Here is a 57671-nt window from a genome sequence, read left to right on the forward strand (position 1 = left end):
CGACTTGCATGTATTAGGCATGCCGCCAGCGTTCGTCCTGAGCCAGGATCAAACTCTCCAATAAAGTATTGAAAAGAGCGATTAGCTCATTTTGAATCTGACGAGATTAAAAATCTCATTTATGCTTTGAAATCATTCAGTCCGAAGACATGTACGATTTCTCAGCGTCGATCTTGCAAGCAAGATCGTTACTCACTCGTTGTTCAGTTTTCAAAGATCAAACTTATTTCAGCGCCGACATTCGTTCTCGTCAGCAACTTTTATATCTTATCACATCCGAACCAACTTTGCAAGCTCTTTTTTTAAGTTTCTTTCGAAGCTTATTTTATTTGCTTGCCGCACCGTGTTTCTCGTGTTTTCTTGGCCGGAATTAGAATATACCATGTACAGATTTAGAACGCAAGCTTTTTTTGAAGAAAAGTTTAAAATAAGATAAATATCAATAAAAGCCCCTGAAAGAGACTTTTATTGAATCGATGTAGTACCGCACGTTCTGTATATGCTACGAACTGATAATTTCCTGAATATGAAGCTGTCTTTGTTGCATTAGATTTATGATACTTCCTTCAACAGATACCATTGGGCGGGTAGGATGGTCACGATCTGAGAAAATAATCTCTCCTATTTGGTTATTGCTGAGTCTAACCCGTATGCCATTGTGGATCTGCGTGGAACGCTGAATAAATACATTCACAATTGTTGGATCTAGTTTTCCAAACGCCTCGCTCTGAATTTGTTCTAATACTAAATAAGGAGATTGTGCTTTGCGATAGATCTTTTCTAACGTCATCGCGTGAAAAATATCGGCAATGGCTACAATCTTGGCATAGATATGAATCTGTGTACCGCTTAACTGCAAGGGATAGCCTGATCCATCTACCTTTTCATGATGCTGTAGCGCCGCTAGTCTAGCTCCCTCGTTAATAGCTTTTGCTTGCTTCAACACCTGATATCCATATTTCGTATGCTGGCGGATCTCCTCCTGCTCCTCCGTTGTTAATGCAGAGGGTTTATGGAGTATCAATGGATCTACCTTGTTGTTGCCGATATCGTGGAATAGACCTGCAAACGCCACTTGCATCCAGTCTTTGGACGGCAGCTCCATCCACTGTGCTAATTGATAGGATGTAATTGCACTTAGAACTGCATGGTGGTAAACATAGTCGTGCTCGTGCATCACTCGCGGGCTAAAAGTGAGAACATTGTATTGCTTAAGGTGAACAAACATAGCTTCAAGCTGTGTACGAAGTTCGTATACAGGCAATTCTGCAGCGAGAGAAGAGAGGAAGGCATTCTTAGTCATCGCCACCATCTTCTCATATTCTTCATGGAGAGATGAGACTATAGGTGCTGTGACTGCACCAGCCCCCTTGCTAGACCGTTCTCCATTCTTCTCCACTCCAGTATTACCTGATGCGGTAGAAGTGCCTCTAGAGCCTGTATTGCTTGCGCCCACACGTTCCTGATCAATGTCGACTTGGTGAACCATAAAAGCTTTAAGCACTTCTATATCTTTAGGTAAAATGACTTTGCCTTTTTGCAACAAAACATTACCGCGAGAAGTATGTACATCATTCCCCAGTTTAAGCCCTGGTTTTACTTCAGATAAGGTGATTAATCCCATAGTCATTCCCCTCACTCATTATTCTTCTATAAAATAAGACCATAGTCCCGATTTCCCATGATATTTATCATTATATTACTCGCTAATCAGGCTGTACATCCTAGATTTTGCACGTAAACCATAAATAAAAAGAGGGCTCCTTAAGGAACCCCCTACTATATCTTCAACCTATTATAGATTAATCTTTGTAAATCCTAATGAACTATGCTTCTGAATCACCGTTGTCTGAATCCGTACCCTCGTTATCTGTTGACGGATCAGCTATACCTTCAGCAGCTTCTCCTGCTTCCAATTCTTCTAGCAATTCATCCGGTTCATCTTCATTCTTGTCAATCCGACTAACCGTCGCCACAGCATCTTCATCGCGGATATGGATAAGCTTAACACCTTGCGTGTATCGACCCATGGTGGATATGCCTTCCATACTCATTCGAATCAGTGTACCACTGGATGTGATTATCATCAGGTCTTCTTCGGTTTTCACCATTTTCAGGCTAACGACAGCACCGTTCTTCTCTGTAACGTTAATGGTCTTGATTCCTTTACCACCACGAGTCTGCATACGATAATCGCTGACAGGAGTACGTTTACCGTATCCTTTGGCCGTAACGATCAGAACATCCAGCTCCTGATCAACAACGTCCATGCCAATGACAACATCATCTGTATCCAACGTGATCCCTTTTACCCCTGTTGCACTACGTCCCATTGAACGAACATTAGCTTCAGAGAAACGGATAGACATTCCGTGAGCTGTACCCATAATGATCTCTTGCTGTCCATCGGTCAGCTTAACTTCAATCAGGGCATCATCTTCACGTAAGGAGATCCCGATGAGACCGCCTTTGCGAATGTTAGTGTAATCCTCAAGTGGTGTCTTCTTCACAACACCCTGACGGGTAGCGAAGAATAGATACCTATCACTTTCGAATTCCTGCACTGGAATAACTGCATTAACCGATTCTCCCTGTTCGATCTGGATTAGGTTAATAATTGGTGTTCCCCGTGCAGTACGCCCAAGCTCTGGAATTTCATAAGCTTTGAGACGATACACTTTACCTTTGTCGGTAAAGAACATGAGATAGTTGTGTGAGTTAGTCACAAATAAATGCTCGACAAAGTCGGTATCTTTCGTGTCCATACCTACAACTCCACGTCCCCCACGCTTCTGACTACGATACGTGGATACTGGCAAACGTTTCACGTAGCCCGTATGCGTAATTGTGATGATAACCTCTTCACGAGGAATCAGATCCTCATCCAAGATGCTTTCTTCACCAATCGTAATCTCTGTGCGACGATCATCACCGAAACGTTCACGAATTTCTTGCAGCTCTGTACTGATAATTTCGAGTACGAGATGCTCATTAGCTAGAATTTCGCGATATTCTGCGATTTTGATCATCAATTCGTTATATTCATTCTCGATACGTTCGCGTTCCAAACCTGTAAGGCGTTGCAAACGCATATCGAGGATAGCTTGAGCCTGGTCATGACTAAGCGAGAATCGCTCAATCAATCCTTCTCTAGCGGCATCTGTATTACTGGAGGAACGAATCAACGCAATAATCTCGTCAATATGATCCAAAGCGATACGTAAGCCTTCCAGGATGTGAGCACGAGCTTCGGCTTTTCTCAGTTCAAACTGCGTACGTCTGCGAATGACTTCAATCTGATGCTGCAAGTAGTGATACAACACTTCACGCAAATTCAGAATCTTAGGTTCTTTGTTCACAATAGCTAGCATGTTAATGCCGAATGTGGATTGCATCGACGTATGCTTGTACAAGTTATTGAGCACTACACCTGGATTCACATCTCGGCGAAGCTCAATCACGATTCGCATACCATTACGGTCTGATTCATCACGAAGATCTGTGATGCCATCAATTTTTTTGTCACGTACCAGTTCGGCAATTTTCTCAACAAGTCTAGCCTTATTGACCTGGTATGGAAGCTCTGTAACCACGATTCGTGCTTTATTATTGTTCTCTTCGATATTCGTTTTGGCTCTCATTGTTACCGAACCGCGTCCAGTCTGATACGCTTGGCGAATCCCTGAACGTCCCAGGATATAACCTGCTGTAGGGAAATCTGGTCCGTGGATATAATCCATTAATTCCATAGACGTGATGTCTGGATTTTGGATCATTGCCTGTACACCATCGATAACCTCACCTAAGTTATGAGGAGGAATATTCGTAGCCATACCTACCGCGATACCGCCTACACCGTTAACAAGCAAGTTAGGGAAACGGGCTGGTAATACAACAGGTTCTTGCTCTTCACCGTCATAGTTCGGCTGGAAATCAATCGTATCTTTATTAATATCTCTGAGCATTTCCATAGCAATCTTGGACAAGCGTGCCTCGGTATAACGCATCGCTGCTGCCATATCGCCATCTACCGATCCGAAGTTACCGTGACCATCGACATGCATATAACGCAAAGAGAAATCCTGAGCCATCCGTACCATCGTTTCGTATACCGCAGAGTCACCGTGGGGGTGATACTTACCGATAACTTCGCCGACGATTCTGGCTGATTTTTTGTGAGGTTTATCGGGTGTCATGCCTAGCTCCGACATTGCGTAAAGAATACGACGGTGAACCGGCTTCAAGCCATCACGTACATCAGGCAAAGCACGGCTAACAATGATGCTCATCGCGTAATCCATAAACGACTCACGCATCTCGACGCCAATATCCCGATCTTTAATCTGCGAATTCATTTCTTCCGCCATGCTGGACCTCCTTCTTGTCCTTCAACAAACGTTCCATTCAATCAATCAGTTTTCTTTGTATGTGAAAAGCCTAACAAGGCTAAAACCGCGCAAAAACGCTACTCTTTATTATATTACTTTCACAAAAGTTACACAATTAAACGTCTGCAGGACAATAGCCTTATTCTAGTCTGTGTTCAAAAAGGGCTTTTTCGGCTGAATCGCCTATTTGAAGCTGAGATGCCACTAAGCATCCTTAGTAATCAAAAGTGGACTTTTTGAACATCTTTTTCTAGGAACTTTTGGTGGTCTAGGGATTAGCCCTGCCCTCCTGCCATTTTACACATACAATGCTAGAAAATGCGGCATATGTACTGCGTATACAAGGCTGATGCCGTTCCCAATCTACGGTAAAACTACAAATTGTGCAGCAAACCACACAAAACGCCATATTTCTCTATTATACCACTGAAATCATCTCTTGTCCTTTGAATTCTCTGTGCTGCTACTCTCTGAAGAACTATAAGTAAAACACGAAAGGACTGATGTCTCTTGAGTATCCAGCGTGTCTCCAGTAAATGGACCAAAACGGTTGTGCTGCAGCGCAGCCGCGGTGTGAGCAGGTATCTTCCTGTCACGCGTCGATACAATCGTCAAACTCTAGAACGGATGACTGAGCTGTATGAATCGAATTATATTAAGCCGGACCGAGGAACCTATGGTAATGGCGTTATGCGGGTCAAAACGATTCACACCATGCGGCCTATGCCTCCTTCCATCCTGGATACCAGCATAGAAGAAATTGATGAAGACCCATCTAACCCCAGTTCAGATAGCAAATCTTTAATAGCAAATCAGGATGTGCAACCTGTGACTATTCAGACGACTTCGTACGAACTGCAATATGGTACACAGCAGAACGTATTCCATTCCCTTGATGAACTAGAGCTTGCTCTTAACGAAAAAATTAAGCAACACGAATATATCATTCAACAGGGCATTTCTTTGTTAAAACATGAAGGTCTTCCGTTCGATTTACGGGTGCTCACCCAAAAGAATCTCAGGGGATCATGGGAAACTACAGGTATTCTAGGTAGAGTTGCTGCTCCTGGCAAAATCATTACTAACATTCATGGTGGTGGGCGCTTGGCCACCTTTGAAGAGTTGGTTCAGCCCCACCTTTCAAATACTCAATTTCAAGAACTCCGGAATGAGCTGTACCGACTTGGAATCCATACCGCTGTTCAATTGCAACAGACGTTTCCGAGACTCAAGGAAATTGGCATTGATATTGCTCTGGATGGATCAGGACGTCCATGGATACTAGAAGTAAACACTTTACCCGGCATCTACGCCTTCGGACTGTTGCCTGATAAAGGGGCTTACCGCAAAATCAAACGTTATGCTATAGCGTATGGAAGGCTGCCTTCCAAGAAAAGCAAGACAACACGCAAAACTACTAAAGCACAAGCATCCTCCTCCAAAAAACGCCCACGTTAAACAATGCGCCCTCTACCCCAATGCAGATTACCAAAATAAAAAAAGGCGCCTTGCAGGCGCCTATCTTAACAATCATCAAATATCGAGATTTTTTACATACTTCGCATTTTCCTGGATAAAATCACGACGTGGTTCGACGTTATCGCCCATCAACGTATCGAACATAGCATCAGCTAACATCGCATCGCTAATCGATACTTGAAGCATCGTCCGACTCTCAGGATCCATTGTTGTTTCCCACAACTGTCCGGCATTCATCTCACCAAGACCTTTATAACGTTGGACATTAAACTTCACATTTTCACCAAGACTTGCGATGATTTCATCGCGCTCTTTCTCGGAACCTGCGTAGCGAATGACTTTGTTACGTTCAATCTTGAACAATGGTGGCTGTGCAATATACACATAGCCAGCCTCGATAATTTTGCGCATGTATCGATACAAGAATGTCAGAAGCAATGTACGAATATGTGCACCATCGACATCGGCATCGGTCATCAGGATGATTTTATGGTAACGTGCCTTAGAAATATCGAAGTCATCCCCGATTCCTGTTCCCATTGCGGTAATAATGGCTCTAATCTCCGCATTACCCAAGATGCGATCTAGACGTGCCTTTTCCACGTTCAGGATTTTACCACGCAGTGGCAAAATAGCTTGGAAATGACGATCACGACCTTGTTTAGCAGAACCACCTGCGGAATCTCCTTCGACGATGTAAAGTTCGCTAATGGAAGCATCCTTGGAGGAACAGTCTGCTAGTTTACCAGGCAGAGAGCTAACCTCGAGTGCACCTTTACGTCTTGTCAATTCACGCGCTTTACGAGCGGCTTCACGAGCACGGGCAGCTTGCAGACCTTTTTCCAAGATTCGACGGGAAACTGAAGGGTTCTCCTCCAGGAATTCCTGCAACTTCTCAGCAAATAGGGATTCCACAATACCACGTACTTCACTATTTCCGAGTTTGGTCTTCGTTTGTCCTTCGAATTGCGGCTCCGGAATTTTGACAGAAATAATCGCTGTCAAACCTTCACGCACGTCATCGCCTGACAGGTTGCCTGTACTATCCTTAATCACGCCAGCTTTGCGTGCATAGTCATTGATGATCCGTGTCAATGCACTCTTGAAGCCAGATTCATGTGTTCCACCTTCATGGGTGTTGATGTTATTGGCAAAAGAATAAATATTCTCCGTGAAGTTGTCGTTATATTGCAGAGCAACCTCCACTTGAATATTGTCTCTTGATCCTTCTACGTAAATCGGATTCTCGTGAAGAACCTCACGCTTTTGATTTAGGAATGAAACGTACTCGATAATACCGCCTTCGTACAAGAACGAGTTCGTTGCTCCAGTACGTTCATCTGTAAGTGTAAGACCAATCCCCTTGTTCAGGAATGCCAGCTCTCGAATACGAGTAAGCAAAATATCGTAATCGTACACCAACGTCTCAGTGAAAATTTCTGGATCGGGATGGAATGTAACAGTCGTTCCTGTCTCCTCCGCAGTACCGATTGTTTTTAGGTCATATTGAGGAGCACCACGACGATACTCCTGTTGATACATATGCCCATCACGTTTAACGGTTACGACCACTTTCTCGGATAGAGCATTCACAACGGACACACCCACACCATGCAAACCACCGGATACTTTATATCCGCCGCCGCCAAATTTACCACCTGCATGCAGAACGGTCATTACAACCTCAAGTGCAGGACGCTTCATTTTGGCATGTTCGCCGACAGGAATACCACGTCCATTATCGACTACAGTGATACTGTTATCTTCGTGAATACTGACCTCAATATGATCACAGTAACCCGCAAGCGCTTCGTCGATACTGTTGTCCACTACTTCCCAGACCAGATGATGCAGACCTTTGGCACTGGTAGAACCGATATACATCCCCGGACGCTTCCGTACGGCTTCCAGTCCTTCAAGGACCTGAATTTCATTCGCATCATAGGACGGTTGATTCATAGACATGCCTTTCACCTACTTCTATAGATTCAATATCGTAAATATGCGTTAACTAAGAATACTTGCTGAAATAGGATTTCTCTCTTAGTTTCAACAAGCTGGCTGTCCAAATAAAACAAGCAGCAAAGACACAATCATTGCATTCAGTAACCCCTAGAGATCAGGAAAAATGTGAGCCCGTTTCTTAAGCGTGGCAGAGGAAATAGGGGAGTAGTACACAATATTTTTGGTCACAACAATAGACTTGGCTTCCTCTTCGCCAATATGCTCCACCGTCTTTTCCTGCTCAGCATACGTGACATACTGCTTGGAGATTTTCGAGGATTTTTCAATCGATATATCAAAAATAGCGACCAATTCGGAAGAACGGATGATCTTCTCTCCGCCCAGATGAATGTACATAGACCCTCACTCCTTAGCGTTCAACCTGTCCGGCATGAACGTGATAAATACTGGCATCTTTGAGCTTATCAAGATTCAAGCTCTCGATTCCGGTAGCTGTAATAAAGGTTTGGACCTTACTCTGGAACGTCTCGATCAGCTGCGTCTGACGAAAAGGATCCAGCTCAGATAATACATCGTCAAGCAACAGAACCGGATATTCTCCGATTTCTTCGTGTATCAGCTCGATTTCCGCGAGTTTAAGAGACAACGCAGTTGTACGTTGCTGTCCCTGCGAGCCATACGTTTGTACTTCCCGGTCGTTAATGAAAAAGGACAGGTCATCCCGATGTGGCCCACTTAGCGTTGTGCCTCGGCGAATCTCCTGCTCTTTCATTTGTGATAATTTTATCATAAATTGGTCCATTAAAACAGCTTCATCTTCCTCAGACGCTTCGCTGAAGGAAGGAAGATAGGCTAAACGAAGTACTTCTCCGCCTCCAGTAATGCCCTGATGAATGGTTTCTGCCCACTTTTGGAGTTTCTTTATGAATTGTTTCCTTTTTTTGACGATTTTAACACCGTGCTCGACCAGTTGCTCGTTCCAGACTTCAAGCATCGTCTGAGCTGAGGCGTTCTGTCCCCATAGTTGTTTGAGCAGATTGTTGCGCTGTACAAGTACTTTTTGGTACTGCTGCAGATGGTATAGGTAACCCGGGGCAACCTGACCAATCTCCATATCAAGAAACCGGCGGCGAACCCCCGGCGTGCCTTTGACGATCTCCAGATCTTCGGGGGCAAACATAACCACGTTCAGCGTCCCGACAAAATCACTTAACTTGCGCTGCTCTAACCCGTTAATCTTTGCTTTTTTGCCTTGTTGCGACAATGCCAGCTCCAGTTTAACTGATCCATACTTTTTGTCGACTTCTGCAGTGAGTCTAGCACGTTCCTCACCGAAACGAATTAGCTCCTTATCGCGAGATGTACGATGGCTCTTCGTAAGGGCCAGTGCAAAAATGGCCTCTGCAAGATTGGTCTTACCTTGGGCATTTTGACCGATCAGTAAGTTCACAGGGCCAAAAGAGTCCAGCTTTAGATGCTCATAATTTCGGAATTGCTGCAGCTCAATGCTGTTGACAAACACAAGGTACCCTCCCTTTTCTTCCGTCCGTCAGGAGGCAGCAGAATCGAACTGGATTATTCTGCGGCAACTTCGAATGCGCCTTCTCCGTCCACTTCAACGATATCCCCAGGGTATAACTTGCGTCCCCGGCGTTCTTCAGGCTCTTTATTCACACGCACAAGTCCTTCTTGAAGCAAAGCTTTGGCCATGCCTCCAGTTGGAATGCAGTCTGCCAGCTTCAAAAACTGGTCAAGCTTAATATATTCCGTACGAATGGTTACTCGGTTCAATTGGAATTCTCCTCTCGTTTCGTTAGTTGGTAGTCCGGTAAGGCAATATGACGTAAAGGCTGTGACTGTCATCCAGTGGTTTCAAGATGATTGGGCTCATGACACCGGTAAAAGCGATCATCAGTTGTTCACTTTCCACGACTTTCAGTACGTCCAGCATGTATTTGGAGTTAAACGAGATTCTCAATGGATCGCCACTGAAATCTGCCGGTTCGATCTCTTCTCTTACTTTTCCCAGCTCAGAGGAGCTTGAAGAAATTTCGATTGTTCCAGAATCCATCGTTTGCATGCGCACAATATTTGTTTTTTCTTCACGTGACAGCAAATAAGCACGATCAATTGATTCGCTTAATTTTTTGGTATCCAAAACAAGTTCTGTTTTGTACGACGTTGGAATAATTCTAGAAGTATCCGGATATGTGCCATCCAGAATACGGGAGTAGAACAATACGCGGTCAATTTTGAACAAAACTTGATTATCAGCTACAACGATATCAACAAGCGTGTTTTGGTCAGGTACGATTTTGCTAAGTTCGTTTAGCGTTTTACCTGAAATTACGACATTGTTAAAACGGATACCCTCTGCATTATCCAGCATAGCTGAACGAGTAGCAAGACGGTGACGGTCTGTTGCCACAAATTTCAACTCATTATCAACTAAACTCCACAGTACACCTGTCAAGATGGGAGTCGTTTCATGTGTGGAAATGGAGAATACCGTTTGTTTGATCATATTTTTCAGTAAATCTCCAGGGATGGAGACCGTTTGATTTTCTTCGATGCTCGGCAAAACAGGGAATTCTTCTGGATCAAGACCTACGAGCTGAATCTCGGTAGCCCCTGCTGAGATAAAGGTGTTGAAGTTATCTTTGACTTCCATGTGTACTTCTTGGGAAGGCAATTTCTTGATAATTTCGACAAAGAATTTGGCCGGCAATACGACGCTACCGGGCTGATCAACTTGAACAACACTTTTATCACCATCTTCCAGAGGGATAAATGATTGGATGGAGATGTCAGTGTCGCTTGCTGTCAACGTTACACCCTGATGATTAACATCAAATTTGATACCGCTCAGGATGGGGATTGTTGTTCGACTGGAGATTGCTTTAGATACATGCTGAATGGACTCGTTTAAATAGCTTTTCATTATGCTGATTTTCATGGTTTCACTCCTAGCGAGTTTTTTGGGATGTTGAGGTGTTGATTTGTGTTTTTCAAAAGCCGAAGGCGATGGTTCGAAAAAGCGTATTTGTAGATGATATCTTTAAGATCTTTTTAGTAATAATAGTAATAGGGGCACTGAATATGTGGATAAGTGGGGTTAAACCCATAAAATTAAGCCTATCCACATGTGTACACGTTGTGCATAGGCTTGGGACTTGTTCAGGTTGGATTCTTTATTTTTTCGGTTAAGTTGTTGATAACTTTATAGAGATCCTGATCGTTTTTAATCGATTGGGATATTTTTTCGTGCGCATGAATGACTGTGGTGTGATCTCGTCCTCCGAATGCTTCCCCGATCTTGGGCAGAGAAAAATCAGTCAATTCACGTGAAAGATACATGGCAATCTGTCTTGGAAAAGCAACGGCTTTTGTACGCTTCCGTGCTTTGAAATCTTCTAGCTTAAGGCTGTAATACTCGCCGACCTTTTGTTGGATGTCTTGAATAGTGATCATTTTAGGACGGCTGGAAGGAATAATATCCTTCAGCGCTTCAGCAGCCAGATGAGATGATACATCTTGGTTTGTTAACGAAGAATAGGCTACAACCCGAATCAGGGCACCTTCGAGCTCACGAATGTTGGTGTCAATCTGATTGGCGATGTACATCATCGCTTCATTTGGAATATCGAGATTCTCTGCACGGGCCTTTTTACGCAAAATGGCAATCCTCGTCTCCAGATCTGGAGGCTGAATATCTGTAATTAACCCCCACTCAAAGCGGGAGCGAAGCCGTTCTTCCAGCGTTGGAATTTCCTTAGGTGGTCTATCGCTTGAGATAATAATCTGTTTCCGTTCCTCATGCAGCGCATTAAACGTATGGAAAAATTCCTCTTGTGTCGATTCTTTTCCCGCAAGGAACTGAATATCATCAATAAGCAGAATATCGACGTTACGATATTTGTTACGGAAGTTCTCCCCACGGTTATCACGGATGGAGTTGATGAACTCGTTCGTGAATTTCTCAGACGACAAATAAACAACCTTGCTACTTGGGTCATGCTCCAGAACATAGTGTCCAATTGCATGCATCAAGTGGGTTTTGCCAAGTCCTACTCCTCCATATAGGAAAAGAGGGTTATATGCTTTTGCGGGCGCTTCAGCGACCGCAAGCGATGCGGCATGGGCAAAACGGTTGCCAGGGCCAATGACAAAAGTATCGAATGTATATTTTGGATTCAGCATGCTCAGTACCGCCTCTTCCTGCACAACCTTAGGGGTTGGTGCCGGCAGTTGCGGATCCGGTTCAGCAGGCTTGTTCTCCTCAATGACAAATTTCACATCGACTTGCTTGCCGAGTAGCTCATATACCGTCGAACCTACCAGTTTGGTATAGCGACTCTCCAGCCATTCGACGGCAAACGTTGTCGGTGCGGAAATGACGATAGAACGGTCATTAAGCTTCGTCGCTTTGGTTGCTTTGAACCAGGTATCGAAGCTTGGTTTGCTGAGTTTGTTTTGTATGATTGATAAAATTTGCTGCCATAAATCAGAAGTATGGCTGTCCACAGACTGTCACTCCTTTTACATGTTCCAAGTGTGGCTTAAGCCATGTTGCAGTGTCGAAATACGAGATATATTGCCTGAATTTATCCCCAAACCCCCGCAGGTCGAAAACAAAAAAAGAATGAACAACGGAAAATTGTTCACAACTTTATCCACAGGCTGTTGATAATATTATGGGTCAGATCACATATTCACATCCAAAAGTAATACAATCATAGCAAAAGAAGCCCCGCATTTCAACGTATCACGTGATTTTATCCACAAATTCAATAACTTGTGTATAATTTTTAACCACAACACAATATATTGTTTATAAATTGTTTAAGTTTCGACATGGCAACCCCAAAGTCGAAATTATTTTATACACAGGTTATCCGTCAAATGATGCCAAAATGTGTGCAAAATTATTCTTCGTTTGTGAATAACATGATTGTGGATAACTACAAAGTGAATTTGGGTTGTTCCAGACGCCGAAACTAATTAGGGGTGTTCCTCGCAGATGTTACTGCTCTTTAAGAGGCTTATTGATTGTTGAAAAGAAGGTATCTGTAAGGTGGAATTCCTTATCATGATTGCTGAGTTAATCAGATAGAGATCCGACATGAGGATGTACATATAAATAAGGCCAAAAAGAGGCAGAAGAGGGCTGCCTGTATAAGATGTTCTTTAGATAGAAGTTGATCGAAAATGCGACAAAAAGCGATGGAGATAGTAATAGAGGAAGAAGAGATATCCAGTTACATATATAAAAGAGGAAGAGCCAACAACCGATCGGTTGTTGGCTCTTGCTTTTAGAATGCGAAATAAGTCAGATCAGCGAACCATCTATAGATGAGCAGCAGACATCTTACGCTGGAATTCGGCAATATCAGCATACTCCTCTTCTAGCTTGCGAGAGATGCGAATATATATGGGTAGCAGCTCTTGATAGAGGGTGGCATGTTCTTTAATTGGTGTATGACGATGGGTTGTACCCACCATTGAAGAAACGGCATGAAGTGACTTGATTCGACCTGTTGCGTAAAGGCCAAGGACAACAGCCCCAAGACAGGAGCTTTCGAAGCTCTCAGGCACGACCACTTCTTGATTGAATATGTCAGACATCATCTGGCGCCATAGCGGAGAGCGCGCAAAGCCACCTGTAGCCTGAATAGAGGTAGGCTGTCCAATCTGTTCTTCCATCGCGAGCAGAACGGTGTAGAGGTTGAAAATAACCCCTTCAAGCACTGCACGTATCATATGCTCTTTCTGATGGTGGAGGGTTAAGCCAAAAAATGATCCACGAGCGTCTGGATTCCATAATGGGGCGCGTTCGCCCGAAAGGTACGGATGGAAGAGAAGCCCTTCAGATCCGGGAGTAACACGTTCGGCAATTTTGGTTAGCACGTCATAGGAGTTAATGCCGAGCCGCTTCGCGGTTTCTACTTCTGACGCTGCGAATTCATCGCGCACCCAACGGAACAGCATACCACCGTTATTGACGGGACCACCGATAACCCACAGATTCTCTGTGAGTGCGTAACAGAACGTCCGACCTTTGGGGTCGGTAACTGGGCGGTCAACGACCGTTCGAATAGCACCACTGGTGCCGATGGTTGCAGCGACAACACCAGGCTCAATGGCATTTACGCCGAGGTTGGACAATACCCCATCACTTGCCCCAATTACAAAGGGGGTAGAGGGGGAGAGAGCCATTTTTTCAGCCCATTCTTGATGCATTCCCTCTATTGTATGTGTGGTAGGTACGAGTGTGGATAAATGAGCCGGCGTAATGCCTGCCATTGCAAGAGCCTCCGCATCCCAGTCCAGTTGCTCTAAATTGAGCAGTCCGGTGCAGGAAGCGATAGAGTGATCGACGATATATTGTCCGAATAAACGGAAGAATAAATACTCTTTAATAGATATAAATTTGGCTGTGCGCTGAAAAAGATCGGGTTCGTCATGGCGTAGCCACATTAATTTGGTGAGGGGAGACATCGGATGAATGGGTGTACCTGTCCGAAGGTAGATGCGATGTCCCACTCCGTTCTCTTGCAGCTTGGCTGACCAAGCTGCACTTCGATTATCAGCCCAGGTGATGCAGCGGGTTAGCGGTTTGTCGTCTTGTCCCATTGCAATGACACTATGCATAGCTGAGCTGCAGGACACAAATAAGATTTGGTCGGCCATAACGCCACTTAGATCCATGACTCCACGCACAGAGCGGATGGCAGCCTGTACGATCTCCTCAGGGTCTTGCTCAGCCACATCAGGGGCAGGTGTATAGAGTGGGTATTCTTGTGTCGAGGTACTAACGACTTCACCCTGTTCCGTGAATAAAACGGACTTGGTACTGGTTGTACCGATATCTATTCCAATCATATAGTTGGTCACGTTGATCTAACCTTCTTTCTCCGGTTACGGAATCGAATCTAAACTCTCTATAATGAATTTTCATTTATACCACTGTACTTAGCAGCAAAATAAAGATCAGCCCCACGACGGATAATAGTGTTTCCATAACAGTCCACGTCTTGAGCGTCTGTGCGACACTCATATTGAAGAATTCCTTGATCATCCAGAAGCCTGCATCATTCACATGAGACAATACAAGGGAACCTGCGCCAGTAGCCAGTACGACCAGTTCGATGTTGGCACCTGGCGTAAGTGCAAGAACCGGAGCCACAATGCCAGCTGCGGTTGTCATCGCAACGGTTGCTGAACCCGTAGCTACACGAATCAGGGCTGCAACAAGCCAAGCGAATAGGATCACGTTAATGTTGGCATGGGTAGCAACCTCGGCAATGGCATTACCTACACCACTGTTGATTAGTACCTGTTTGAATGCACCACCGCCACCAATAATGAGAATAATGGTTGCCGTAGGCGCCAGACATTCGCTGGTGAAGCGGGAAAGATCGTGCTTGGTGAAACCACGTGCAAAGCCGAGTGAAAAGAGGGCGAAGACAACCGAAATGAGCAGGGCAATGATCTCATTGCCGATAAACTCACTAAACACTGTGAAGCCACTTGTAACATTGGGGTCAATGATACTTGCAATTGAACCAATCAGCATTAGAATAACCGGCAGCAAAATGGTAAAGAGCGTAATGCCAAATCCGGGCAGGTTACTGCTTGTTTTGGTAGCAAACTGCTCAGCCAGCTCTGCGGGTGGTTCAGTGTGTACCCTTTTGCCGATAAACTTACCAAACAAGGGTCCTGCAATAATCGCTGTCGGGATACCTACTATGAGGGAATACAAAATCGTCTTTCCCAGATCTGCGCTGAACGCTTCAATTGCAATCATAGGCGCTGGATGAGGGGGAACGAGACCATGTACTGTGGATAAACCAGCCAAAATAGGAATACCAATCTGCAGCAAGGACATATTTGTTTTACGGGCAACGGTGAAGATGATCGGGATCATCAGAATGACACCGACTTCGAAGAAAACTGGGATACCTACGATAAAACCAACGATCATCATCGCCCAGTGCACACGTTTCATACCAAACCGATCCACCAGTGTAGTAGCGATGCGTTCAGCTCCACCAGATTCAGCCATCATTTTGCCCAGCATAGTACCGAGACCAATAACAATTGCAATGGTACCAAGTGTGCCGCCAAGACCACCCGTAATAGACGAGATTACGTCAGCGGGTTTCATACCTGTAAGTAAACCGAGCATTAATGCAGATAATAAGAGGGTGATAAATGGATTCCATTTATATTTGGAGATCAATACGATTAGAAAAACAATGGCGATTAATGTCCATACCAGTAAAGTTGCATTATGGGATAGTCCAAATAGAGTGCTCATGCTGTATGCTCCTTCTTCTCATGTTGTATATAACGCTTACAAATAAATGACGGGCACGTATGCAATAAAGAATTAACTTTATGTATGCCCTTAAATAAAAAAGCAGTGGTTAGTTCCCTTTAATATGCCTCAAGAATGAAAATAAATCGCATTTTGTATACTTGTCGACAACTTAAAGCGCAATCATTCATTTCGAAAATGATTGCAATCTCAGTACAAACCCCATTACCCTCTAGGTTGTAGATGGAAAGTACGTTTGGAAGAGCTTGACGATCACAATGGTCAGCCGTGCGATCATCATATATCAAAGCTATCGTGTAACGTTTTGCCGGAATCCTTGAAGTATTGGCGTACGCCCGCCTGAATTAAGCTTTTGTCTCCAGACTCAAGGGCTTGAATTAACAAACGGTGTTTCTCAATTACAGCGCTTACTTTCTGCTCGCCTTGATTAAATACTTCCTTCGTTGTAAGTAACATGACCGTCATCACAACATATCGGATGCTCCGCCAGAGATGTGAAATGCGCGAATGCTCAGCGGCTTCAATGATCGTCTCGTGAAAAATTAGATCCTGGTAAGCAAACTCAACCGCATCTTGATGGCGTCCAGCCAGCTCCATTTTGTCGATGATATTATGGAGTTGTGTAATTAATTGTTCTGGAACGGCACTTGCTAGCCGTTGTTGGACAAAGCTTTCAATTAGAAAACGGACATCATATAACTCTTCGACGTCTTTAATTTTCAATCCGAGAACAACCACGCCCATTCGTTCCAGACGAATTAGTCCTTCATTAGACAATGTTCTCAAAGCCTCACGCACAGGTGAACGGCTACTGTCAAAATCAGCGGCAATGCGATTCTCTGATAAAACCTCTCCAGGACGAAGGGTTCCGCTAATAATACGCAGCCTTAGTTCGCAGGCAATGGCTTCCCCTCGGGAAGCACCTTGCAACCAAGAAGATGGAAACAGCATAATGGGTAACGCTCCTATTCAAATAATCAGTTCCTATTGATCATAGCATAACCGTTTATCGAATGAGCATATGTGATCATAATCGACAAGAATCATAAGGCAACATTAGTCATCGTTAAGGTCAGGGAAAAACCAATAAGTATACTTGTATACAAGATGTATTTGTATCCTACACCTTTCTTGAAAACTTGTAAACCTCACCGTTAAAGCGGATACATTCAATTTTAAATATACGCAGCAGAGGGAAACATTTTACGAGAAAATCTGACATGGAAACTTCGTCGTTAATTCGCAAGTAAAGAATACCCCTATTGAGATGGACACAAACAAGTCAGATATTTTTATATCATTATCCACATGTGAATAACTCAAAAGATTATAATAATGAGGTAATGATCAATATTTTGAGGTGTGGATAACCTGATATCACGATAAACAGTGATTTTAGGAAGGTGGGTGGGGATAACTTTTTGGCAAGTTAACCGTATGTGCCAATTGGAAATTCCAGCTGTTCAGGAAGAGTGCCCAATCGTAGATGACAACGGCGTTTAGAAAGAGGGAGGAGTCGTATGGGTTTCAGTTGACTTTTCCAGTTGTACGTGGTTAAATATATAAAGGTGTTTTCTGTGAAGATGAAAATGATTCATCACATAAGTATTTCCTTGTAAGGAGGTGCAATACATTGAGACCTACATTCAAACCGAACGTTAGCAAACGTAAAAAAGTTCATGGTTTCCGGAAAAGAATGAGCACGAGCAACGGCCGTAAAGTTTTGGCAGCACGTCGCCTGAAAGGCCGTAAAGTCCTGAGTGCTTAATGCATGTGAAGACCACCGAGGTGGTCTTTTTTTTTCTTAATATCAGATCAATTCGGACTTGATGCTTCTACAGATCTGGTCTGAATTGACTTCGAAGAGTCAGAATTCACAACCTTAATGTATGTTGAATGTTCTCGAAAGCGTACTTTTTTTTGGAAACATACCTTAATATATATAGGACAATTATGTTTTGGCCGAAATGACCGATTCATATTAATCCAGGGTCAATGCTTGCTCTTAGTGCAAGTAATTCATATTTATCACAATAAAATGAGTGTCCAATTCGGGTACTCAGTCGTCATTGATTCGTGATGAAGTTGTGATTAAGACAGTTTACTGTCATTCAAGAAAGCCTATACTAAATCAGTAATGAGGCCTCCGTCAATACATGATGGTGGAGAACAGCAAGGAGAAGCGCCGTGTACAAAAGACTGCGTTTACGAAACCGGGCGGACTTTAGCCGCGTATACCGGTATGGGAAATCGTTTGCCAATCATCAGTTTGTGGTGTATGGCTGCCGCCGTAAAGATACTGAGCAATTCCGAGTAGGCGTATCATGCAGCAAGAAAATCGGAAACGCTGTCGTACGCAATCGGATGAGACGTATGATTAAGGAAATTATACGGCATCACGAGAAAGAGATTGTTACGCAAATGGATCTGATCTTTATTGTCAGAAAAGGTGCGCTGGACATGACCTATCAGGAGATGGAGAAAAGCCTTATGCATGTGATGCGTAAGGCGGCTCTTTTGAAGCCTAATAAAAGGTAAGCCTTGGTTTATTTGTCCTCCTAATTATGGTATGATTTACGGTGGAATGGAATGGTTAAGAGAGGGGTTATGAAGTGTCGCGATTGAAGACATCAAAGGGGAAGTGGATTCTCCTCATTGCAGTTATTGCAATGGTCTCTGTATTAGCTGGATGTGCTCCGCAAGGAGCCGGGGTTACTACAGAAGATCTGAAGAACAGTGATTCATTCTGGCAAAGTAATGTAGTTTACTGGTTCTCTTATGCACTCGATACGTTCGCAGAATGGTTCAGCGGCGAATATGGACTAGCTGTCTTAGTCATGGTGCTTATTGTGCGGACATTGATTTTACCATTGACGATGAAGCAAGTTCGCAGCTCCAAAGCAATGCAGGCAATTCAGCCGCAACTTAAGGAGATTCAAGCCAAGTATAAAGATACACCTGAGAAAGTTCAGCAAGAAACGATGAAGTTGTTCCAGGAGAACAAAGTTAATCCGATGGCCGGGTGTCTGCCTCTTATCATTCAGATGCCGATTTACATCGCACTTTATAACTCCATTTACGGAAACTCCAGTCTAAGAACTCACGATTTCTTGTGGCTTCAACTCGGAGAACCAGATCACCTGTTTATTTTGCCAGTGCTCGCTGCCATCACTACATTCATTCAAACATGGATGATGATGCGCATGAACCCAGCACAGCAGATCGGTCCAATGCAGTTCATGCTATGGGTGTACCCGATTCTGATCTTCGTTATGTCGTATCAGTTCCCGTCCGCCTTGCCGCTCTACTGGTTCTACAGTAATATCTACACGATCGTACAAAACTATTTCCTTTACCGGAATAATGATAAAGTCGTGGCTGAGGTCAACGTGAAGCAGAACAGCTCTTCCAAAAAAGGAGCTAAACGCAAAAACGGTGGCAAAGCGACCGTCTCTGGAAAAGGGTCGAAAGGGGCCAAAAAATCGAAATGACCAAAGTCATTGCGTCAGGAAAAACCATTGAAGATGCTGTAAACCAAGGATTGGCTGAGCTTGGCGTGAGCCGGGACAAGGTCGAGATACAAGTGTTAGAGCAGCCGTCAAAAGGATTCCTGGGTTTGATCGGAGTAAAGGCGGCGAAAGTAGAAGTTAAGCTTCTCCCTGTACCCGAAGTCGTATCAGAGCCGATCAAGCCAGCTGCGTCTTTGTCTCAGATGCATGAAGCACCTGAGGATGTCGCAGCTAAAAATCCCTATGAGGAAGCGGCTGCTTTTTTAAAAGAAGTGGCAGCAGGTATGGGACTGGATGTTGAGGTGCATATCAAGAAACAGCGTGATGGACATGTCTTCAATATTGCTGGAGAAGATCTCGGCATGATCATTGGCAGACGTGGGCAAACGCTAGATGCTCTTCAATATTTAACAAACATTGTAGCCAATCGTTATTCGGAGAGTTTCGTACGCATTGTGCTTGATGCAGAGAACTTCCGTCAACGTAGACGGAAGACACTGGAGGATCTGGCTGAGCGATTAGCTGGACAAGCCATTCGTTCTGGTAAGGAAGTTGTACTAGAGCCGATGCCACCACTGGAGCGCAAAGTGATTCATGCGAAACTGCAAAATAACCCGCAGATTAAGACATATAGTAAGGGCGAGGAGCCCAATCGGCGTGTGGTCATTATGACGAAATAACACTGAATTGAAGACGCAATGGCTGCCTGCCCGGTGCAGAAGCCATTGCTTTTTTCGTACAAAAGCCTTTTATATTTAACTACCCATAAGTAAGCGTAAGCCTTTTATTAGAAATGATATGGCGTCCAATCCTGGGCGGCAATTTGAAAATAGAGCAAGGAGAGATAACCATGATCAGTGATACGATCACAGCAATATCAACGGCTGTCGGAGAAGCGGGAATTGCCGTGATCCGGATCAGCGGCCCGGATGCAGTATCAGAGACAGAGAAAATTTTTCGCAGTAAAACACCATTAACACAGGCTGAATCCCATACCGTTCACTATGGTCATATCATTGAACCAAGTACGGGAGAAAAGGTTGAAGAGGTACTAGTTACCGTAATGCGAGCACCGAGATCATTTACAACAGAAGATGTGGTGGAGATCAGTGCCCATGGTGGTGTTGTATCTGTCAAACGCGTAATGGATCTGTTGCTTCAGCTTGATATTCGTCTGGCCGAACCGGGTGAATTCACGAAGCGGGCGTTTCTTAATGGTCGAATCGATCTGTCACAGGCAGAAGGGGTTATGGATCTCATCCGTTCCAAGTCAGACCGTGCTTTCTCCGTTGCTCTGAAGCAAGTGGAGGGCAAGCTATCCAGTAAGCTTCGCGATCTAAGACATACGCTGGTCGAAACGCTTGCGCATATCGAAGTGAACATTGATTATCCGGAGCATGATGTGGAGTCACTCACGGCTGACTTTATTAAGGAAAAATCCAGTCTAGTCATGACTGAAATTGATAAATTGCTAGTCACCGCTGAGCAGGGTAAAATACTGCGTGAAGGTATTACAACGGCCATTGTTGGACGACCTAATGTAGGAAAATCCTCATTGCTCAATGCACTTGCTCAAGACAATCGAGCAATCGTAACAGATATTCCGGGCACAACGCGAGATGTTATTGAAGAGTTTGTTACGATTAATAATATCCCGCTCAAGCTGCTCGACACAGCTGGCATCCGTGAGACGATGGACGTAGTTGAGAAGATCGGTGTCGAGCGTTCCCGCTCTGCAGTCAATGATGCTGATCTTCTATTGATGGTCATTAATGCAGCTGAGCCTCTACATGTGGATGAGATTGAACTGTTGGAACAAATCCGCGGTAGACAATCAATTATCATTATGAATAAAATGGACTTAAATCCGCAGGCAGATCGCGATGTATTGCTTCGGTATATTCCAGAAGACCGCATTGTTCCCATGTCGGTAAAAGATGATCTCGGTGTAGATCGCTTGGAAGAAGCAATCTCAACATTGTTCTTCAGCGGTAAACTGGAGTCGGCGGATCTCACATATGTTAGTAATGTGCGTCATATTGCGTTGCTCAAAAAAGCCAAGCAGTCTCTTGTAGATGCATATGAGGCAGCAGAACAGTTCATTCCTATTGATATGATTCAGATTGATGTGCGACTCGCTTGGGAGCACCTAGGTGAAATTGTAGGAGATACAGCACATGATGCATTGATCGATCAGATTTTCTCCCAGTTCTGTCTAGGAAAGTAAAATTTGCAGGCTTGCACGTGTATCAAAAAGGTGTATGATAGATGAGTTCAATCCCTATTATAGGAGATGTATTTTAGATTTAGATGAACAATGACCCATTGTTTTGATATAGATGTTACGGATTTTCAAAATTCAATTTACGATTAGGCAGTCAGACGCCTAGTTGTTAGAACCGATCATACATCAGTATAAGTGTGCGACGGTATAAGGGGGTAAACAAGAATGGCTTTTGATGGCGGTAGTTATGATGTTATCGTTGTTGGCGCAGGACATGCAGGGGTTGAATCTGCACTAGCGGCAGCACGTATGGGTTCCAAAACGCTCATGATCACGATCAATCTGGATATGGTAGCGTTCATGCCTTGTAACCCATCCATTGGTGGACCGGCAAAAGGGCATGTTGTGCGTGAGATTGATGCGCTCGGTGGTGAGATGGGGCGGAACATCGACAAAACGTTTATTCAGATGCGGATGCTGAACACAGGTAAGGGGCCGGCAGTGCACGCACTGCGCGCTCAAGCAGATAAGTTCTCATACCAGCACAAAATGAAAGAAACAATGGAGAACGAGCGTAATCTGACCATGCGCCAAGGTATGGTGGATCGTCTTATCGTTGAGGATGATCAGTGTGTAGGCGTAGTAACACAGACTGGCACCGAGTATCGTGCTAAGGCGGTTGTCCTGACTACAGGAACCTATCTGCGTGGTAAAGTAATTATGGGTGAATTGATGTATGAAAGTGGACCAAACAATCAACAGCCATCACTCAAATTGTCCGAGCATTTACGTGAGCTTGGCTTCGATCTGGTTCGTTTCAAAACAGGTACACCACCTCGTGTGCACAAGGACACGATTGATTTTAGTAAAACCGAAATCCAACCAGGCGATGACGAGCCGAAATTCTTTTCTTACGAAACAGAATCTTCTGACAATGAGCAACTGCCTTGTTGGCTGACATATACATCTGTTGAAACTCATCAGATTATTAACGATAATCTACACCGTGCGCCAATGTTCTCGGGTGTTATTGAAGGTACGGGGCCGCGTTATTGCCCATCCATTGAGGATAAAATTGTTCGATTCAGCGATAAACCGAAACATCAGATTTTCCTTGAACCAGAAGGTAAAAACACATCGGAATACTATGTGCAAGGTCTATCTACAAGTCTGCCAGAGGACGTTCAGCTGGCTGTTCTACGTTCCATCCCAGGTATGGAAAAAGTAGAAATGATGCGTAACGGCTATGCGATTGAATACGACGCAATGGTACCTACACAGCTCTGGCCTTCACTCGAAACAAAACGTTTACCAGGTCTGTTCACTGCAGGACAGATTAACGGTACATCTGGGTACGAAGAAGCAGCAGGTCAAGGTGTGATGGCGGGTATTAATGCGGCACGTAAAGTGCAGGGGAAAGAGCCGGTTGTGCTTGATCGTTCCCAGGGGTACATTGGAGTTCTGATTGACGACCTCGTGACAAAAGGAACCAATGAGCCATATCGTTTGCTGACATCACGTGCGGAATACCGCTTGTTGCTTCGTCATGATAACGCAGATCTTCGTTTGACTGAAATTGGTCATGATATTGGATTGATTACAGAAGAACGTTATGCGAAATTCCTCGATAAAAAAGCTAAAGTAGATGCTGAAGTGGAGCGTTTGAAAGTAGCAAAAGTACGCCCTGTGGATGTCAATGCGAAACTTGAAGAAGCGGGTTCAACACCAATTCAGGATGGAAGCACATTGCTGACCTTGATGCGTCGTCCTGAACTGGGGTATGACTGGATCGAGCAGATCTCTCCATCCGAAGTTGAACTGACTGCTGATATGAAGGAACAAGTCGAAATTCAAATCAAATATGCGGGTTATATTGAGAAACAATTGATCCACGTGGAACGTTTGCAAAAGATGGAGAAGAAGAAAATTCCGGATACAATTGTATATAATGAAGTTCACGGACTTGCGATGGAAGCGAAGCAGAAACTCTCTACGATTCGTCCAATCTCGATTGGGCAAGCTTCCCGTATTGCTGGCGTTACACCAGCGGACATCTCCATATTGCTGGTCTACTTGGAGCATTATAACCGTGTAACCGCAGCAAGGGGACAATAATGGACGCTATCCAACAGCAGCTACAGTTGCGCTTGAAAGAACATGGATTAGAGCTGAATGAACTTCAGCTGGAACAGTTTGAATTATACTTTCAGGATCTTGTAGCCTGGAATGAAAAGATGAATTTGACAGGTATCACAGAGCGGGAACAGGTATATACGAAGCATTTCTATGATTCAGTATCGCTTGCTTTTTACACGGATATTTCCAAGGTTGAAAAGCTGGCCGATATCGGATCAGGAGCCGGTTTCCCGGGATTACCACTTAAGATTTGTTTTCCACATTTAAAGATAACCATCGTTGATTCCTTAAATAAGCGTATCGGTTTCTTGCAGCATGTGGTGGATCGCCTTGGTCTGACAGACGTTGAACTGATCCATGGACGAGCAGAAGAGCTTGGACGTAAAGAAGGGTATCGGGATAGTTATGATCTCGTTACGGCACGAGCCGTTGCCAAGCTAGCTGTATTGAATGAATTCTGCCTGCCATTTGTACGCAAAGGTGGATTCTTCGCTGCTATGAAGGGTGGCGACCCGCGCGAAGAAATGAAGGAAGCAGAGTTCAGCTTCAACCAGTTGAAGGGACGAGTAAAAGCAGTTCATCCATTCCAGTTACCGGTGGAGGAATCTGAGCGTCATATTATTCTCGTTCAAAAGTTTGATAAAACACCTTATAAGTATCCACGTAAACCAGGTACACCAATGAAAACACCTTTGGTGTAATTATAGGTAGCTCAAGTAGATTAAGAACAATAGTGCATCTTTGTTAATGCAGCGCATTAGCAGGGTGCACTATTTTTTTGTGAATGTGAATACAGTACAGAAATAGATTATAGCGAAAACGAATACTGATTGAAGATTACAGTGTGAGGAGATTACATTATTCATCTGAGAGTAAGTTGTTTTAGGCTTAAGCTCGTTCGTGGACTGGCGGACTGGATTGGAATATAAAATCGAAGATGTGATGCTTTTGTCAATTGAAGAGTGATTTATAATGGATGTAGATCGTAGCCGTGTGAAAAAGCAACTACAGTATGGTGATGTTTCACGTGAAACATTCTTCTTTTCTATAATACATAAGTGAAACGACTTACCATAATATCGAAAGAAATACCCTCCGACAAGTAATTATCCCTTCCGTATCGTTCAATTTGAATGAATAAAAAGCAGGAAAATTAAGAGCGTTTAAAGAATAGGTAAACATAGGATTATGATAGAAAAGATGATAGAATAGAAGTAGCCGATCCTGTGGTTCAGAGATCATAGATTGATATAGATGAATAGACATTTCATACAGTAAGTCATTGAATTAGGAAGTGTTAGTACAGGCAAAACTTATTCGAAAAACGACAGTATATATGGGGTCGCATATTGAATAAGAAGCACCTGCATTATAGCAGGAGCTATTACGAAACTAGGTGGTAATATACGGAATGAAAGAACAATTTTCGAAGTTGTTTGGTTTGGCGGATCGCAATAACGGAGACGAGATAAAACAAATTCCGGTCAATGAAATTGTGAGCAGCCCGTATCAACCCCGTACGATCTTTGATGATGAAAAAATTGACGAGTTGTTGCAGACGATCAAGACACATGGGGTTATTCAACCTATTGTCGTCCGCGTACGAAATGGATCATATGAGATTATTGCCGGTGAACGTCGCTGGCGTGCAGTTCGAAAGCTTGGTCTGGATCATATTCCAGCCATTGTACGTGAATTCAACGACTCACAGGCTGCATCCATTGCATTGATTGAGAACTTGCAGCGTGAAGGACTAACATCGATCGAAGAAGCGGTGGCCTATCAGAAACTAATTGATTTGCATCAGTTGACACAAGAGAGTCTAGCACAGCGTTTGGGTAAGAGTCAGTCGACGATTGCCAACAAGATTCGTTTGTTACAGCTTCCTGAAGGTATTAAAGCAGCTCTAATGGAACGGAAAATCTCCGAACGACATGCAAGAGCGTTACTTTCACTAGATACAGAAGAATTACAGATGAAGCTGCTTGCTGAAATTATTGAAAAAGAACTCAATGTGAAGCAAACCGAAGCACGTGTTGCCTTCTATAAGGAATCTTCTAAAATCAAAAAATCGAAACGCATTTCATTCACCAAGGACGTTAGACTTGCACTGAATACAATTCGCCAATCGATTGATATGGTTTCCGGATCTGGTCTGGATATCAAAACGAAAGAAGAAGACCATGAGGATCATTATGAAATCGTTATCCATATTCCGAAACGCAAATAATTGAAGCTTCAGGCGGCAATGGGCCGCTTTTTCTGTCTATAGCACGGAGAATGACATTGATAGAGGAAATGGTAGTTGTTGTTGTGTGGACGATAGCCACCTGCTTAGTGTTAAATGTAGCTTATAACCTACAAGAAAAGACTCCTATTTTATTTGAGGTGAAGGTATTGTCTAAGATTATGGCCGTAGCAAATCAAAAGGGCGGTGTAGGGAAAACGACAACATCTGTTAACTTGGGTGCAGGACTGGCTTCACTCGGGAAAAGAGTACTACTTGTCGATATAGACCCTCAGGGGAACACAACCAGCGGAGTCGGAATCAATAAAGCAGATGTGGCTAATTGCATATATGATGTCATCATTAATGAAGTTCATCCTCAGCAGGCTATTGTAGAAACTCAAATCGAAGGACTTCATATTATTCCTGCAACCATTCAGCTCGCTGGAGCCGAGATTGAATTGGTATCTACGATATCACGCGAAGTTCGCTTGAAAAAATCACTCGCCATGGTGAAAAATAATTATGATTACATACTGATCGATTGCCCACCATCCCTTGGCATGTTGACGATTAACTCGTTAACCGCTTCCGATTCGGTGATCATTCCGATTCAGTGTGAGTATTATGCACTTGAAGGTTTGAGCCAACTGCTTAACACCGTTCGTTTGGTTCAGAAACATCTGAACACCTCTTTGCAGATTGAAGGTGTGTTGCTTACGATGTTTGATGCGCGTACGAATCTGGGCATTCAAGTCATTGAAGAAGTTAAAAAGTATTTTCAGCAAAAAGTGTATTCAACGATTATCCCACGTAATGTTCGACTCAGTGAAGCGCCATCTCATGGACAGTCTATTATTACGTACGATCCCCGTTCCCGGGGAGCAGAAGTATATCTAGAGCTCGCAAAGGAAGTGATATCATATGAGTAAGCGGCTCGGAAAAGGTCTGGATGCCCTCATTCCATCGCTTTCAATTAATGATGATGACAAAATCGTTGAGATCCCGATTAGTCAATTGCGGGCAAACCCTTATCAACCTCGTAAAGTATTTGATGAGGATGCAATTCATGAGTTGGCAGAGTCCATTCGCCAGCATGGGGTAATACAACCGATCATTGTACGTACCGTGTTGAGAGGGTATGAGATTATTGCTGGTGAACGGCGTTTCAGAGCTTCTCAATATTGCGGAAATGCCACTGTACCGGCAGTAGTTCGTAATTTCAGTGATCAGCAGGTTATGGAAATCGCACTGATCGAGAATCTTCAGCGTGAGAACCTAAATGCTATGGAAGTTGCAGTTGCCTATCAAGGGTTGATGGATCAGTTCGCCTTGACTCAAGAAGAGCTTTCCGTGAAGGTGGGCAAGTCTCGATCCCATATCGCTAATTTCTTGAGATTGTTATCTTTACCGGATGAATTGAAGGATCATGTTTCACGTGGAACACTCTCAATGGGTCATGCTCGTGCCATTGTAGGTGTGAAGGATCTTGATATGATGAAACAACTTGCTAAACAAACCATTGAGCAACAGTGGAGTGTGCGAGAGTTGGAAGAAGCAGTTCAACAGTTGGATCGCGCTAAAGCAATCGAGGGCAAAGCGAAATCTAAACTGAAGAAGAAGGATCCATTCATTGATACAGTGGAGGAGTCCCTTCGAGAGCGGTTCAAAACAACTGTGAAAATCAAGCATAGCAACAAGGAAAAAGGTAAAATTGAGCTCAACTACTACAGCAAACAAGATCTAGAGCGGCTACTCGAACTGCTGCAATAGACGATGTTTCACGCTCGATAACAACATGCGGGGCTTTCTCATGGGATGACATATCGCCTCTGTACGATGGAGCAACGATATGTCATATTTATTTATTAGGGTGAAATGCAGGCATTACGTTTAATGAATAAGCAGAGGTGGTTATGAGGTGGAGAGAGTCATCTATCTAGATCATGCTGCAACATCATGGCCTAAACCGCCTACTGTTGGTGAAGCAATGATGCAGGCTTTGGATATGGCGGGAGCTAATCCCGGTAGAGGTAGCCATCGGATGGCTGTTCAAGCGAGTCGCGTATTATTTAGCACTAGAAAGACATTATCCACGTTGTTTGGTGTGAACAATGCAAATGATATCTCACTCGGTTCTAATACAACAGAGGCTTTGAATATTGCGATTCAGGGATGGTTACGCGAAGGGGACCATGTTATTGCAACTATGGCTGAACATAACTCTGTGCGACGTCCGCTGGAGTACATGCGTAGATCACGAAATGTAACCGTAGATTATGTAAAGGTTGATGCTATGGGCACTGTTGATCTATTGCAGCTTGAGAAGATGTTTCGACCGAATACCCGACTGGTTGTCTGTACACATAGCTCTAATCTGTTGGGTAGTATTTTACCAGTTGGTGAAATCTCTCAGATGTGTCGGAAACGCCAGATTCCTTTACTTGTAGATGCTGCTCAAAGCGCTGGAGTGATGCCTGTTGATGTGAAGCAACTTGGCATTGATATGCTTGCCTTTCCTGGTCACAAAGGTTTGTTAGGTCCACAAGGAACAGGTGGACTCTACATAGCTCCAGAGTTAGACGTACAACCTCTGCTCCATGGCGGGACAGGAAGTCAATCTGAAGCCATAGAGCAACCTAATGTCCGTCCCGATCGTTATGAAGCTGGTACACCCAATACGGTAGGCATGGCTGGTCTTGCTGCTGGTGTGAAGCATGTGATGGAATTAACACCTGAACGGATCTACCAACATGAATGGGAATTAACACAGTTTATGATGGAAGGGTTAGCCTCTGTACCAGGAATTCGAATGTTAGGCCCAGAGGTTGGGCACCCACGAACTGGATTGTTATCCTTTACGGTAGAAGGACATGATTCAGCCCAACTCGCTTTTAAACTGGATCGACAGTACAACATTGCAGTTCGTTCTGGGTTTCACTGTACACCTCTTGCACATGAGTCCGCAGGTACTACACGTAGTGGAGCGGTTAGAGCAAGTATAGGGTATAACACAGTCCAAAGTGATGTGAACACTTTAATTGAAGCTGTGCACGAAATAACAAGATTTAAATAAGTCGCATGGATACATCATCGTTAGGCATGTTATGATCTCAATCCATGACATAAAGAGTGAGTGGATATATCCGGGTACGCATCGCTTGGTTATACGAAGGGGCTTAGGGAATCCTAAGAGGAGTTTTTGTATTTCAGGGCTGATCGATCAGGTGATTTCGTAATATAGGCATGATGCTACAGGATACAGACCTTAATCTGAACAAACAAACAGAGGGGTAGTTACACTACATGGCTGAACTAAATGAGCTGATTCTGGAACAATTGCTATGGATTATTGGCGGAATGGCATTACTATTGGTAATCTTGCTGGTGACTAGCATTGCACAGGGTGCAAAGTTGCGTAAGTTTAAACGGAAATATGAAGCGATGATGTCTGGCACAGGAGTAGAAGATCTGGAGACGTTGTTAATTAATCTGAAGATTCAGATGGATAGCATTGAAGATGAACACAAGCTGCAAACGAATCAGCTACAAGCAGTCATGCAGAAATTGACCCATATGCAGGGTAAAGTAGGGGTTAAGCGTTATAATGCTTATGGTGAAAGAGGTAGCGATCTAAGCTTCTCCATGGCAATGATTAATGATAATCAAGACGGTATGATCCTCACAGGTCTTTATAATCGTGATGGTTCGTATGTCTATGCTAAACCTCTTAAAGGGGGAGAGTCCACGTATACACTTTCCCCTGAAGAGAAAGAAGCGATTACTCTGGCACAGCAAGCAGAGTAGAGCGAGTATGCCATTCTCGAATGGCTGAGTAAAGACTGCTGGATATAATCTCAGACATGCGCATAACTAAACTGAGTCTTGTATTCTGCAGAACAAAGTATTCCATAAAGCCGCCGACGTTAACGATACCTGTCAGATGGATATCGCCGACCGGCGGTAATTCTTTATTTACGCCAGCTCCTGGCTTCAATGGTCCATTTACCACCTGAATGCAGCCAACACTAGAGGATTGTCCAAGACAAGCATCAATTCCGATAACGTATGGATTATGGTGTGTGGCTTGGATTTTGTGAAGTGTTTCTTGTAGATTCATAGCATGTACGGGTTCGTCTAGTGTGCCATAAAGGTGAAAGAGAGGGCTGTCCCATTTAGCAAGAGCTGAACCTACTAACGGGCCTAAGCAGTCCCCGGTGGATCGATCAGTACCGATGCATACGATTACAACATTTTGTAACGAGTGGGCTTTGTAGAGATGGAACATTAAACGATGAATAATGGCAGAGTGTACGCCAGGATCGGTATGAGGAATTTTCAAGCTGGTCATATCTTGGGATGAAAAAGAATGCGAGATGGGTTTCATAGGATCTATCCTTTCCCCTTGAAATAGTAGTAACAGTATATGGAAGGATAGAGCGTTTTATACTTGGTCAGGACAAGCTTTTTCATGAGAAGGTTATGATGTAACCGAATGAGGGTAAATTGGAGCTAAATAAGGTTGAAGGGAGCCGGTCATGGACGAATGGTTAGATGATTGGATGTTGATTGCTTTTGATTCTACTCAGCAGGCACTACGAGCGGAGATGTTATTAGAATTTGCTGAGATTGAGATCGACTTATTTCCAACACCGAAGGAGATTACAGCAGGCTGTGCACTCTGTATTCAGTTCCCTAAGGAAGATGTGCTGAGGGTGCAACAGATCATTCGGAATGAGTTCGTGGAGATTCGAGGCCTCTATTTCAAAAACGAAGACAGCTATGATAACATACCGATGTAGAGGGGGATGGATGAATGTGGTCGTTTAAGTATATGACTGCTCCTGCTTTAGAATCAGCTCTAAGCTGGACAGATCAATTATGGAACAAAATCGCTGATGCAGATATGTGGTTCAATATTTTATTCAGTTCCCTACGCATTATACTTATCTTTATTGCTACCCGGATTGTTATTAAAATTGTATCACGTATTATTGATCGCAGTATGCAGCAGAAGCAAGAAGGTCGGCTTCGTGTTAATCCTCGCAGATTTGTTACTGTAGGCGAGTTGATGAAGAATGCAACCTCCATCACATGTAACTTCATTATGATATTGCTTGTGTTATCGGAGATTAATGTGAAGGTTGGGCCATTACTTGCCAGTGCGGGTGTGCTCGGGCTAGCAATCGGTTTTGGGGCACAGGGATTAGTGAAAGATGTTATTACGGGTTTCTTCATTATATTAGAGGATCAATTCGCTGTAGGAGATGTCATTCAGACTGGTACGTATAAGGGAACGGTTGAGGTAATTGGACTCAGAACGACCAAGTTGGTGAGTTGGCAAGGTGAGGTGCACATCATACCCAATGGTACCATTGCCAGTGTAACGAACTTCTCGATGTCCAATTCATTAGCCGTGGTGGACATTCCAATGAAGGCTGACCAGAGTCTGGATGAATCGGTGAATTTGGTGAAGCGAGCGCTGGTAGGGATTGAGAATCGTGATCTCAACATTGTGAAAGTTCCAGATGTACTTGGAATTCAATCGATGTCTACCTCAGAGTACGTTGTTCGCATCGTTGCAGAGTGTATGCCAAACTCCAGATCTTCTGTAGAACGTCAGATTCAAAGTGATGTGAAGAAATCACTGGAGTATCAAGAGATAAGCAATCAAGCAGCGTTAGAGCAGGCAGCAGGTCAAGAACAGAATGAGGGGGATGGCACAGGTGGAGCGTAAAATTTTTCAGCTCGGGGACATCGTGCAGATGAAGAAGCAGCATCCATGCGGAAGCAATGAGATGGAGATCATTCGTATGGGAATGGATATCCGTATTAAATGTGTAGGGTGCAAACACAGCGTGCTAATTCCAAGAGCTAAGTTTGAGAAAAACATGAAAAAAGTGCTGCGGTCAGCAGAAGATCTAGCTGAATCATGAGCAGATCGTAAGTAAATCATGAGTAAATCACAAGCAGAATGAAGGATATGAAGTTGAATAAATCATACCTAAAATAGCGGTTACATGCAGGTAGGGCTAAGTATTGCGTTCTGTAAATGATCATGCTATAATCAATATTGCTGCGGAAAGGTACCCAAGAGGCCCAAGGGGGCTGACTCGAAATCAGCTAGGCGTGTCACAGCGTGCGTGGGTTCGAATCCCACCCTTTCCGCCACTTCACTTGTACATGATAAAACATTCGATTACTCAACGAAGTGTTGAGTTATATAAGAAGAAAGTCTTCCGATATGGAAGGCTTTTTTGTTTGCTCATTCTTTTTTGGTAAGACAGTAAAAGCGATGACATGAAGTGAAGCAAGCAGTGGCTGTACCCACAAAAATAAAGAGCCCCTAAGGGCTCTCTATCCGGCGGTGCATTCGGTTAGTAGGAAACAATCTGGCGTAAAGATCAGAAACCTTGGCGTACTGCTGAAGCAATACTCGTGCTTAGGACGCAGGGTCTTATACACAACCACTTGCTTCTTATATTACGTGATGCATTTCCAACAAAGAATGTTCGGCTTCGTTGTCCAACGGAACCACACCTCTCTCGTGCACCGCCTGATTGTATTATGTGCTTTATTTCGTTTTATATACGTTGAGCTGAAAAAAAGTTTACTTAGTGGACACGAGCTTTCGTCAGCTTCTTCCACTTACGATTATGATTGCTTGTCTCTGGGAAGGGTTCACCCTTTTGCAGCGTTACTCGCTTTGGATTGTTGATTTCCGTGTGAAAGCTCTTCTCACCGACCTCGGTGTACTCGCCATCATTTGGAGCTTTGTCTCCTGGTTCAAATTCAGTTCTTTCGCCCATGATATGAAAACCTCCTTGGCCTAATGTATTTCGTTGTAGCTTCTGTAGTGTGCTCCATAGTAGGGGTGATCATGTGCCATATATAAAGGGAACGTTTGCTTGCATTATGGTTCTGTATTTGTTATATTAATATAGTTCGAGTTTGTGCTCGTTCCTTGCTCTCAACCTAGATTGAGGGCCAGAGTCCATAAGGAGGTGAAAATTATGCGCAAATATGAAGTGATGTACATTATTCGTCCTGACGTTGAGCAAGAAGTTGTTCAAGCTACAGTCGATAAATTCCAAGGCATCATCTCCAACGGCGGTGGTGAAGTTACAGCTCACGACGTTATGGGTAAACGCCGTCTTGCGTATGAGATCAAGAAATTCCGTGATGGTGTTTATGTTTTGGTACACTTCACTGCTGAACCAGCAGTTGTTACTGAACTTGAGCGTCTCATGAAGATTTCCGACGAAGTAATTCGTTATCTCATTACAAACGACGTTAAGTCTGCTTAAGACAAAACTCGTGATCGACGCACCAATACGCTCTGAAGGAGGGGATTACATTGTTGAACCGTGTCATTCTGATCGGCCGGTTAACCCGGGATCCTGAGTTGCGTTACACTCCAGCAGGAGTAGCAGTTACGCAATTTACTTTGGCAGTGGACAGACCGTTTACAAGCCAAGGGGGAGAAAAGGAAGCGGATTTCATTCCGGTCGTAACCTGGAGACAGCTTGCCGAGACTTGTGCAAACTACTTGCGCAAAGGACGCCTGGCTGCAGTCGAAGGACGCATTCAAGTACGGAACTACGAGAATAACGAAGGAAAACGTGTATACGTGACCGAAGTCATTGCCGATAATGTCCGTTTCTTGGAGTCAGCTAACCGTGATAATAGCGGTGGCGGCGGTGGGCAACCTATGCGTGAAGAGCCTTCTTATGGAGGCGGCGGACGCGCGAACAATAACAATAATTCGCGTAGCAACAATCAGGATCCTTTTTCCGATGACGGAAAACCGATTGATATATCGGATGATGATTTGCCATTTTAACATGAGCTGATACTCTTAGGAGATATGGGTTACATGATAGGAAAGGACTGAAAAGCATGGGCTTCAAGCAAAGAGAAGGCGGAGACAACGATAAAAGACCGGCACGTCGTGGCGGCCGTAATAAACGTCGTAAAGTGTGCTTCTTCACAGCAAACAAAATTACTCACATCGATTATAAAGATACGGACTTGCTTCGTAAATTTATCAGCGAACGTGGAAAAATTTTGCCACGCCGTGTAACAGGTACTAGCGCTAAATATCAACGTGCTTTGACGATTGCAATTAAACGCTCCCGTCAAATCGCATTATTGCCATACACTACTGAGTAGTCTTACTCAGCATGGATAACAAGCAGTCGGCTTATAGCCGGCTGCTTTTTTGCATATTCATTAGTTACTTACTAGATGCAACGAAACAATCAAAGCTTTTACTGATTAGATAAACAAACCTCAAGCAAGAACAGCGACTGCGTATAGATTTCCACTAAATTGTGCATTAGGAAAGTCCGATGTTATGATATAAGGTATAGGCTGAATTAAGGTGGCTATATTAAAGTTCAACACATCAGGAGATTATAATGAACAAATCAAAACGTAAAAAACAGCAAAAACGGAAAGGTAGTCTGCGGTTCTGGCTTATCGCTACTTTGTTCCTTGTCGTTGTATATATATGGCTTCAGCAGAAAGATGATGTATATGAAATATGGCCGGGAAGCCCGCAAGATGTTATTCCCATTACAGGCCTTCATCCCCTTGTTGCTGAGAGTGAGGAGCTATTGGTTCGAAAAGCAGCCAGGCGCGGCATAGATGTTGTCATTACTCATGGTTATCGAAGTATAGAGGAACAGGATGCACTGTTCGATCAAGGGCGTTCAAGTGCAGGGAACATTGTCACCAATGCCAGGGGTGGAGAATCTTATCACAACTATGGATTAGCTATTGATTTTGCCCTTCGTACACCCCAGGGTGAGATTGTATGGGATATGGAGCGTGACGATAACGGTAATGGTGAGCCTGATTGGATGGAGGTTGTTACAATCGCAAAAGACCTCGGATTCACTTGGGGAGGGGATTGGGCTAACTTTCCCGACTACCCTCATTTACAAATGGATTTTGGCCTGAGCATTAATGAGTTAAAGCGGGGTAAACGACCGCCGGATATGCCTTAATTAATATTATTAATATGCAATGATACGTATGTTTATTAGTAAAGTCCTGCATTTTGCAGGGCTTTTTTCATTGTTTTGTAAAAAAAATGATAAAAGATGACAATTAGTCCTTTACAGCAGTAAATAAAAAAATTTATACTATAATAACTAGAAATAAACGACTGATTCGATATAAGGGTAGCCAATATCATATTTGTATATATTTGTTTGTAAGTATGCGTTTACTTTTGAACATCAAATACTAACCACACATATCATAAAGTTAACATACGAGCTTAATATAAGAGGTTATTTCGATTATATATTACACGTATTTACACTGCATATGTAATGTTAATGTCATATTTTAGATTTTTTAAACTTTATCTGATGTAAAACTTTCAAACGTTTCCCTCCTCTAAAGCTGTAAACTCCTTAATATTTACCTTTTTAGCATAGCTAATACCCAAAACTGTAGTATAAAAAACATTTATTCCAAAAATCTCAAAATAAGCATTGACGTCACCTAAATTTACACGTATGATTACATTAATTATTTTGCTATATAATCCCGGTAGGAATGCTCAACATTAATTGACCAATGGTCTAAATTGAAATACAAAAATTTAATTCATTTGCTGAATTCGTATTTTGTATAAAAATTTGTTCGTTGTCTTCAAAAACATGGAAATATACAGTGGATGCATTCATCTATTGATGAAACATTCTACAGAAATTTTGGGGTTAGGGTGATTGATTTGAATACAGACCTATTGGAAGTCAGAAATCTAACTACATCTTTCAGAATTGAAGATGACTATTACGCAGCAGTTGACCACGTTAACCTTACCGTTAAGAAAAATGAAGTGTTAGCCATTGTGGGAGAGTCCGGCTCGGGAAAGAGTGCATTTGCCTTCTCACTTATGGGTTTGCACAACAAAGCAAAAATTGAAGGTCAAATTTTGTATAAAGGGCAGGATATAGCTAATATATCTCCTAACAAATTAAACAAACTTCGTGGTAATGAGATGGGTATGATTTTCCAAGACCCTTTATCAGCACTAAATCCTCTAATGATTATCGGCGAACAGATCGAAGAGATTCTGACGCTGCATCAACCTAAGCTTTCTTCCAAAGATAAGAAAGTGAAAGTTATTGATCTGCTTAACCAAGTCGGAATTCCACGACCTGAGCATATTTATAAGCAGTACCCTCATGAATTATCAGGCGGTATGAGACAGAGAGTTGTTATCGCCATTGCGATTGCCAATAAACCTGAACTGTTGATCGCCGATGAGCCAACTACCGCACTGGACGTTACCATTCAACTACAAATCCTAGAACTTATTCGTGATCTGAAGAATGAGATCAATGCTGGCATCATCCTAATCACTCATGACCTCGGTGTAGTAGCTGAGATGGCTGACCGGGTTGCAGTAATGTATGCAGGTGAGATTGTTGAGATTGCAGATATCTATACCTTGATGAGCAATGCTAAACATCCGTATACACGTTCACTTTTAAATTCTATTCCTACGATTACAGATGCAGATGAGAAGTCGAAGCTACATGTCATTCAAGGCATCGTTCCTTCACTTAAAAATCTTCCTCGCCAAGGGTGCCGATTCAAGGCTCGAATTCCATGGATTGATGATTCGGCTCATGAAGAGAACCCACAGATGCATGAAATTGCGCCAGGTCACTTTGTAAGATGCACCTGTTACCAGCACTTTCATTTCCCTGATCAAAGCTGAGGAGGAACAACATAATGGCATTACTTGAAGTAGAAGGACTCAAAATACATTTTCCGATTCGTGGTGGCTTGCTCAAGCGCGAGATTGGAAGTATCAAAGCAGTTGATGATGTCAGCTTCTCCATCGAACAAGGACAAACCTATGGACTTGTTGGGGAATCTGGTTCTGGTAAAACGACGACAGGAAGAGCCATTATCGGTCTGAATCACGTAACAGCGGGTAAGGTCATGTTTAATGGCAAAAATCTAGCCACAGAACGTCGTAAAGATCGGCAGCTTCAGCGTGATGTGCAGATGATCTTCCAAGATCCGTATTCATCACTTAATCCGAAGAAACGGGTTATTGATATTATTGCCGAGCCACTCCGTAACTACGAGCGACTGACGGCTACGGAAGAGAAAAAACAAGTAAGAGAATTACTAGAGAAGGTCGGGCTTAGTCCTGAATCCATCTACAAATATCCACATGAATTCTCGGGTGGTCAACGTCAGCGGATCGGAATTGCGCGAGCAATCGCCTTGAAGCCAAAACTGATTATTGCAGATGAGCCTGTATCCGCACTGGACGTATCGGTACAAGCCCAGGTGCTAAACTTCATGCAGGATATTCAAAAGGAATTGAATTTGACCTATCTGTTCATTAGCCATGATCTCGGGATCATAAGGCATATGTGTGATCAGATTGGGATTATGTATAAAGGTCGATATGTGGAGCAGGGAACAACAGATGACATTTTTGAGAATCCACAGCATATCTATACCAAACGTCTTATTGCAGCTATTCCGGATATGGATCCAAGCAAACGAGAGGAAATGGTTGCCTTTCGTAATATGGTCAAGTCAGAGTACGAGAATTCATATCGAAACTTCTTTGATGAGGAAGGGCTTGCATACTCGCTCCAATCCATTTCTAATACTCACCGAGTAGCTCTACCTCAGAAAGGTTGAAGACCATGTGGAAAATAATAGTACGAAGAATCATGATTATGATCCCTCAGATCTTTTTGCTCAGTCTTTTGGTCTTCTTGATGGCCAAAGCGATGCCAGGGGATGCACTAACCGGTTTGCTTGATCCAAGCATTGATCCTAAAGCACTGGATGAACAGCGGGAACGACTTGGACTTAATAATCCATGGTATGTGCAGTATTGGGACTGGATCAGAAATGCCGCACAAGGTGATTTTGGACAATCCTTCCGATTTAAAATGCCGGTTATGGATCTCATTGGTCAACGTATAGCGAATACATTCTGGCTCGCTTTTGCAACACTTGTATTCACGTATTTAATTGCGATTCCACTTGGTATTATCAGTGGTCGTTATAATGACACATGGTCTGACCGATTAATTACGGGTTATACCTATCTAGGTTTTGCAGCACCTCTATTTATCTTTGCACTCGTTATGTTGTGGATTTTTGGTTTCCACTTTGGCTTATTCCCGACGGGAGGCAGCGTAGCACCTGGACTTACGCCAGGAACATTCGAGTACATTGCTAGTAAGTTCTATCATTTGTTATTACCGGCATTATCTATGGCATTGATTACTACGGTATCAACTGTTCAGTACTTGCGTAGTGAAATTATTGATATCAAGCATAAAGAATTTGTTCTTACTGCTAGAGCCAAGGGTGCCTCGGAATCACGAGTGTACAACAGACATATTTTGAGAAACTCTCTACTGCCGATCGCCGCATTCTTCGGTTATGAGATTACGGGGCTTATCGGAGGAACGATTTTCATTGAGAGTATATTCAGTTATCCGGGCATGGGGCAGTTGTTCCTTACCTCAATCTCTCTTCGAGATTTTAGTGTTGTAACAGCGCTTGTCCTACTATTTGGTATAGCTACAATTCTAGGATCATTGTTGTCTGACATTATTCTGGGATTGGTAGATCCGCGTATTCGGATTAAGTAAGAACTTGAAGATTTCGGGGTGAATAAGATGAGCAAGACCAATGATGTCGTTATAACTTCACAGAAGATTGATAAAAGCCCCTCCAGCCTAAACATATTGTGGAGGGAAATTGTCCGAGATAAGATTGCATTAATCTCGCTCATATTTTTGGGAGTCGTCTTATTACTGGTATATGGAACAGCGCTGCTCTTGGATCAAGACGAAATCGTAAAAGTAGATTTGTTCGCCTTGTATGAGCCGCCTTCTGCGCAATATTGGCTTGGGACTGACTACGGAGGTCGTGATGTATTCGGACAACTAATCATCGGTACACGTAACTCACTAACGATTGCTATCCTGGTTACGCTAATGACAGGTTTCTTGGGAATCGTTGTCGGTATTCTATCCGGTTACTTCGGAGGATTAGTTGATAATATTTTCATGCGTATTGTCGATTTCTTCATGGTTCTTCCCTTTATGATGATCGTTATCGCGTTTGTTACAGCAGTACCCAAATATAATATTATTTCGTTCTCGCTAATCATGACTGCTTTCCTATGGATGGGGATTGCTAGGTTAATTCGATCCAAGGCATTACAGGAGCGTGAACTAGAATATGTAAAAGCATCAAAAACATTGGGATCATCCCATCTGAAGATTATCTTCTCACAGGTTCTTCCTAATCTGAGTTCGATTATCATCGTAACGATGACGTTGAACCTCGCTGCCAACATTGGCCTCGAATCCGGGTTGTCTTTCCTAGGGTTTGGTTTTCCTGAAAGCACACCTAGTCTTGGAACACTCGTAAGCTATGCTCGTAATCCGCAAACCTTGGAATTTAGATGGTGGATATGGCTACCTGCGTCACTACTGATCCTAGTATTGATGTTGAGTATAAATAATGTCGGACAAGCTCTGAAGCGTGCGACTGATGCAAGACAAAGAAGAGGTTAAAAAAAGGGAGGAAAGGTTCATGAAAAAAGGATTTTTTTCACGGGGTATATTTTTCACAATGATGTTGGTCTTCGTACTGGTGCTTGCAGCATGTAGCTCAGAGAAAGAAGCAACTCCAGCGCCTACGGCTAACCAAGGGGAAGAGAAAACGGAAGAAAAGCCTGCTAATGAAGAGGGCGTTTACTCCATTGAAGATTTCAACAATGTTAAGACAAATGAAGGCACAGCGATCGAAGGCGGATCAATCACATATGGTCTCGTTTCTGATACAGCTTTTGAAGGTACATTAAACTTTAACTTCTATTCCGGTAACCCGGACTCCAAAGTTCTTGGATGGTTTGATGAAGGTTTGCTAGATTGGGATAAAGACTATGTATACACCAATGATGGTGCAGCAACATACGAAACATCCGAGGATGGCAAAACATTTACATTGACGATCCGTGATAACGTGAACTGGCATGATGGTAAACCGGTAACAGCTGAAGATCTACAATTTGCTTATGAAACTATTGGTAGCAAAGACTATGATGGTCCTCGTTACGATTCTAACTTCACAAGTGTAGTAGGTATGGACGAGTTCCATGCAGGTACTGCAGATACAATCTCTGGTATTAAAGTGCTGAGCGACAAACAAATCAGCATTACGTACAAAGAATCCACGCCTTCCCTGTTGACAGGTGGTGTATGGACTTACCCACTGGCTAAACATATCTTCGGTGATATGGAAGTAGCTAAAATGTCTTCTTCCAAAGAAGTACGTGAAACGCCAATTGGTTTTGGTCCATTTAAAGTGGAAACCATTACTCCAGGTGAATCTGTAACTTATGTGAAGAACGATGATTACTGGCGTGGAGCTCCGAAGTTGGACAAAGTGACTTTGAAAGTTATTAACCCAACAACGGTTGTTCAAGAATTGAAATCTGGCGGCGTAGACCTCGTAGATGCGTTCCCGACAGATCAATATAAAGACAATGCAGACATGTCTAACGTAGAATTCCTTGGTAACATTGACCGTGCTTACACGTACATCGGTTTCAAACTGGGTACTTGGGATGAAGCAAACGGTAAAGTTGTAAGCAATGCAGATGCTAAAATGGGCGACAAAAACTTGCGTAAAGCAATGTGGATGGCTGTAGATAATGATCAAGTTGGTAAACGTTTCTACAACGGTTTGCGTTGGAATGCAACAACTCTGATTCCACCATCTCACCCTGAGTTCCACGATTCTAACAACCCAGGTGCTGCATATGACCCTGAAGCGGCGAAGAAATTGCTCGACGAAGCTGGCTACAAATTGGATGGTGAATTCCGTACCAACCCGGACGGTTCCCCACTCGAAATCAACTTCGTATCTATGACAGGTGGAGACACAGCTGAACCATTGGCACGTTACTATGTTCAATCATGGGCAGCAATCGGTCTGAAAGTAAACCTGGAAATGGTTGAGTTTAACAGCTTCTATGACCGTGTAGGTAACACAGGTAAAGACGATCCAAGTATTGATGTATATCAAGCAGCATGGGGCGTTGGTATTGACGTAGATCCTTCCGGATTGTATGGTCGCGATGCACTGTATAACTTCTCTAGATTCTCTAGCGAAGAAAATGACAGATTGCTGGCAGCAGGTGTATCCGCTGAAGCATTCGATGTAGACAAGCGTAAAGAGATCTACAACGAATGGCAGCAGTACATGGTTGATGAAGTTCCTGTATTCCCAACACTGTATCGTGCAGTTGTAGTACCTGTTAACAAACGTGTAATGAACTATGCAATTGGTGACGGTACTGGCGTATACTTGAATGATTTGGCTGTTAATGCAGACAAAGCTGTTGTAGCTGAGTAATTCTAAAGGTGTGCATGATCTAAAGTGCCACTATTGGAAGCAAAGGTTACTTTCACAATGATTTAACATCGATTAAGGATTGGGGTCCTTCGTAACAATCGATGCTTGGATCAATGAATCATTCTTCTAGGATGTTATAAAACGAATCATCTAAACATGGATTTTTACACTCTGGCATGGGTGTAGGAATCCATGTTTTTATTTGATGACAAAAAAATAAAAAAAATTTAACTTTTTTTCAAAAAAGTGCAGACAAAATGCCTCTTCACTTCGTCTATATAGGTAAGAGGTGAATTCGTAATGAAAAAGTGGTGGAAACGTGCAGGTATGCTGTTAGCTCTGCTTATTATTATATATTTAGGTGTCAAACCAGACATGTTGGTAGGCAAACCGGGAATTAAGGCTGAATCCGCTGTGCTGATGGATATGAGAACAGAGCAGATTTTACTCGACTTTAACGGTTCGGAAGGAACAGCTCCAGCAGGGGTTAGCAAGTTAATGACAGAATTGCTTGTACTTGATGCAATTACAAACGGAGATATCCATTGGGAAGATCCGGTTACGGTTAGCCTGTATGCAAGCTCAGTTGGTGGAAGCCATCTAGCCTTGAAGCAAGGGGAACAGTTTACGGTGCGTGAGTTGTTTCAGATTGTAGCCGTTTATTCTGCGAATGATGCGGCAGTTGCACTCGCTGAACATATCAGCGGCTCAGAACAAGCCTTTGTGTCTGCAATGAATAAGAGAGCTGCGGTTATTGGTTTAACAGATACGACAGTATTTACGAATTCAACCGGACTAAGCGAGAAGCTGCTGGGTCCTAATCGTCCTGAAGCCATTCAGGGGCAGACCGTGATGACAGCTATAGATGCATGCAAGTTAGCAAGATACCTCATTACGAACTATCCACAGATTTTAGAGACCTCCAGTCAGATGCAGGTGTCCATTCATCAGCGAGGCATGTATATGAGCAATACGAATTGGATGTTGTCCTCCCTAGGTGGCCCATATGCTTATGATGGCAATGATGGACTAAAGACGGGATACGACGAGGATACAGGGTACCACTTTGTCGGAACAACTGAACGGAATGGTAAACGATTGATCTCAGTTGTCTTTGGTTCCGAAAGCCGGGAAGGACGCTTTGTGGAAACGAAGAAGTTATTCAACTACGGGTTTTCTGGATCGCAGTAATATACCACAATCATGCAACGAGAATTTGGATGTCCATCATGCCATACTGGCTGTGTCAGATGGGCGTTCTTTCCAATATAAGCTTACTCATGATAAGATGGATTTACGGAATATTCCATAATACTATGAATTTCACTTATAAGGGGGAAACGAATTGAACTCAATTAGCAAGAAGGTATATGCACTAACGCTAAGCATGGCAATGTCTATTGCCCTGATTCAGCCTGCAGTACAAGCTGCGGAAGCTGTTAAACCTACAGCAACTGTTGCAGAAACGATCGCTTCAAAAGCAACACAAACGCTACAACAACTGGGGTACATAGATGGCACAATAGAATCAAACACGCCGATTACTCGTGCAGAGGCAGCAGTCATTTTACAGCGTGTACTTAAACTGGATGCACCAGCTTCACTTACTGGTTTTGCGGACGTATTAGCGAGTGATGAGGCTGCACCGGCAATTTATGCTCTGAAGCAAAGTGGGCTAATCCAAGGGAAAGCAAAAGGTTATGCTCCAGATGCACCACTGACACGGGCACAGATGGCCTCGTTGTTCACACGGGCATTTGAATTAAAAGATAACGGTATTCAGGTTGTATACAGTGATATGAAGCAAATTCCAGCAGTTCATGTGGAAGATGCTGTACGGATCAAGCAACATTTTATTATTGAAGGTTCGGCATTTAATGCCAAACAATCGGTAACTCATGGAGAGTTCGCTGATGCTCTATATCTTGCGCTAGGCCTGGATGTGAAGTCTGAGGGTCTTACACCGCTAGAGGACTTCTTCAAACAGCCTGCTCAGGCAGGATTCCAGATGTCTCCGGATGGTAAACATCTCGCTTACTTGGAGCCGTGGAATAACCGTATGAATATTGTGGTTAAGGAGAATGGACAGGACAAGTCTGTTCGAGTTACGAGCGAGTCTGAACGGAGTATCATGGGATTTGGATGGGCAACCGATAATAAGTTGCTCTACATCAAGGATGCGGCAGGAGACGAGAATTACCACATCTATGTGACGGATATCGATGGCAAAAACAATAAGGATCTCACACCATACCCTAACACCAGAGCCACTTTGATTGATCCGCTCGAGGGTGTGCCAGATGAAATTCTGGTGGCCATGAATAAACGTGACCCTCAAATCTTCGATGTATATCGGATCAATATCAACACAGGTGAGGCCATTCTTGCTGCAGAGAACCCAGGAAACATTACGGGCTGGCTCACAGACCATGAGGGCAAAATTCGTGTGGCTGTATCAAGTGATGGCAATGTATCTTCATTGATGTATCGTGAATCCGAGGATAAGCCATTTGAGCCGTTGTTAACAACGAAGCTTGGAGAGACTTTTGCGCCAGTTATGTTCACGTATGATAACAAGAATATTTATGCAATCTCCAACTTGGATCGGGACAAATCAGCTATCGTTGAGTATAGTCCTAGCACCAAGCAAGTAACCAAGACGATCTTCGAAAATAAAGAAGTAGATGTCACAAGTTTTGTACCATCCAAAACGAAAGGAACCATTCTTGCAGCTATTTACGAAACGGATAAAGTAAACTATGAATTTTTCGATACTGATTTCAAAAAGCTGATGGATGACATCAAGGCTAAGGTACCAGGCAAAGAGATTAGCCTGTCTAGTATCAGTGAAGAAGGTCAAGTATTATTCGTTTCCTATAGTGACAAATCGATGGGCACGTACTACTTCTATGATTCAGTGACAGGCAAGCTGGATAAACTAGCTGATGCTGCGCCATGGATTGACGAGAACAAAATGTCCGACATGAAACCAATCTCGTACAAATCACGTGATGGATTGACCATCCATGGATATCTGACATTGCCGAAGGGAGTCGAAGCTTCCCAGTTGCCACTTGTTGTTGTACCACATGGTGGACCTTGGGCTCGTGATTCATGGGGATATAACCCTGAGATCCAATTCCTCGCTAGCCGAGGCTACGCTGTGCTACAGGTCAACTTCCGTGGATCTACTGGTTACGGTAAGGAATTCCTGGATGCAGGCAATAAACAGTGGGGCAAAGCAATGCAGAACGACATTACAGACGGCGTAAATTGGTTGATCGAAGAAGGAACTGTTGATGCAGATCGAGTAGCAATCTACGGTGCATCTTATGGTGGATATGCTGCTTTGGCTGGTCTGGCGTTCACTCCAGACGTATATGCTGCTGGAATCAGCTATGTTGGTCCTTCCAACATCTTCACTTTGCTGGATTCACTGCCACCATATTGGGAATCAGAGCGCAACATGTTCTATGAGCGTGTAGGTGATCCAGAGAAGGATAAGGAGCTGCTTACGGCGATCTCGCCTTTATTCCATATTGATCAGATGGAGGCACCTTTGTTCGTCGTTCAAGGAGCGAATGACCCACGCGTTAAACAGGCTGAATCAGACCAGATCGTTGAAGCGCTACGTGAGCGCGGGGTAGACGTACCTTATATGTTAAAAACAAATGAAGGTCATGGCTTCGCCAATGTAGAAAACCAGTTGGATCTGTACAGAGCGATTGAGAAATTCCTCAATCGTCACCTGATGAAGTAAGTCAACGAGTTATTAGCTTGATCAACTCGATATTCATCATCATACAAGGTCATGTAAACAGATAAAAAGAGACGTACATTATAATACATGAGTACCGCCCTCAGATTCTACGGAATCGTTGGGCGGTATTTTTGCTGTATAGGGTATAATAATCGCATGCAATTATATATTTATAAATTGACATAACAAATGGATTTGATTTAAAATGACCAGTGAGTCATAATTGTTCTTAAGTGTTTAATATAGATGTATCAGTTCAGTTTGTGTGCGTTTAATAAGTCCGTTTATCTATCGCTAAATTATGATGTGATCGGGAGGTAACACGAGATGCAGAAACAAATGAAATGGCCGTTAATTCTGTTTGCAGTCGGGGTATTTATGGCGGCACTGGATAATGGGATCATCACATCGTCTCTAACGACGCTGAATGCCTCATTTGGGGTATCACCAACTTGGGGTGCATGGACGATTACATTATATACTCTAGGTCTTGCTGTGAGTGTGCCTATTGCAGGTAAACTTTCAGACCGATATGGTCGGAAGAAGTTATTTCTTATTGAAGTAGCTTTGTTCGGGATTGGTTCTTTGCTTGTAGCATTAAGTACATCGTTTACGTTCTTCCTTATTGCTCGTGTTATTCAGGCTCTGGGCGGTGGAGGGATTTTCATCATTGCAAGTTCCTATGTACTCAGTAAGTTTCCAGCAGAGAGGCAAGGTACAGCATTAGGCTTACTGGGAGGTATGAATGGGGTGGCTGCCATCCTGGGGCCAAACGTCGGTGCTTTTATTTTGGATATGACAGGGAACTGGCACTGGTTATTTCTCATCAATGTACCGATTGCAATCTTGTTGTTCATCGCGGGTATACGTTATATTCAGGATGAACAGGAATTGAACCGTGCAGCAGTGGACTGGAGTGGGATTGCAGTTCTAACCCTTGGTGTGCTCAGTCTCATGTACAGCTTCAGTAATTTAGATGGCGTAAATATGATGCAAAGCTTAGGTTCACCGATGTTTTACGGGTTTTTCTTGTTGGGGGTAATTGTTCTGATTGTATTCTACTTTCTTGAGAGAAGGCTCGAAGGATCAGGACGTGAACCGGTTGTGTCCACACAGTTGCTGGGTATTGCGTCCTTCCGCTGGACACTGCTCATCGCCTTTTTCTCAGGCGCTATTCTAGCTTCGGTCATCTTCATTCCTGGCTTCGTAGAGCAGTATCTGGGTGTGTCTAACACAGCCTCAGGTTACTGGTTTACGCCACTTGCGCTGGCTTCAGGGATTGGGGCAGGAGGCGGCGGTTATTTAGTGGATAAGAAAGGACCAATCTGGACGTTGTCTGTGGCAGGGCTTCTGTCGGCAATTGGATTCCTGTTATTCCCGTTATGGGTTGAGCATATCTGGCAGTTCGTTATCGCGAGTACACTTGTAGGTATCGGATTTGGTATGATGCTGGGTGCTCCAGTAAACGTGCTTGTGACGGAACAGGCAGGTGAGAACAATAAAGGGATTGCCGTGGCAACCAGCTCGTTATTCCGCCAGATGGCGATGGCCATTGCTCCTACGATCTTTGCAGGTTTTCTGGCGCGTTCGTTCTCTAACCTGGGAACTAATATTCAGGATGGTTTTGCTGATCAGGGAATACAAGTATCTCCTGAGATGCTTCAACAATATACCACAGGGGGAGCATCAGGTAGTGATGTCTCAAGTCTGACTGAGGGGTTATCACAGATTCCTGACCCTGGCATTCGAGACACTATACTGCAGGCTCTCCACGTGACGACAGGTCAAGGATACAACGGCCTGTTCTGGTCAGCAGTTATTTTCAGTGTATTAACCCTGGTAGCTGCATTGATTACAGGGGTTCTGCGGAATAGAGAAAAGGGGAGCGCTGTAGATCTCTCTTAAGTAAGTTTATGATTGAGTTTATAATTTTGAATATAACATCTAATGATCAGAACAGTTCCTTTATGCGGTTTATATATGGGAGCTGTTCTTTTCAATTTAACCGGATTGTAACTTTTACTCATGTAGCAATGTTTACAATAGAACGAGCGTTAGCGGTGTTCTGAATGATATAGAGAAAACATTAGAGAACGCCGAGTCATAGGCCGTTAGGCACGTTTAATGGTAGGTATGCAATTGATTTTTATAGTGAAGAAGGAATCGAAGGATGACAAGAAGAACTAAAGAAAAGAAGAAGAAAAGAAGAAAAGGTCTATATATAACTCTCGTTTCGCTCGTGGTTTTGTTAATTGGCGGGTATTTGTTCCGTCAGCAGCTAGCTGTTGCTGCATTTGATCTTTTTTTGGCAAATTCAGTTGAAGATCAGTTGTCTCGTTCTTATGTTCCGCAGGAAGGCAATAATACGCCAGATCCGACGGTGTATCGTAAAGAGCCATTTTCTGTACTTCTGCTCGGTTCGGATAAACGCGCGTATGAGAAAACAAGAGGCCGTTCCGATACGGTCATCTATGCGGTTGTTCGTCCTAAGGAATCCCGTGTACTTCTCGTTTCGATCCCACGTGACACGTATGTGCAAATCGTAGGACGTGACGCGAATAAGGATGGGGAAGACGATTACGACAAAATTGCGCATGCCTACGCGTTCGGAGGGGAGAATATGTCCATCAATACGGTGGAGAAATTCTTGAACGCAGATGTAGGATACTATGCCACCATTAATTTTGATGGAATCAAAAGAGTTGTAGACGCGCTTGGCGGGGTGAGTTTGCCGATTGAAGAGGATATTGTAAATAAACATCCGGATCATGTGCAATTCACTATTGAAGGTGGCAAACCGATCTATGACGGTCAAGAAGCGCTGTATTATGTTCGATATCGCGAGGATAGTGACTTTAATCGTACCAAGCGGCAGCAAATATTCCTGAACGCGATGGCGAATAAAATGCTTAATCTTAATTCAATCGGCAAGATTCCAGAGCTGTTGGAGATTATGGGAGACAACTTCCAGACAGATATGCGTCCATCCTTTATCGTTGATCTGGCGAAACAGGTGCTGACACAAGAGAAACCACAAATTTCTAGCTTCACGATTCTAGGTGAAGGTATGCGCAAAGACGGGATCTACTATGGTAAAGCGGATGAGAAAGACGTCCAATATGCCAAAGAGCTGATTACCAACTGGATGGATGAATCGACCCCAGCCGGCGCCTTGATGATACCAGACCGGCAGAAGATCGAGTAACGAATTCCATACAGAGGCTTGATTATAATCAGCAGTACGGCGTTTATTTGCGGGCTGCTGTTTTTTCTTTTTCAGAAGAGCGACGAGACCTTTTGGAACATCTTACGTTTTGAAACGTATAATATGGGTTGAGGATTAGTTGTAAGTCGAAATTCGTGAGGGGGATACGTGAGGGTATGAACATCGCATTTTTTTTGCTGCCTAAGCAAGAGGTTACATGTGTAACATCGGATTCTACTCTGCGGCAAACATTGGAACGGATGGAGTATCATCGCTTCACAGCGGTGCCCATTTTGAATAAGGAAGGCAAATATATAGGTACGGTCACCGAGGGTGATCTATTGTGGTACATGAAGAATGCCGAGGGAAAGATCACATTTGAAAACGCTTCAAAATTCCTCCTTAAGGAAGTACCACTTCGCCTAGATATTAAGCCGGTATCCATTAATGCCAATATGGAGGATCTTATTAACCTGGCTAAGGTTCAGAACTTTGTACCTGTCGTCGATGATATGGAACGCTTTATAGGCATTGTCCGTCGTAGCCAGATCATAGAATATTGTGAAGGCATTGTAGCTAAGGAATCCATGAAGGCAAAATAAGAAATTAAAAACGTTACTGGCACAGGGATAATCCGAGCCGCTCAGTACCATGTTAAACAGTGGGAGAGCAGAAAAAGGCGGGTAATTCCCTTCGCATAAGGGAACATTTTGTAGCCCCCCTTTTTATGTTATAATGGAGAATAAAGCTTTTTCGGGGAGAGTGACTTTCGCCAATATGCCTAAAGAACTGGATGTAGCCAAACGCGCTAAAGTGATTGAGTGGCTGAAAACCGAAGTACTTGACCAAGTGTCTCGATTGTTCAAAGCCTTGTGGGAAGGCAGTACTTCCCGGATCGGAGACAGTCTAGCCAGTCTGATGATGAGTAGTTACATATTGGGCCGCAGGCTCGGTATTCCTTTCAAGGATCTAGATGCACTGCTTGTGGAAAAGCTGAAGAAGCACAAATCGGAAGGTCACCAATTGGAAGATTGGTACCAAGATATATCCGCGCTTGAAGATCATATGCGTAAGAGGTGAATTTGTTGAATTTTAGCTTTAAATCAGTTATTTGGAGCGTTGTGTTTCTGCTCTTGTTACTATCGCTTATAACGCCTTTATCGGTGCTCACGGTATTTTTCATGCTCGTACCAGGTGTGATTCTGTATGCGTACTTATCTGTTAAATCGTTTGTCGTGCATCTCATCCCAGTCGCCATAATATTATTCATGATTGAACCGTTGTATCTCATATTCTTAGTTGTGTTTACGGTGCCAGCAATCGTAATGGGGCATGCCTTCAAAAAAGGAAAATCAGCTCTGTTTGCCTTCCTGGCGGGCAGTGGTGCAATCTTGGCTGAATACTTGTTGATGCTGCTGATCGGGAGCGTTCTGTTCCATTTCAATCTGTATAACTATATTGAGGACATGGTGAAACTGGCTACGGAGCCACTGACAGCTTCAGATGGACTGGTCAATGGATTTGTATGGACGCCTGAAATGACAGAGGATGTGGCCAGACGAACGCAGCTCTTAATTCCGTTCGCTCTCGTAGTGACTGCACTTGTGATGTCGCTCATTACACATCTCATTGCACGTCCAATTCTGAATGTAATGGGTGTGAGTGTAGCTAATTTCCCGCCAGCACGTGAATGGCGTATGCCGCGTGCCCTCATATGGTATTACTTCCTTGCACTAATCTTTACGCTCATGTCTGGTGAGAATGATGGGTCGTATTGGTCGATGATTGCGGCCAACTTGTCGCCATTAATTAATCTCGGCTTCATGATTCAAGCGATAGGCTTCTTCTTCTTCCTTTCTCATGCGAAGAAGTGGAATCCAGTTATACCGTATTTACTTGCGGCTGCGGTCTTCTTCATTGGTCCGCTACGAATTATCGGAGTTATTGATCTGGTGTTCCCGCTTCGCGAGGCAATAACGAAACCAAAACGTTAGGGTGATGAGTCTTGCCTAAATTTCTGAAGAAACGCTGGCACGGCTACTATACCGTATGGGCGTTCATAATGCTGCTACTGCTAGTTATGTTGGTGACCATTTATAACTGGACGCTTGGTTTGGTTAGTCTACTTCTGGCTTCGGCGCTGGGGATCGTCATGATTAAGGCGGAGCTAGCGTTCCGTCGAGAGTTGAATGACTACATTAATGGACTGTCTATTCGGATCAAACGAATGGAAGGCGAAGCCGTAGGTATGCTTCCATTCGGCATTGTGTTGTACAGTGAGGATCGTACGGTAGAGTGGCATAATCGTTTCATTGCAGATATGTTCCATGAAAAAACGATGGTAGGTAACCCGCTCCAAAACTTGTTTCCCAATCTTCCTCAACCAAAAGAGAAAAAAGATGGAACCAAGGAGCTGACCAGGGAACTTCATGATGAATTCCAGTTGGATGACCGGTATTACGGTGTAATCCATAATCCGCAGGAGCGGTATGTGTATGTCTACGAGATGACAGAACTCGCTATTCTTCGTGATAAATATGAAAATGAACGTATGGCACTGGGTATCTTAGTGCTCGATAATCTTGATGAAGCAGCGCAAGGCATGGATGATCAGCAGCGAACCGCGTTAATCGCGCGTGTAACGAGCGAGATCACATCCTGGGCTAAGCGTTATGAGGTATATCTGCGACGCTTGTCCTCAGATCGGTATCTTATGATGCTGAACTATAAGTCGTTGCAAGAGTTGGAGCAGAGCCGATTTGTTATTTTGGATGAAGTCCGTGAAATGACTGCTGACCTCAAAGTTCCAATGACGCTCAGTATCGGTCTAGCCTTTGGATCGGATAGCATTGGAGAAATGGGAGAGCTTGCTCAATCAAGTCTCGATATGGCACTTGGTCGCGGTGGTGACCAGGCTGCCGTGAAGTCAGGACAGCGCTTGTCCTTCTATGGTGGTAAATCGAATGCTGTTGAGAAACGCACACGAGTAAGAGCAAGGGTGATTGCTCATGCGCTGCGTGATCTGATGCAAGAGAGTGACCGTGTGCTCGTTATGGGGCATAAAATTCCGGATATGGATGCAATCGGTGCCTCTATTGGTGTATGGAAGGCGGCTAGTTTATACAATGTAGAAGCGCGAATCGTCCTTGATGGGCCGAATCCATCAATTGAACGCATGATGGAGCAAGTGAACAAGGATGAGAAGCTGTCCAAAGCATTTGTATCGCCTGAACAAGCAACACAGATGATGACTGAGCATACGTTGCTCGTCGTGGTGGATACACACAAAGCTTCGATGACAATGGAACCGAAATTAGTGCAAGCAGCTACGCGTGTAGTCGTTGTGGATCATCATCGCCGCGGAGAAGAATTTATTAATGATGCGGTACTCATCTACTTGGAGCCATACGCTTCATCGGCTGCGGAGCTAGTGACCGAGCTGTTGCAATATATTCATGACAAAGTGCAATTTACACCACTTGAAGCAACAGCACTGTTAGCGGGAATTACCGTGGATACGAAGCATTTTGCATTGCATACAGGTTCACGTACATTTGAAGCAGCAGGCTTTTTACGCCGTAGTGGTGCAGACACCATCATGATCCAACGCTTGATGAAAGAGGATCTGTCAGAATATATTGCTAAGGCAGAAATCATAAAGCATGCTAAAATGGTATATGGGAACATTGCGCTGGCGGTCACAGACCCTGGCAGCAAGATTTCACAGATGATGATCGCCCAAGTGGCGGACACATTGCTGAACATGACCGATGTCGTTGCATCATTTGTGATCAGTGAGCGCCCAGATGGGCTAATTGGCATCAGTGCTCGATCACTGGGACGGATGAATGTACAGGTCGTTATGGAGAAACTTGGCGGTGGCGGACATTTAACCAATGCTGCTGTACAGCTTGAAGGTACGTTGGGAGAGGCAGAAAAACGGCTGATGAACGTACTTGCTGAAATCGAAAAGGAAGAGGGGCTGTTCGAATGAAGGTCATTTTTATAAAAGATATGAAGGGTCAAGGCAAGAAAGGGCAAGTGAAGGAAGTTTCTGAAGGTTATGCACAGAACTTCTTGTTACCACGGGGAATTGCTCGTATAGCAACAGACGGAAACATGAAGACGCTCGACAACCAGAATGCGGCTGAAGAAAGACGCAAACAGGAAGAGAAGGCAGAAGCAGAAGCACTAGGCAAAAAACTCGAATCAGAAGTGACGGAGCTTAAGGCGAAGTCCGGCGAAAGTGGCCGTCTGTTCGGTGCAATTACATCTAAACAGATCGCAGAAGCTCTTGCAGCTAAAGGTCTGAAAATCGATAAGCGTAAAATTGAGTTGGACGAGCCTATTCGTACTCTCGGTGTAACGCAAGTATCTGTCAAGATTCACCCTGAAGTGAAGGCAACCTTGAAAGTACAAGTAACGGAGGAATAAGATGGGCGGCGAAATGTTATTCGACCGGATTCCCCCACAGAACCTGGAAGCCGAACAGGCTGTGCTGGGTGCAATCCTGTTGCAGGGCGAAGCTCTGATTACAGCGATGGAACGGGTGCAAACCGAGGATTTCTATGACAAGCCCCATCAATTAATTTTTGAAGCGATGATTCAGCTGGGTGAGGGAAATCAACCGATTGACCTCGTAACACTGACTTCGCTTCTGAAGGATAAAGGTGAGCTTGAGGACATCGGCGGCGTTAGTTATCTGGCTAAGCTGGCTCATGGTGTACCTACAGCCGCGAACGTAGACTATTACGCTCAGATTATTGAAGAGAAATCGATGCTGCGTCGTCTGATTCGTACAGCTACGCAGATTGTTAGCGAAGGATATACTGGCGGTGAAGACGTTGCTGGCATGCTCGGTGAAGCAGAACGGCGCATTTTGGAGATCTCTAACCGGCGTTCTAGTAGCGGTTTTATTGCCATTCAGGATGTACTCATGGAGGTATTCGATAAAGTCGAGACGCTTCATCAAAACCGTGGAACCACGACGGGCATCCCGTCCGGGTTTATCGATCTCGACAAAATGACTGCCGGATTCCAGCGTAGTGACTTGATCATTGTAGCTGCGCGTCCTTCAGTAGGTAAGACAGCCTTTGCTTTGAATATCGCTCAGAATGTAGGGATTCGCGCACAAGAGACGGTAGCTATCTTCAGTCTGGAGATGTCAGCCGCACAGCTTGTACAACGGATGATCTGTGCAGAAGCCAATCTGGATGCAGGGGTTCTGCGTACGGGTGAATTTAAAGGTGATGAGGACTGGCAGAAGCTAACGATGGGTATCGCTGCGCTAAACGAAGCAGATATCTATATCGATGATACGCCAGGGATTACGGTGGCCGATATTCGTGCCAAATGCCGTCGTCTCAAAAAGGAAAAAGGCCTTGGCATGATTCTAATTGATTATTTGCAACTCATTAGTGGACGGGGTAAAGCAGGGGAGAACCGTCAACAAGAGGTATCCGAGATTTCACGTACACTGAAACAGATTGGCCGGGAACTAGAAGTTCCGGTTATTGCCTTGTCTCAGCTAAGCCGGGGCGTAGAGCAACGTCAGGATAAACGTCCGATGATGAGTGACTTGCGGGAATCTGGATCGATCGAGCAAGATGCTGACATCGTAGCGTTCCTGTACCGGGACGATTATTACAATCAGGAAACCGAGAAGAAAAATATTATTGAGATTATTATTGCTAAACAGCGTAATGGTCCGGTAGGCACGGTGGAATTAGTGTTCCTGAAGAACTTTAATAAATTCGTAAACTACGAGAGGGCACATAACGACGCCTTCGCCATGTAGTATTGAACACGCACGATAAGGAACCGGGGTTAGCCGTCAGACATGTTTTGACTGGCTTCGCCGGTTTTTTGCGTCGGAATATAGCGTAAATTCCGAACATTATAGTTTTACTATATCTAATTGTTCGCTATTTGATTTGACTTTGAAAAAAGGTACTGGTACACTAATACTGCTGCGTTAAAGCAGCGAAAACCTTCCTTTGGATGTAAATTGAAGGAAATTTTCACTGTCCGTTAGCACGCTTCTCCGCTGGTGTTTTCACTTAAATTCCTGCCGAGATAGAGGACGGACAGACCAATACAAAGGTGCGCAAGGCACCCACGGAGGTATGTACTATGTCAACGGTAGTTGTAGTGGGAACGCAATGGGGAGACGAAGGTAAAGGTAAGATTACGGACTATTTAGCAGAAACGGCAGACGTGGTTGCACGTTATCAAGGTGGTAACAATGCAGGGCACACGATTCTGATCGACAACAAAAAATATAAACTAACGATGATTCCATCGGGTATCTTCTACACGGACAAAGCGTGTGTAATCGGTAACGGTATGGTGATTAACCCGAAGGCACTAATTGAAGAAATTAATTATATTCATGATAATGACTTCACAACGAAGAACCTGTCCATCAGTGAACGTGCTCATGTCATCCTGCCATACCACATGGTATTGGATGCACTGGAAGAAGAGAGCAAAGGTCCAAACAAAATTGGTACAACTGGTAAAGGTATTGGCCCAGCTTACATGGACAAATCAGCTCGGATTGGTATTCGGATGGTTGACCTGCTTGATGCGGAAGATTTTGAACTGAAACTGCGTCATCTGGTTAAAGAGAAAAACCGCATCATCGAGCAGGTGTACAACGGTCAACCTGTCGATGTGGAAGAGATTCTGAAAGATTACCTGGGATACGCAGAGATCCTGCGTCCTTACGTACGTGATACATCTGTTGTGCTCAATGAATATATCGATGAGGACAAAAAAGTATTATTTGAAGGCGCACAAGGCGTGATGCTCGATCTGGATCAAGGGACGTATCCGTTCGTAACTTCATCCAATCCATCCGCAGGCGGCGTATGTATCGGTTCTGGTGTAGGCCCAGCCCGCATTCAGCAAGTGATTGGGGTAGCTAAGGCATACACAACGCGTGTAGGAGATGGCCCATTCCCAACGGAGCTGCATGATGCGATTGGTGACCAAATTCGTGAGACTGGACATGAGTACGGTACGGTAACTGGACGTCCGCGTCGTGTAGGTTGGTTCGATAGCGTTGTCGTTCGCCACGCTCGTCGTGTTAGCGGTATTACAGGTCTGTCCTTGAACTCACTGGACGTTATGACAGGTCTAGACACTGTTAAAATCTGCACAGGTTACAAATTCCGCGGTGAGGTTATTACTCACTACCCAGCAAGCCTCAAAATGCTGGCAGAATGTGAAGCGGTATATGAAGAAATGCCAGGCTGGAGTGAGGATATCACTGGAGCGAAGAAGCTTGAGGATCTGCCTGTAAACACACAGAACTATGTAAAACGTGTATCTGAGTTGACGGGTATTCCAATCGCGATCTTCTCTGTTGGTCGTAACCGTGAACAAACGAATCAAGTACTTCCAATTTACGAATAAGCATTATTAAAGCCTCAGTGGTCGCTACTTTAGCGGTCACCGAGGTTTTTTTCGTATACACAACAATTCATAATGATGAGAACCGATTATATTCCTCTAATTTCCGTCAATACTGATTAACAGTAGAGTGATAGACCCGAAGTGAAGCAAGATGAACGGGTGGGAAATTGGAGGGAGAGATCGGAAATGAAGCTGCTTCAATGGTTTGTAAAAATGGTGCTTACCGTTGTGTTGGTCAGTGCACTGACCTTGCTGACGACCGGACTAATTGTACAGTCTTATGCTAAATCGCTGCTTGCAAGTTTTAATATTCAGTGGGAGGGTCAGCCTTTAGGGTTGGCAGCTATGTTTCAAGGCATGATCGGTGGAAAATCTGGAGAGGACCAGAAGACAGAGATTGAACCACCAGATCAGCCTACAGGAGCAGAAGAAGAACAGGTGCCGGAGAATGCCACTTCTGTAATGGGAAATGGAACAGGTGGAGATCCAGAGAGCGCAGGGCGTGATACAGAGGTGTCTCTGGGTGGCGACCAACCGAATGCATCGCCTAATTCTAATTCTGGTGAGAGTGGAGGAAATGAGCCAGATTCAGATGTAAGTGCAGACGTAGGTGGAACGACAGGTGGTTCGGCAGATAGTACAGAAGAAGGTGTTGCTTCTGGCAATGGGACAGGTGGAAGTTCTAATGGAACTGCACCGACAGGTAATGATGCAATTGTTGTATCCCCAGATGACATCACAGGTGTGAAGGATAAATTGCCGCTGGAGGATAAGGAGAAAATCTTCAGCTTATTGATGGCTAAGTTACCCCAGAAGGAAATGCAACAAATTTCCGGTGCTATGGAGGGTGGATTGACGGAGCAGGAATTACGTGAGATAGAGCAGGTAATCTCAAAGTATCTGACCAGCGAAGAATATGATAACTTAATGGAAGTACTGCAAGCAGAGTGAACAGTAGGGTAGGGCGAGGAATGTTCCTCTTCCGGTCTGAGATACTCGCGGTATTTCTGCGAATCTTACTGGCATATATAAGAAATGCAACAGGGCGACTGCCCTAGTAACGCAACCGAAAGCAGTGTTTCATATAAAGACGATATCCAATGGAGTCGTGGAAGAAATTACTTGGCATAACTAGCTGTGATATTAAGGCATCCTATAGCAGGTTACGATACAAAATCCCTTATCAGAGTTCCTCTGGCGAGGGATTTTCAGGTTGTGTTTTTATGAAAGAGAAGTCATATTTCGGTGGGTCTTAGAACCTAGTCATAAAACTTGATTAGAAGTACATAGTTTTCTTAATATTAAGGGGAAGAATGAAGCCCGAAAGACCTGCCACCGTATGGATAATACAGGAAAACCAAGCGGGGCGCGGCTTTGCGCTGTGATGGCTACAGTTGAAAAGAGTGTAAAACCTGTGTTAAAGTATACGGGTGCGACAAAAGGTTAAAATTTTGACACTTTTACGTGCGCAGCTAAAGTCCTGATTTGCGGACACCCAGATAGATAGATCAACAAACATGAGACACACACGATGGGTGATGTCTTGACAGAAATGCGAGCCTAGAAGTGCTGAAAAGGAG

General features: G+C 43.8%; 50 protein-coding genes, 1 tRNA gene and 1 rRNA gene. 38 read left to right on the forward strand and 14 right to left on the reverse strand.

Translation table 11 applies throughout. The features are described 5' to 3' along the window. The 3 genes from MH215_RS13530 to gyrA all read right to left on the reverse strand — a co-directional run. Positions 1-64: ribosomal RNA gene (locus MH215_RS13530) — 16S ribosomal RNA — on the reverse strand; the annotation flags it as partial. 438 nt (positions 65-502) lie between these two features. After that, complete coding sequence (locus tag MH215_RS13535; protein WP_239290855.1) at positions 503-1624, reverse strand: HD-GYP domain-containing protein; 1122 nt, start codon at positions 1622-1624, stop codon at positions 503-505. Positions 1625-1826: 202 nt separating this feature from the next. Then, positions 1827-4367, reverse strand: coding sequence for a DNA gyrase subunit A (gyrA, locus tag MH215_RS13540; RefSeq protein ID WP_239290857.1), 2541 nt, complete (start codon positions 4365-4367; stop codon positions 1827-1829). Between the two features lie 531 nt (positions 4368-4898). Here gyrA and MH215_RS13545 point away from each other — a divergent pair. After that, on the forward strand, positions 4899-5846 hold the full coding sequence (locus MH215_RS13545; RefSeq protein ID WP_239290859.1) for a YheC/YheD family protein: 948 nt from the start codon (positions 4899-4901) through the stop codon (positions 5844-5846). 75 nt (positions 5847-5921) lie between these two features. Here the strand turns inward: MH215_RS13545 and gyrB are convergent, their stop codons facing one another. From gyrB to MH215_RS13590, 9 genes are all read right to left on the reverse strand, one after another. Next, positions 5922-7832: a DNA topoisomerase (ATP-hydrolyzing) subunit B gene (gene gyrB / locus MH215_RS13550; protein ID WP_056697590.1), complete on the reverse strand. Its 1911-nt coding sequence runs from the start codon at positions 7830-7832 to the stop codon at positions 5922-5924. 147 nt (positions 7833-7979) lie between these two features. Next, a complete protein-coding gene (gene remB, locus MH215_RS13555) occupies positions 7980-8228 on the reverse strand; it encodes an extracellular matrix regulator RemB (protein ID WP_056697587.1) in 249 nt (82 codons plus the stop codon). A gap of 13 nt (positions 8229-8241) precedes the next feature. Next, positions 8242-9354 carry a DNA replication/repair protein RecF gene (gene recF / locus MH215_RS13560; RefSeq protein ID WP_056697582.1) on the reverse strand — a complete coding sequence of 371 codons (1113 nt, stop codon included), beginning with the start codon at positions 9352-9354 and terminating at the stop codon, positions 8242-8244. A 53-nt stretch (positions 9355-9407) separates the two neighbouring features. Further along, positions 9408-9623, reverse strand: coding sequence for a S4 domain-containing protein YaaA (yaaA, locus tag MH215_RS13565; protein WP_056697580.1), 216 nt, complete (start codon positions 9621-9623; stop codon positions 9408-9410). A 22-nt stretch (positions 9624-9645) separates the two neighbouring features. Beyond that, positions 9646-10788 carry a DNA polymerase III subunit beta gene (gene dnaN / locus MH215_RS13570; RefSeq protein WP_056697577.1) on the reverse strand — a complete coding sequence of 381 codons (1143 nt, stop codon included), beginning with the start codon at positions 10786-10788 and terminating at the stop codon, positions 9646-9648. A gap of 221 nt (positions 10789-11009) precedes the next feature. Continuing rightward, entirely contained in the window at positions 11010-12356 is a 1347-nt protein-coding gene (gene dnaA, locus MH215_RS13575; RefSeq protein ID WP_056697575.1) for a chromosomal replication initiator protein DnaA, read from the reverse strand. Between the two features lie 822 nt (positions 12357-13178). Further along, complete coding sequence (gene gntK, locus MH215_RS13580) at positions 13179-14714, reverse strand: gluconokinase (RefSeq protein WP_275446164.1); 1536 nt, start codon at positions 14712-14714, stop codon at positions 13179-13181. Positions 14715-14790: 76 nt separating this feature from the next. Further along, positions 14791-16152 carry a GntT/GntP/DsdX family permease gene (locus MH215_RS13585; RefSeq protein WP_145045135.1) on the reverse strand — a complete coding sequence of 454 codons (1362 nt, stop codon included), beginning with the start codon at positions 16150-16152 and terminating at the stop codon, positions 14791-14793. Positions 16153-16449: 297 nt separating this feature from the next. Next, positions 16450-17124 carry a GntR family transcriptional regulator gene (locus MH215_RS13590; protein WP_239290860.1) on the reverse strand — a complete coding sequence of 225 codons (675 nt, stop codon included), beginning with the start codon at positions 17122-17124 and terminating at the stop codon, positions 16450-16452. 682 nt (positions 17125-17806) lie between these two features. Between MH215_RS13590 and rpmH the strand changes: the two genes are divergently transcribed. From rpmH to MH215_RS13650, 12 genes are all read left to right on the forward strand, one after another. Then, positions 17807-17941, forward strand: coding sequence for a 50S ribosomal protein L34 (gene rpmH, locus MH215_RS13595; protein ID WP_024629517.1), 135 nt, complete (start codon positions 17807-17809; stop codon positions 17939-17941). A gap of 419 nt (positions 17942-18360) precedes the next feature. After that, on the forward strand, positions 18361-18711 hold the full coding sequence (rnpA, locus tag MH215_RS13600; RefSeq protein WP_239290861.1) for a ribonuclease P protein component: 351 nt from the start codon (positions 18361-18363) through the stop codon (positions 18709-18711). Positions 18712-18785: 74 nt separating this feature from the next. Beyond that, on the forward strand, positions 18786-19664 hold the full coding sequence (locus MH215_RS13605; protein ID WP_056697557.1) for a YidC/Oxa1 family membrane protein insertase: 879 nt from the start codon (positions 18786-18788) through the stop codon (positions 19662-19664). Beyond that, positions 19661-20362, forward strand: coding sequence for an RNA-binding cell elongation regulator Jag/EloR (gene jag / locus MH215_RS13610; RefSeq protein ID WP_239290862.1), 702 nt, complete (start codon positions 19661-19663; stop codon positions 20360-20362). Before MH215_RS13605 ends, jag begins: the two co-directional genes overlap by 4 nt. A gap of 170 nt (positions 20363-20532) precedes the next feature. Continuing rightward, entirely contained in the window at positions 20533-21909 is a 1377-nt protein-coding gene (mnmE, locus tag MH215_RS13615; RefSeq protein ID WP_239290863.1) for a tRNA uridine-5-carboxymethylaminomethyl(34) synthesis GTPase MnmE, read from the forward strand. A 222-nt stretch (positions 21910-22131) separates the two neighbouring features. Further along, complete coding sequence (mnmG, locus tag MH215_RS13620) at positions 22132-24021, forward strand: tRNA uridine-5-carboxymethylaminomethyl(34) synthesis enzyme MnmG (protein WP_239290864.1); 1890 nt, start codon at positions 22132-22134, stop codon at positions 24019-24021. Continuing rightward, the gene (gene rsmG / locus MH215_RS13625) at positions 24021-24743 is read left to right on the forward strand and encodes a 16S rRNA (guanine(527)-N(7))-methyltransferase RsmG (RefSeq protein WP_239290865.1); all 723 of its coding nucleotides are present in this window, start codon (positions 24021-24023) and stop codon (positions 24741-24743) included. The genes mnmG and rsmG overlap by 1 nt, the downstream gene beginning before the upstream one ends. 710 nt (positions 24744-25453) lie before the next feature. Further along, positions 25454-26272 carry a nucleoid occlusion protein gene (gene noc / locus MH215_RS13630; RefSeq protein ID WP_056697550.1) on the forward strand — a complete coding sequence of 273 codons (819 nt, stop codon included), beginning with the start codon at positions 25454-25456 and terminating at the stop codon, positions 26270-26272. Between the two features lie 167 nt (positions 26273-26439). After that, a complete protein-coding gene (locus tag MH215_RS13635; protein ID WP_056697605.1) occupies positions 26440-27201 on the forward strand; it encodes a ParA family protein in 762 nt (253 codons plus the stop codon). Continuing rightward, entirely contained in the window at positions 27194-28042 is an 849-nt protein-coding gene (locus MH215_RS13640) for a ParB/RepB/Spo0J family partition protein (RefSeq protein ID WP_056697549.1), read from the forward strand. The genes MH215_RS13635 and MH215_RS13640 overlap by 8 nt, the downstream gene beginning before the upstream one ends. Before the next feature lie 148 nt (positions 28043-28190). Then, on the forward strand, positions 28191-29345 hold the full coding sequence (locus MH215_RS13645; protein ID WP_239290866.1) for an aminotransferase class V-fold PLP-dependent enzyme: 1155 nt from the start codon (positions 28191-28193) through the stop codon (positions 29343-29345). Positions 29346-29575: 230 nt separating this feature from the next. Then, positions 29576-30076: a DUF4446 family protein gene (locus MH215_RS13650; protein WP_128104232.1), complete on the forward strand. Its 501-nt coding sequence runs from the start codon at positions 29576-29578 to the stop codon at positions 30074-30076. On the opposite strand, the gene yyaC is transcribed toward MH215_RS13650, so the two are convergent. Then, complete coding sequence (gene yyaC / locus MH215_RS13655) at positions 30051-30656, reverse strand: spore protease YyaC (protein ID WP_056697544.1); 606 nt, start codon at positions 30654-30656, stop codon at positions 30051-30053. The two genes, MH215_RS13650 and yyaC, sit on opposite strands and share 26 nt — an antisense overlap. 151 nt (positions 30657-30807) lie before the next feature. On the opposite strand from yyaC, the gene MH215_RS13660 reads away from it, so the two are divergent. From MH215_RS13660 to MH215_RS13675, 4 genes are all read left to right on the forward strand, one after another. Further along, positions 30808-31071 carry a putative Se/S carrier protein gene (locus tag MH215_RS13660; protein WP_056697542.1) on the forward strand — a complete coding sequence of 88 codons (264 nt, stop codon included), beginning with the start codon at positions 30808-30810 and terminating at the stop codon, positions 31069-31071. 14 nt (positions 31072-31085) lie between these two features. After that, the gene (locus tag MH215_RS13665; protein WP_239290868.1) at positions 31086-32006 is read left to right on the forward strand and encodes a mechanosensitive ion channel family protein; all 921 of its coding nucleotides are present in this window, start codon (positions 31086-31088) and stop codon (positions 32004-32006) included. Then, on the forward strand, positions 31996-32205 hold the full coding sequence (locus tag MH215_RS13670; protein ID WP_056697538.1) for a DUF951 domain-containing protein: 210 nt from the start codon (positions 31996-31998) through the stop codon (positions 32203-32205). The genes MH215_RS13665 and MH215_RS13670 overlap by 11 nt, the downstream gene beginning before the upstream one ends. Before the next feature lie 144 nt (positions 32206-32349). Beyond that, positions 32350-32440 (forward strand) — tRNA-Ser (locus MH215_RS13675). 443 nt (positions 32441-32883) lie between these two features. Here the strand turns inward: MH215_RS13675 and MH215_RS13680 are convergent. Next, entirely contained in the window at positions 32884-33078 is a 195-nt protein-coding gene (locus MH215_RS13680; RefSeq protein ID WP_056697536.1) for a YjzC family protein, read from the reverse strand. Positions 33079-33282: 204 nt separating this feature from the next. Here MH215_RS13680 and rpsF point away from each other — a divergent pair, with 204 nt between their 5' ends. The 21 genes from rpsF to MH215_RS13785 all read left to right on the forward strand — a co-directional run bounded on the left by rpsF (position 33283) and on the right by MH215_RS13785 (position 57042). Further along, the gene (gene rpsF, locus MH215_RS13685; RefSeq protein WP_024629534.1) at positions 33283-33576 is read left to right on the forward strand and encodes a 30S ribosomal protein S6; all 294 of its coding nucleotides are present in this window, start codon (positions 33283-33285) and stop codon (positions 33574-33576) included. Between the two features lie 50 nt (positions 33577-33626). Next, positions 33627-34112 carry a single-stranded DNA-binding protein gene (gene ssb, locus MH215_RS13690; protein WP_017691432.1) on the forward strand — a complete coding sequence of 162 codons (486 nt, stop codon included), beginning with the start codon at positions 33627-33629 and terminating at the stop codon, positions 34110-34112. A 56-nt stretch (positions 34113-34168) separates the two neighbouring features. Then, the gene (rpsR, locus tag MH215_RS13695) at positions 34169-34441 is read left to right on the forward strand and encodes a 30S ribosomal protein S18 (protein ID WP_056697535.1); all 273 of its coding nucleotides are present in this window, start codon (positions 34169-34171) and stop codon (positions 34439-34441) included. 248 nt (positions 34442-34689) lie between these two features. Then, positions 34690-35280: a M15 family metallopeptidase gene (locus MH215_RS13700; protein WP_239290870.1), complete on the forward strand. Its 591-nt coding sequence runs from the start codon at positions 34690-34692 to the stop codon at positions 35278-35280. 737 nt (positions 35281-36017) lie between these two features. Beyond that, positions 36018-37013, forward strand: coding sequence for an ABC transporter ATP-binding protein (locus MH215_RS13705; RefSeq protein WP_275446147.1), 996 nt, complete (start codon positions 36018-36020; stop codon positions 37011-37013). Positions 37014-37027: 14 nt separating this feature from the next. After that, positions 37028-37960, forward strand: coding sequence for an ABC transporter ATP-binding protein (locus tag MH215_RS13710; RefSeq protein ID WP_056697531.1), 933 nt, complete (start codon positions 37028-37030; stop codon positions 37958-37960). A gap of 5 nt (positions 37961-37965) precedes the next feature. Further along, positions 37966-38928, forward strand: coding sequence for an oligopeptide ABC transporter permease (opp4B, locus tag MH215_RS13715; protein ID WP_056697529.1), 963 nt, complete (start codon positions 37966-37968; stop codon positions 38926-38928). Between the two features lie 27 nt (positions 38929-38955). Continuing rightward, positions 38956-39861 (forward strand): ABC transporter permease, encoded by a 906-nt coding sequence (locus MH215_RS13720; RefSeq protein ID WP_239290874.1) that lies wholly within the window; start codon positions 38956-38958, stop codon positions 39859-39861. Positions 39862-39880: 19 nt separating this feature from the next. Then, on the forward strand, positions 39881-41707 hold the full coding sequence (locus MH215_RS13725; protein ID WP_239290876.1) for an oligopeptide ABC transporter substrate-binding protein: 1827 nt from the start codon (positions 39881-39883) through the stop codon (positions 41705-41707). Positions 41708-42007: 300 nt separating this feature from the next. Then, on the forward strand, positions 42008-42898 hold the full coding sequence (locus MH215_RS13730; protein ID WP_239290877.1) for a D-alanyl-D-alanine carboxypeptidase family protein: 891 nt from the start codon (positions 42008-42010) through the stop codon (positions 42896-42898). A 154-nt stretch (positions 42899-43052) separates the two neighbouring features. Continuing rightward, a complete protein-coding gene (locus MH215_RS13735) occupies positions 43053-45467 on the forward strand; it encodes a S9 family peptidase (protein WP_239290878.1) in 2415 nt (804 codons plus the stop codon). 327 nt (positions 45468-45794) lie between these two features. After that, complete coding sequence (locus tag MH215_RS13740) at positions 45795-47372, forward strand: MFS transporter (protein ID WP_239290879.1); 1578 nt, start codon at positions 45795-45797, stop codon at positions 47370-47372. Between the two features lie 265 nt (positions 47373-47637). Further along, the gene (locus MH215_RS13745) at positions 47638-48672 is read left to right on the forward strand and encodes an LCP family protein (protein ID WP_239290880.1); all 1035 of its coding nucleotides are present in this window, start codon (positions 47638-47640) and stop codon (positions 48670-48672) included. Positions 48673-48848: 176 nt separating this feature from the next. Beyond that, positions 48849-49274, forward strand: coding sequence for a CBS domain-containing protein (locus MH215_RS13750; RefSeq protein WP_056697515.1), 426 nt, complete (start codon positions 48849-48851; stop codon positions 49272-49274). A gap of 175 nt (positions 49275-49449) precedes the next feature. Continuing rightward, positions 49450-49752 (forward strand): MazG-like family protein, encoded by a 303-nt coding sequence (locus MH215_RS13755; protein WP_056697513.1) that lies wholly within the window; start codon positions 49450-49452, stop codon positions 49750-49752. Next, positions 49749-50666, forward strand: coding sequence for a DUF2232 domain-containing protein (locus MH215_RS13760; protein WP_239290881.1), 918 nt, complete (start codon positions 49749-49751; stop codon positions 50664-50666). Before MH215_RS13755 ends, MH215_RS13760 begins: the two co-directional genes overlap by 4 nt. A gap of 11 nt (positions 50667-50677) precedes the next feature. Continuing rightward, positions 50678-52666 carry a DHH family phosphoesterase gene (locus MH215_RS13765; RefSeq protein WP_056697511.1) on the forward strand — a complete coding sequence of 663 codons (1989 nt, stop codon included), beginning with the start codon at positions 50678-50680 and terminating at the stop codon, positions 52664-52666. Beyond that, positions 52663-53106: a 50S ribosomal protein L9 gene (gene rplI, locus MH215_RS13770; RefSeq protein ID WP_239290882.1), complete on the forward strand. Its 444-nt coding sequence runs from the start codon at positions 52663-52665 to the stop codon at positions 53104-53106. The genes MH215_RS13765 and rplI overlap by 4 nt, the downstream gene beginning before the upstream one ends. Position 53107: 1 nt before the next feature. After that, on the forward strand, positions 53108-54469 hold the full coding sequence (gene dnaB / locus MH215_RS13775) for a replicative DNA helicase (RefSeq protein ID WP_056697507.1): 1362 nt from the start codon (positions 53108-53110) through the stop codon (positions 54467-54469). Positions 54470-54804: 335 nt separating this feature from the next. Continuing rightward, the gene (locus MH215_RS13780; protein ID WP_056697506.1) at positions 54805-56091 is read left to right on the forward strand and encodes an adenylosuccinate synthase; all 1287 of its coding nucleotides are present in this window, start codon (positions 54805-54807) and stop codon (positions 56089-56091) included. A 186-nt stretch (positions 56092-56277) separates the two neighbouring features. Further along, positions 56278-57042, forward strand: coding sequence for a hypothetical protein (locus tag MH215_RS13785; RefSeq protein ID WP_239290883.1), 765 nt, complete (start codon positions 56278-56280; stop codon positions 57040-57042). Positions 57043-57671 lie beyond the last annotated feature (629 nt).

It is taken from the genome of Paenibacillus sp. ACRSA (assembly GCF_022346845.1).
Classification (GTDB): Bacteria; Bacillota; Bacilli; order Paenibacillales; family Paenibacillaceae; genus Paenibacillus.

Coding starts and splice junctions, on each gene's coding strand:
- MH215_RS13750 (WP_056697515.1), top strand. CDS start 48,849: ATGAACATCGCATTTTTTTTGCTGCCTAAGCAAGAGGTTACATGTGTA.
- remB (WP_056697587.1), bottom strand. CDS start 8,228: ATGTACATTCATCTGGGCGGAGAGAAGATCATCCGTTCTTCCGAATTG.
- rpsR (WP_056697535.1), top strand. CDS start 34,169: ATGGGCTTCAAGCAAAGAGAAGGCGGAGACAACGATAAAAGACCGGCA.
- noc (WP_056697550.1), top strand. CDS start 25,454: ATGAAAGAACAATTTTCGAAGTTGTTTGGTTTGGCGGATCGCAATAAC.
- MH215_RS13780 (WP_056697506.1), top strand. CDS start 54,805: ATGTCAACGGTAGTTGTAGTGGGAACGCAATGGGGAGACGAAGGTAAA.
- MH215_RS13535 (WP_239290855.1), bottom strand. CDS start 1,624: ATGGGATTAATCACCTTATCTGAAGTAAAACCAGGGCTTAAACTGGGG.
- gyrB (WP_056697590.1), bottom strand. CDS start 7,832: ATGTCTATGAATCAACCGTCCTATGATGCGAATGAAATTCAGGTCCTT.
- MH215_RS13785 (WP_239290883.1), top strand. CDS start 56,278: ATGAAGCTGCTTCAATGGTTTGTAAAAATGGTGCTTACCGTTGTGTTG.
- MH215_RS13740 (WP_239290879.1), top strand. CDS start 45,795: ATGCAGAAACAAATGAAATGGCCGTTAATTCTGTTTGCAGTCGGGGTA.
- yyaC (WP_056697544.1), bottom strand. CDS start 30,656: ATGAAACCCATCTCGCATTCTTTTTCATCCCAAGATATGACCAGCTTG.
- MH215_RS13725 (WP_239290876.1), top strand. CDS start 39,881: ATGAAAAAAGGATTTTTTTCACGGGGTATATTTTTCACAATGATGTTG.
- MH215_RS13590 (WP_239290860.1), bottom strand. CDS start 17,124: ATGCTGTTTCCATCTTCTTGGTTGCAAGGTGCTTCCCGAGGGGAAGCC.
- MH215_RS13640 (WP_056697549.1), top strand. CDS start 27,194: ATGAGTAAGCGGCTCGGAAAAGGTCTGGATGCCCTCATTCCATCGCTT.
- MH215_RS13710 (WP_056697531.1), top strand. CDS start 37,028: ATGGCATTACTTGAAGTAGAAGGACTCAAAATACATTTTCCGATTCGT.
- MH215_RS13745 (WP_239290880.1), top strand. CDS start 47,638: ATGACAAGAAGAACTAAAGAAAAGAAGAAGAAAAGAAGAAAAGGTCTA.
- MH215_RS13660 (WP_056697542.1), top strand. CDS start 30,808: ATGGACGAATGGTTAGATGATTGGATGTTGATTGCTTTTGATTCTACT.
- mnmG (WP_239290864.1), top strand. CDS start 22,132: ATGGCTTTTGATGGCGGTAGTTATGATGTTATCGTTGTTGGCGCAGGA.
- rpsF (WP_024629534.1), top strand. CDS start 33,283: ATGCGCAAATATGAAGTGATGTACATTATTCGTCCTGACGTTGAGCAA.
- dnaB (WP_056697507.1), top strand. CDS start 53,108: ATGGGCGGCGAAATGTTATTCGACCGGATTCCCCCACAGAACCTGGAA.
- rsmG (WP_239290865.1), top strand. CDS start 24,021: ATGGACGCTATCCAACAGCAGCTACAGTTGCGCTTGAAAGAACATGGA.
- dnaN (WP_056697577.1), bottom strand. CDS start 10,788: ATGAAAATCAGCATAATGAAAAGCTATTTAAACGAGTCCATTCAGCAT.
- gntK (WP_275446164.1), bottom strand. CDS start 14,714: ATGATTGGAATAGATATCGGTACAACCAGTACCAAGTCCGTTTTATTC.
- MH215_RS13755 (WP_056697513.1), top strand. CDS start 49,450: ATGCCTAAAGAACTGGATGTAGCCAAACGCGCTAAAGTGATTGAGTGG.
- MH215_RS13680 (WP_056697536.1), bottom strand. CDS start 33,078: ATGGGCGAAAGAACTGAATTTGAACCAGGAGACAAAGCTCCAAATGAT.
- jag (WP_239290862.1), top strand. CDS start 19,661: ATGACCAAAGTCATTGCGTCAGGAAAAACCATTGAAGATGCTGTAAAC.
- MH215_RS13730 (WP_239290877.1), top strand. CDS start 42,008: ATGAAAAAGTGGTGGAAACGTGCAGGTATGCTGTTAGCTCTGCTTATT.
- MH215_RS13585 (WP_145045135.1), bottom strand. CDS start 16,152: ATGAGCACTCTATTTGGACTATCCCATAATGCAACTTTACTGGTATGG.
- gyrA (WP_239290857.1), bottom strand. CDS start 4,367: ATGGCGGAAGAAATGAATTCGCAGATTAAAGATCGGGATATTGGCGTC.
- MH215_RS13720 (WP_239290874.1), top strand. CDS start 38,956: ATGAGCAAGACCAATGATGTCGTTATAACTTCACAGAAGATTGATAAA.
- rplI (WP_239290882.1), top strand. CDS start 52,663: ATGAAGGTCATTTTTATAAAAGATATGAAGGGTCAAGGCAAGAAAGGG.
- MH215_RS13650 (WP_128104232.1), top strand. CDS start 29,576: ATGGCTGAACTAAATGAGCTGATTCTGGAACAATTGCTATGGATTATT.
- opp4B (WP_056697529.1), top strand. CDS start 37,966: ATGTGGAAAATAATAGTACGAAGAATCATGATTATGATCCCTCAGATC.
- MH215_RS13665 (WP_239290868.1), top strand. CDS start 31,086: ATGTGGTCGTTTAAGTATATGACTGCTCCTGCTTTAGAATCAGCTCTA.
- mnmE (WP_239290863.1), top strand. CDS start 20,533: ATGATCAGTGATACGATCACAGCAATATCAACGGCTGTCGGAGAAGCG.
- MH215_RS13700 (WP_239290870.1), top strand. CDS start 34,690: ATGAACAAATCAAAACGTAAAAAACAGCAAAAACGGAAAGGTAGTCTG.